This is a genomic window from Lysinibacillus capsici (assembly GCF_003367505.1).
Classification (GTDB): Bacteria; Bacillota; Bacilli; order Bacillales_A; family Planococcaceae; genus Lysinibacillus; species Lysinibacillus capsici.
This window is the reverse complement of the sequence record NZ_PXXX01000020.1, coordinates 57672-115342: the sequence shown is the minus strand read 5'-3', so window position 1 is coordinate 115342 and position 57671 is coordinate 57672. Positions and strand designations below refer to the sequence as shown.

The following is a 57671-nucleotide window of genomic DNA, read 5'->3' as shown; positions in this document are numbered from 1 at the left end:
ACAAACTGTGCGACCATGGATTTTACCAATACCAGTGATAACGCCATCTGCTGGTAAATCCCCTGCTAAACAGTTCGCATAGAGTCCATCCTCTGATTGAAGACCATCATCAAGTAATAGTTCAAGACGCTCACGTACAAATAGCTTGCCTTGTTGTGCATTTTTGTCATGATATTTTGGTAATCCACCTGCTAAAATTTTATCTTTCATTGTAGGTGGTGTATTTTCTGTCGAGATATTGCTCATGTTTATTTCCTCCCTTTGCCCAATCGATTACACCAAAATTATTTCTTGGCGTTTTATTTCCCTGAATATTGTGGCGCTCGCTTCTCTTGGAAGGCAAGTAAGCCCTCTAATCGGTCTTCTGTTGGGATCAGTGCACTATATGCAAGTGATTCAATTTTTAACCCGGTAGCTAAATCTACCTCAACACCTTGATTGATCGCAACTTTGGCCTGCACTAGAGAGAGTGGTGCATTTTTTGCCATTTCCAGTGCAAGCTGTTGTGCCTTATCTAATACCTCATGTCCTTCATAAACATACTCGATAATGCCATAATTTTCAGCTTCTTCGGCATTGAGCCTACGTGCTGTATAAATTAATTCCTTTGCTTTTCCAAGACCAATTAGACGTGGAAGCCGCTGTGTTCCCCCAGCTCCTGGAATAATACCGAGCGATGTTTCTGTTAAGCCAAGCTTTACATGTGTAGCCGCAATTCGTAAATCACAAGCTAGTGCCAACTCCAAGCCTCCACCAAAGGCAACACCATTTAGGACAGCAATGACAGGCTGTGCAAGCGTTTCAACTTTTGCCACAGTGGCACCAATCAGCTGCACGATCTGCTTCACTTGTCGATCAGACATTCCTTTACGTTCCTTTAAATCAGCACCTGCACAAAATGCCTTTTCGCCTGCACCTGTTAGAAGGACTACACGCACTGCTGGATCTCCATTGATTTGATCAAGTGTGTCAGACAGCTCATGCAGTAATTGAACCGACATAGCGTTAGCAGCTTCTGGTCTTGAAAGAGTAATAAGTCCAATACTACCCTCTAGTAATTCAAATCGAACGAGTTGTGTCATCCTTGATTTGCACTCCTTTCATTGCGGACAATAGCCATTTGCTTTGAGGCAACTGCTTTGCCTAACTTCTCTTCAATAAAGAGTGCTGCCTCTAGCACCTTTTGTCGATCTACGCCTGTTTCAATGCCCATCTCATCGAATAAATACAATAAATCTTCTGTGGCTACATTACCTGAGGCACCTTTCGCATATGGGCAGCCCCCTAGCCCACCAAGCGCACTATCAAACTTGGTAATACCCATCTCTAAGGACTTCATAATATTGGCTAATGCTGTCCCACGTGTATCATGAAAATGCATGGCAAATTTTTCAGCAGGATACCTTTTTAGCAATTCCTCTAAAAGAAACTCAACCTGCGTCGGTACACCAACACCAATTGTGTCACCAAGCGATATTTCAGTCACACCCATCTCCAATAATTTTTCCGTTACTCGTAATACCTTGTCAGGGTGTATATACCCCTCATAGGGACAACCAATAACCGTTGAGATATAACCTCGAACATGTTTTTTTGCAGCCTGAGCTCCTACTACAACTTCCTCTAATATGGGAAATGTATCTTCTATGGTTTTATTAATATTACTTTGGTTATGGCTTTCACTAGCAGACATAAAAATACTTACTTCATCTACTTCAGCCTGTAATGCGCGTTCTAAGCCCCTCATATTGGGTACAAGTGCCGCATAGGTAATATCCTTATGTCTTTTAATGGCTTGCAGAACCTCGACTGCATCTGCCAATTGAGGAATCCATTTGGGATGCACAAAAGATGTCACTTCAATATAATTTAATCCTGTTTGACCTAATAAATTTACTAATTGTACTTTATCAGCTGTTGAAATATGCGTTTTTTCATTTTGTAAGCCATCACGGGGACCAACTTCTTTGATTGTGACTTGCTTAGGTAGCTGCATAAACAAGCCTCCTCTTATTCAATTTCTAAAATATCATCATCAACGTTAATAAAGTCCCCCTCATTGGCAATGATTTTCGTCACTACGCCATCCTCTTCTGCTGCAATTGGAATTTCCATTTTCATCGATTCTAAAATAGCTACATCTTGACCTGCTGTCACTTTCTCGCCCTCTGTTACGACGATTTTCCATACTGTTCCTGCCATGCTTGCTTTTACTGTTGCCATAATCATTCACTCCTATTTTTTTATCATGTATTCGTCCCTCTATAGAAGCACGAATACATGATAATTGTTATTTTGTTTCTGCTAATTGCGGTAAATAATATTGCTCTACAAATTTTGTTGTCGTATAGCCTTTTAAAAATTGCTCATGTGTGACGGTTTTTAACAGCATCGGGATATTCGTTTGAATCCCCTCCACTTTATACGCCTTTAGCGCTTGTGCTAATCTTTCACAGGCAATTTCTCTTGTTTCCCCCCACACCACCAATTTGCTAATCATTGGATCATAGAATGGTGTTACCACTGAACCAGACTCTACACCACACTCATGTCGAATTCCTTCACCTGTCGGTAATTCAAGAGTCGTAATGGTACCTGGAGACGGGAAAAACGTCGAAGGATTTTCAGCGTATACGCGCACTTCAATCGCGTGCCCTTCTTTAGTAATACTTTCTCTAGTAAACGTAAGAGGTTGTTTTGCCGCAATTTTTAATTGCTCTTCTACTAAATCAAGCTTCGTAATTTCCTCCGTAACTGGATGCTCTACCTGTAGTCTTGTATTCATTTCTAAAAAATAAAAGTTTTGATCTTCATCAACCAAGTATTCGATTGTTCCAGCATTGACATAACCAATATGCTTCGCCGCCTTAACTGACGCTTCTAGCATTTTTTCTCTTGTCTCTTGTGAGATAAACGGAGATGGTGCTTCTTCTACTACTTTTTGATTTCTTCGTTGAATAGAGCATTCTCGTTCAAATAATGGAACGACATTACCTTGATGATCAGCAATAATTTGCACTTCGACATGGTGAGGGTTAGCAATGAATCGCTCCATATACATCGTGCCATCACCAAAGAATGATTGTGCACGCTTTTGATTGCCCTCGAAAGCTTTGGCTAGTTCCTCAGCATTTTCAACTAGCTGCATACCGATACCGCCTCCGCCTGCCGATGCCTTTAACATAATTGGATAGCCTAAACGCTCCGCTATGGCAGTGGCTTCTTCTACATCCTTCACTGGCGCTTCTACACCCTCTACAATCGGTACACTAGCAGCTTTCATTGTTTTACGAGCCTCTAATTTACTGCCCATTGAAGCGATCACATCAGCACTTGGCCCGATAAACACTAAACCTGCCTCTGTACAACGTTTCGCAAAATTTGCATTCTCTGATAGTAAACCATAGCCAGGATGAATAGCCTCTGCGCCACTTTCTAGTGCAATTTCAAGAATGCGGTCGATGTTTAAATAGCTCTGTGCAACAGGTGACTTCCCTACACAGAAAGCCTCATCTGCATCTTTCACATGTAAGCTTTCAGCATCTGCCTCTGAATAGATAGCAACCGTATGAATATTTAGGCGCTTGCATGTTCTGATCACACGTCTAGCAATCTCCCCACGATTTGCAATTAATACCTTGTTGAACATATCCACTGCCCCTCCTTACTTTACGGTCATAACGAAATCTTCTCGTAATTTATATTTTTGAACTTTTCCAGATGCAGTCATTGGATAGTTATCAATAAAGAAAATATGTCGTGGAATTTTATGTCTTGAAATTTTATCCCGACAATAATCTCGGATTTCTTCCGTTGTGGCCTGCTCTCCTTCTTTTAAAACAATCCAAGCTGCCGCCTCCTCGCCATAAACAGGATCAGGGACACCTGCAACCTGAACATCTGAAATTTTCGGATGTGTATAAAGGAACTCCTCAATTTCACGAGGATATAGGTTTTCGCCACCACGGATAATCATATCCTTTAAACGACCTGTTACACGGACATAACCTGCTTCATCCATCGTTGCTAAATCACCTGTATGCAACCAACCATCCTCGTCAATCGCCAGATCTGTTTCCTCCTGGTTTTTATAATAGCCCTTCATCACATGATAGCCCCTTGTACACAGCTCTCCCTGTTCATTTGTCGGAGCTTCCTCGGTAGTTCCAGGAACAACAATCTTTACTTCTAGGTTAGGTAAAGCGCGGCCAACCGTCTCCACCTTTAACACTAGCGGGTCATCCGTTCTTGTCTGTGTAATAACAGGTGATGATTCTGTTTGACCGTAGCATATTGTTATATCTTTCATGCCCATCTTCTCAATGACCGCTTTCATAACCTCAATTGGACAGTTTGATCCTGCCATGACTCCTGTACGTAAAGTTGAAAGATCGAAAGATGCAAAATTCGATAAATTCAGTTCACTAATGAACATCGTTGGCACGCCATGTAATGCAGTGCATTTCTCTTGTTGAACGGTTCTTAGTACCTCTTCAGGTGAGAACTCCTGTACTGGTACCATTGTTCCACCACTTGTTGTAATGGCTAATGTTCCTATGACACAACCAAAGCAATGGAAGAATGGGACTGGGATACATAGACGATCCTCTGCCGTTAAACGCATACATTCTGCAATGTTAACAGCATTATTGACTAAGTTAAAATGCGTTAGCATTACTCCCTTAGGAAAGCCTGTTGTACCAGAAGTATATTGAATATTAATGACATCATCATAATGAAGAGACTGCTCTCTCTGATCTAACTGTTCCTCGGTTACTTGCTCGGCAGCAGTTAAAACGTCTGACCAATTAAGTACGCCGGGGTATTTGGTTTCACCGATTAAAATAACATTTTTTAATAAAGGTAGTCGCTTTGATTGCAAATTACCTGGTTCACAATGTTCAAGCTCTGGACATAACTCTTGCAGTGTATTGATAAAAGAATGGTCTCGATAATTTTCAATTAAAAAAATCGTTTTAGCATCAGATTGCTTCAATAAATACTCCAACTCACTCGCACGGTAATTCGTATTTACCGTTACAATTGGAGCACCCATCTTCCCTGTACCAAATTGAAGCTGTACCCACTCAGGAACATTCGTCGTCCATACTGCGATATGGTCTCCCTTTTCAATTCCTAGAGCCATTAAACCTCTCGCTACGTATCGTGCTTGACGATTTAGCTGTTCATAAGTCATGCGTAAATTTCTGTCAGCATAGACTAATGCTTCATTCTGCGGGTACTTTTTTGATTGTTCATCTAGCAATTGACCAATTGTTTGATACACAAGTTCTGCCATGAAGATCCCCCTTATTTATGCTATTTAACTTAACTGATGATGATTAACAGCCAATTAGACGAGAAATAACAAGACGTTGAATTTCAGATGTTCCTTCACCGATTTCCATTAATTTAATGTCACGTAAATGACGTTCTACATCATATTCTTTCATATATCCAGAACCACCATGAATTTGGATTGCTTGATTACATGTACGGAAGCCCATTTCAGAAGCAAATAGTTTAGCAATCGCAGCTTCTTTGCCAAATGGCTTCTTTTGATCTTTTAACCATGCCGCTTTATGTACTAGCGTACGAGCAAGCTCTATTTCCATCGCCATATCCGCTAATTTAAATTGGATCGCTTGTAGCTTCGAAATAGGTGCACCAAATTGCTCACGTTCCTTCGCGAATTTTAGTGCCTTTTCATAAGCAGCCTGGGCAATTCCAACAGAAAGAGCAGCGATGGAAATACGACCACCATCCAATGTATTTAAAAACTGGCTAAAGCCACGTTTTTCATCCCCTAATAGATTTGTTCTTGGGACACGGACATTTTCTAACACAATTTCACATGTATTGGAGCCACGTACACCCATTTTGTCATAATTACAGTTGATTGTTACGCCTGGTGTGTTTGTTGGCACAATAATAGAAGAAATAATCTTTTTACCATCCTCACGTTTACCTGTTACCGCCGTTACAATAATTTGTCGAGCATATCCTGCATTAGTGATCCAGCATTTCTCTCCATTAATAATGTAGTCATCACCATCAATAACAGCTGTAGTACGTGTGCCCCCTGCATCTGAACCTGCATTTGGCTCTGTTAAACCGAATGATCCTAATGTCTCACCCTTAGCTAATGGAACTAGCCACTCTTGCTTTTGCTCCTCTGTGCCGAAGTTGTAAATTGGTGAGGCTCCTAAGCTAACAGCAGCTGCATAGCTTAACCCTGTGCCCCCACATGCTCGACCAATCTCCTCTACAGCTAAAGCGTAGGACACCGTATCACCACCTGATCCACCATATTCCTCAGGAAACGGGATACCCAATAAGCCTAGTTCTGCCATTTTCTTAAAGCTCTCTATTCTCATTGTTGATGTCTCATCAACCTCACGAGCATACGGTTTAATCTCCTTCTCAGCAAAATCACGCACCATGTCTCGAATCATTTCTTGCTCTTTTGTTAATTCAAAATTCATCCCTAATCCCCCTATTGTTGAATTTGCCATAGTAGATGTAGCTCAAGAACAATTGCTTACAGTGAAATACCGACTAGTCGGTTTGTAAAAACAAATAATAAAACCAGTGTTTCCTACTGGCTACCCCTTTATTATAAATTGCTTCGCTTCTCCCATGGCTTGCTCTGTCACAATTGCCCGTAATACCATATCGGTAAAAACATCTGTGATTTGCTCCATCGTTAATGGTCCTGATTGCTTAAACCATTTGTACGTCCAGTTAATCATCCCGACAATTGCCATTGTTACAATTGTACAAGGTAATTCGGTACGAAAAACCTTTGCTTCCTGACCCTCTGCTATCACTCTTTGTAAAATATCACGATAGTGATCTCGCTTTTTATGGATGATGTCACTATATTCATCTGAGAGTGAACGACTTTCTTCATAAAAAATCGTAATATGTGCTTGATACATATCAAATACTTGTGTCAGTGTTTGCAGCATGGCACACAAACGTGTGATAGGTGTATCGAATTTGTCATATGCAGCTTGCGATTGTTGAATGACATATGAAATAAAGACATCATGAATTTCATACAACAGTTCATCTTTTGATTTAAAATTATGATAAAATCCACCCTTTGATGCCCCAATATATTCCACAATACGATCCACGGTTACATTGTGATAACCATCTTGTTGAAATAATTCAACTGAAGCGTCTACAATTCTTTGTTTTAACGTTTTCTTTACCATAGGCCCTATCATCCTTCATCTAGCTCTATACTTCATCACTCCTTATAATCAGGAAAAACCATTAAAACCATAAAGTATTCTATTTTTTCCTAATTATAAAAATACTATGACAATACAAATATAACATTCTCAAAAATTGGTGTCTAGCGCCGAATAGCTTTTTTCTATAGTTTCGAGCATAATTTTTACTTAAAACAGCATGGATAGATTTCGCAAACACAAATTAACTGTATGATATATATCTTGCTTTCATCACAAAAAAACAAAAAAATTTCCCTTACGTTCACAAAAGGGAAATTTTTACTTTATAAAGTTTTTGGTAGTTTACGTAGCCACGAAATAATAACAGCAACAATTAAGGCGAAACCTAAGTAGCCCATTGTTGAATAGACTTTACCAACTAATGTAGTAAATCCTACTAGGCTTGCAGCAAAACCTATTAATCCTATAACTACAATAGCTACTTTAAAATATTGATGGTCTGGCGCAATAAATCGAACTGTAAATGAATAGAACATCCCCACCGCAGTATTGTACATCATGCCTAATAAAGCAATAGACATTAAGACACCTACTATAGGGTGAATTTGTTTTGCTAATTCTAATGTTGGCATTGCTACTCCATCAATAACATTTATTTTAGCAAACATGGCTATATTGATTAATACAATTAAGATACCAAGCATTAAACCGCCAAGTAGTCCACCTCTGCCAGCAACTTTGCGGTCCTTTACTGTTCCACCCATTACAATTAACATTGCTGCACCAGCAGCGATATTATAGGAAACATAAAGTAACGCTCCCATTAACCAATTAGATGCTGCAGATGATTGTGCTTTCGCTAAAGTATTTTGCTCTGCAATGGATATATCCATCGTAAAGATAGAATAAATCAAAATAATAAAAATGATACCCATTAAATAAGGGGTAACCAATGCTATTAAATTAATAATATTATTAACATTTAATAGTAAGGTTAGTATAGTTATAACAACCATAAAAATACTACCAACTACTGGATTGATGCCAAACATCTGATGAAATGTTGAGCCTGATCCAGCAAACATGACAACAGCAACGCCAAATAAGAAAAACGTGATAACGATATCTAAAATAATGCCAACATATCGCCCTCCTATATGATAGATCACCTCTTTATGTGATGTTGTTTGTAAATCTGTTCCTAATTGAGCTAAACTCATTCCTAAAAATGCGAAGGCAAGGGTAGCAACAATGGCACCTACCATACTGTACAAGCCAAAGCTAGTAAAGTACTGCATTATTTCCTGACCCGATGCAAACCCTGCTCCAACAATTAAGCCTACAAATGCTCCACCTATCTGCCAACTTTTTTTCATAGCCCACCTACTATTCTAATATAAGAAATTTAAGTCTATTTATTGATATGTTTTCTGTGCGACTGTGAAGGAATTAACCGTTTCCCTATTTATTTCATAACCAATTCCTACTTGTTGTGGTACTTCAATATAACCATCTTTTACAACTACTTCTGGTTCGATAATATCCTTTTCCCAATATCGATTAGAGCCAGCAGTATCTCCCGGTAATATAAAATTTGACAACGTTGTTAAGGCTACATTGTGCGCACGACCAATACCAGATTCCAACATGCCGCCACACCATACTGGGATGTTATGTGTCTCACAATAATCATGTATTTTTTTTGCCTCTGTTAGGCCACCAACACGACCAATTTTTATGTTTATAATTTTGGTGCTCCCTAGTTCTATAGCCTTTCGTGCATCTTCTAACGAATGGATACTTTCGTCCAAACAAATTGGTGTTTCCATTAATTTTTGTAATGAAGCATGGTCGATAATGTCATCTGAAGCCAATGGTTGCTCAATCATTGTTAAGTTAAATGCATCAAGTTGTTTCAATGTTTCAGTATCCTCTAGACGATAGGCTGAATTGGCATCAGCCATAAAGGCTACATCAGGAAATGTTTCCCTTAATGTACGCATAACCTCTATATCCCAGCCCGGTTTTATTTTGATTTTCATGCGCTTATAGCCTTCCTTTACATAGCCGTCAACTAATGTAACTAACTCCTCGATTGAATTTTGTATGCCGATACTAATACCTACTTCAATTTTATCCTTTTTACCACCAAGTGCTGTTGCTAGGGATTGACCAGTTTGCTGTGCATATATATCCCAAATAGCTCCTTCTATTGTCGATTTCGCCATATTATTTTTGCGAATCGGCTCAAATAATTGACTCACTTCAGCTGGGTGACGAATCTCTTTATTTAAAACAAGAGGAATGAGGAAGTCTTCAAGCATATGCCAGTTTGTTTGAAGTGTTTCTTCATTGTACCAAGGTGAATGAAAGGCAACTGATTCTCCCCAACCGATTAAGCCTGTCTCATCTTTTGCCTCGAGGACTAAAAAGTTCCTCTCATCAAACGTGCCAAAGCTTGTTGTAAACGGTGCTTTTAATTTCATCTTCAATTGTCGTATTGTGATTTCTGTAATTTTCATATTAAAATGCCCCTTCCAAATTTAAAGCTGCTTTTTTCACTAAAACATATTCGTTATAGCATTCTCGTTGTTGCAGTGAAATTGCTGCATACCCTGCTGAAAATAGTTGCTTTAGTATAGTTCTTGTTTTGAAACGCCAATCCAATGCTAAGCTAGGATTTTGTGCTTTTAAGGCTTGAAAGTCCTTAGGAACAGGTAGCGTATACAACTCTTCTACAAATTCAAAATTTTCAGTCATTTTTAAGCATAATAAGCCCTGCTTTGTAAGTTCACAGCTTGCCACTGGTTTTGCATCCGCTACTTCTATTGTAATGTCGTTCACCACATAATCTGAAGTTAAATGCCAGCTCACCTCAAATCGATCAGAGGGTAGCCCTTTATTGAAACCATCCTGCATTTCACCGTAGCAATTTTCTATATAGGTATAGCAAATACCCTTTAATTTAGATAAATTAAGATAAGCATTTCGGGTTTCAAGAGGGTCAAATGTCCATACCATTAAGTCATAGCCACGTTCAATAGCAATAGCTCGCTGTTCGTACTTTAACTTTTCTCCTATGCCTAGTGATCGATATTTTTCATCAATCCCTAGCATATGAGAGCATAGATAGCTTTTTCCTTCTCGAAAACCCGCAAAACCATAACTAAATCCGACTAATTTATCTTCTTGATAGGCACCTACAACGATGCCCCCATTTTTCACTGCTGTCAGCGTTTGATGGAGAGGAATAGCAGACATTCCCCATACATTCAACTCTAATTGCTGAACCTGCTCAAGTTGTTCTATTGTTTTGATTTCTCTTATCTCTATCATAGCTATCTCTTCTTTCTATATCTTTATAATGCTCTCAAAATAGCCCTTGTAATAATATTTACTCCTACTAACAGCCGGTCTTGATTAAAGGTCATTTGCGGATGATGTAAGCCAGGAGTAACCCCACAGCCTAATCCAAGCATTGTAGCTTTAAGCTTCGGACGTTCATAGGTATAAAAATGAAAATCCTCCCCTCCTGGTGTAACAACTGATGGAGCGCAAGCCTTTTCCCCAACTACATCAATAATAGCTGCTTTCATATGTTGTAAGGCTTCATCATTCACCAATGCTGCCACTATATGAGCATCTACCTGTAAGGTAATCTTGGCACCATACATCGCTTCAACAGAGGCTTTTACACGCTCCACCCCCTCTGTGATTACCTGCATCACTTCATTTGTTTGGGCCCTTGCATCAATGCTAAAGGTTGCTTTACCAGGAATAATATTTGTAGAGGTGCCTCCCGCATTAAACTGTGTCATTTTGACAGAGGCAGAGATAGTTGGATCAGTCCAAATTTTTTGAAGACCTTCGACAATAGCTGCTCCAACCTCAATTGCATTAACGCCAAGTTCTGGTCGTGAGCCATGTGCCTCTTCCCCAATAATGGTCCCTGTAAAAAGCTTTGCTGCCCCGTGGTATAACGCTGGCGCATATGATCCATCCTGTAATTCCTTTAATGGGCGAACATGAACACCAAATAAATAATCTAAATCATCTATAATACCTTTTTCGACAAATGCGCGTGCTCCTTGGGCCTTTTCCTCAGCAGGCTGAAATAGTATGCGTACAGCACCTGACAGTAAATGCTCCATGTCCTTTAACAGCAATGCAGTTCCAATAGCCATCGTCATATGACCATCATGTCCACAAGAATGGTTAGCTTGAAAGACACCATTAACCTCCTGCCAAAGTGCATCTATATCAGTGCGGAACCCTACTCTAGGTGTTCCCTCCCCTATATCAACATAAAGTCCTGTCATATCTTCAAAAAGGTGTGGCTCCATTTGGGCCTCTCTTAATAAATTTGCTATATATTGAGTTGTATTGTGCTCTTGCCAACTAACTTCTGGATGTTCATGTAAATGTTTAAAAATATCTGTAAGAAGTGGCTGTAACTCTTGTAAAATTTGGTTCATATTAGTCAACTCCATCGGTTTGCTAAAAAGCTATTTTGAAAATCGTCATATTTTACGCGCTGATTTTCATAATAGTCATGATCTTGAGCAGTCATTCCTGCTATTAGTGTATTTAAAAATGCTATGAGTGCTGGCATAGCATCAATTGTTGAAACTTCTTGTTGTTGTTCATTCACAAAGGTGATAGTTGCATATTGAGTAATAGGTGCAATTTGAGAATCGGTTATGCCAATAATCTCACATTTTTTTTCTTGTAATTCGGCTGCAAATTGGATCGGCTCTTTAAAGTAACGGTGGAATGATAAAATAATTACTACACTATTTTCATCAATCTCTTGAATAGCACGTATGACCTCACTTGTTTCAAAATTTAATAAAACAACATTCGGTCGCAAAAGATTTAATGTAAAATGAAGCCACTGTGCAGCTAAATGGGAAGAGCCATTCCCTGCAATATATATTTTTTTCTTCTCATGGAGCAATACTGAAGCTCGATTAAAGTCTTCCTCGTTAATGTTTTTAGCCATATTTAAAATGCGAGATGCGTCCTTTTCCATCGTCTTTACATAAAAACGTGGATTTTCAAAAAGAGCTTGCTTCGATTGCAAATAATTCTGCAAACTACTTGCATTCCCTTCATTAAATAAATGCATGGTTACCTGACGTTGCAATTGTGCATAACCAGATAAGCCTAATGCGTAACAAAAACGGATAACTGTCGTTTCACTTACTCCGGCCTTTTCCCCTACATATGAAGCAGAGTGGATTCCTACTGTCTGTAAATTTTTTAATATGAATGTAGCTACCTTTTGTTGACTTTTAGACAACTCTTGATATTTCTCTTGAATCATTTGCTGAATTGTTTGATCTCTCATAAAAGAAGCTCATCCTTTTTTTATTTATACTATGAAGCCATTACTTCATTTTCATGTACACTAGACTAACATAATAATTTTCAGAATTCAATATTTTTTCTGAAATTTATACTTTCTTAACTGTTACCTGCCTAAATCATCCTCCGACATTTAATAAATTCGCTTCAGTTAAACTGCGAACCCACTCAACCTATGCTATATTTAAAACCATGGAACTATGAAAGGGTGTTAACAATGGCAAAGAGCGTAGTAATTGCTGAAAAACCTTCTGTAGCACGTGATATTGCACGTGTGCTGAAGTGTAATAAAAAAGGAAATGGCTTCCTTGAAGGAGATAAATATATTGTGACTTGGGCGCTTGGACATCTTGTAACACTGGCTGACCCAGAAAGCTATGATGTGAAATATAAAACATGGAATCTTGAAGATCTCCCCATGTTACCTGAACGCTTAAAATTAACGGTTATAAAGCAAACTGGAAAGCAATTTAATGCGGTCAAAAGTCAGCTTACACGTAATGATGTTAATGAAATCATCATTGCTACAGATGCTGGACGTGAAGGTGAATTAGTAGCACGCTGGATACTTGATAAAGTGAAAATTAAAAAGCCTTTGAAACGCTTATGGATTTCCTCTGTTACAGATAAGGCAATAAAAGATGGGTTTGCCAATCTAAAGCCAGGCAATGCATATGATAATCTCTATGCCTCTGCTGTAGCTCGCTCAGAGGCAGATTGGTATATCGGGCTTAATGCTACTCGTGCTTTAACTACCCGCTTTAACGCACAGTTGAATTGCGGACGTGTACAAACACCAACAGTAGCAATAATTGCTGCACGTGAAGATGAAATTAAAAACTTTAAGGCACAAACTTATTATGGTATTGAAGCGCAAACAACTGATAACTTAAAGCTTACATGGCAAGACCAAAATGGTAATAGTCGTAGCTTTGATAAAGATAAAATCAATACACTGGTGAAAAAAATAGGAAATAACAATGCCATCGTTGCGGACATTGAAAAGAAACCTAAAAAATCATTTGCACCTGGTCTTTATGATTTAACTGAATTGCAGCGAGATGCCAATAAAATCTTCGGCTACTCAGCGAAAGAAACATTGAATATCATGCAAAAACTCTATGAGCAACATAAAGTGTTAACTTATCCACGTACGGATTCTCGCTTTATTTCACAGGATATCGTTGCTACACTACCAGAACGCTTAAAGGCCTGTGGTATTGGTGAATATCGCTCCATCGCCAATAAACTGCTTACTAAACCAATCAAGCCAACAAAGGCCTTTGTCGATGATAGTAAAGTATCAGATCATCATGCCATTATTCCAACAGAGGGCTATGTAAATTATTCAGCTTTCACAGATAAGGAACGTAAAATTTATGATCTTGTTGTAAAGCGTTTCCTAGCTGTTCTACTTCCTGCTTTTGAATATGAACAACTAACACTACGTGCAAAAATTGGCGATGAAAGCTTTATTGCTCGTGGAAAAACGATTTTATCATCTGGCTGGAAGGAAGTTTATGAGCATCGCTTTGATGATGAGGACACAGCAGATGACGTAAAGGAACAAATACTACCACGCATTGATAAGGGCGATATGTTAAAAGTAAAGCTTATTGCCCAAACTTCTGGTCAAACAAAGCCACCTGCTCGATTTAATGAAGCTACTCTTTTATCAGCCATGGAAAACCCAACAAAATATATGGTAACGAATGATAAAAAATTAGCCGACACATTAAAATCTACGGGTGGTCTTGGCACAGTCGCTACACGTGCAGATATTATTGAAAAGCTTTTCAATTCCTTCTTAATAGAAAAGCGTGGTGGCAAAGATATTTATATTACCTCTAAAGGTCGTCAACTACTCGACCTAGTGCCAGAGGAATTAAAATCCCCTGCCCTGACAGCAGATTGGGAGCAAAAGCTTGAACTTATTGCAAAGGGCAAGCTAAAAAAAGATGTATTTATTAGCGAGATGAAAAATTACACAAAGGAAATTGTTACAGAGATTAAGGGTAGTGACAAAAAGTATAAGCATGATAATATCTCTACCAAATCATGTCCTGATTGCGGTAAACCAATGCTTGAAGTGAATGGCAAGAAAGGAAAAATGCTTGTCTGCCAAGATCGCGAATGTGGTCATCGTAAAAATGTCTCACGTACCACAAATGCACGTTGTCCACAATGTCATAAAAAATTAGAGCTTCGCGGAGAAGGTGATGGTCAAATTTTCGTTTGTAAATGTGGCTATCGTGAAAAATTATCTGCCTTTGAAGCAAGACGCAAAAAAGAAGGCGGAGGCAAGGTCGACAAGCGCTCCGTACAAAAGTACTTAAAGCAGCAAAACAACGAGGAGCCTGTGAACAATGCACTTGCTGAAGCATTGAAGGGGTTAAAGTTCGATTAATTAAAAGGGCAAATTCACTCTAAATGTGAATTTGCTCTTTTATTATGCATACTCACCCCATCTAAACATATCTTGAATTGACTGAATATTCTATATCGAGGGAGGTTTTTAATGGAAGCAAAAAATTTTAGGCCACGTAATGTAATTTTTATGACGGTTGTTGTAGGTGTCTCTGTGTTAATTGGCCAAGCTATTTATGTCTTGTTTATTGATGTACCTTTTCCATAAGAAAGATTTATATCTTTAATTGACTAAGTAAATATTTCCCATTATTGATTATTTCCTGATGATTCGGTTTCCATTTTTGTGCCTCTAGATTATGCTGATAGGCATTTTCAAATAACCGTAACTCCCTGTATAAAAGGCTTAATTGTAAATGAGGAATCCATGTTGAATAAGCACGCTTTTGGATAGTCATTGTATCGGCAGGAGCTTGTTGCAAGGCTTGAGAGTACCAGTAAATTGCCTCTTTATGTTTTAATTGCTCCATAAAAAATTGGCCCATTCGGCAACATGCTTCTGGCTTTGGTCGATCATATAAGAAAGATTGCAAAACAGCTTGCTGTGCTTGTTGATCATCATGTAAACGTCGATAGCATTCCCCTACATGTAAACAAGCCTCAATGCGATTATCTGTAGTGCCTAAGTTGCTATCCAAAAATAGGTTGTATTGATTAATAGCTTCTAGGTAACGGTGATGCAATTTTAGTTCATTGGCATAATGAAATTTCTCAATTGCTGAAAGAGAATGTCCATTCTTTATTAATCCCTCATAAATATTTATATTGCGATGAATATCTTTCGTTAACGGTAAATGTGTGACAGCTATATCACTATGAAAGAGCTGCCCTGACACCTTTAAATTCTCATGAACAGCACCCTCCCATTGAAAATGATTCGCCCTTTTTACTAGACGAAACTTTCGTTCACTACACTCCACTTCCCCATCACAATCAAGCGTCAAATAATAATCCATTGTTACAGCATCAATAGAAGGAAATAATGTTTGCTTTAGTTGGCTGAACTTGTGCTGATTTTCCTTTGTCATAATATCATCAGCATCAAGCCATAAAATATAGTCTTTTGTTGCCTGCTGAAATGAAAAATTTCGTGCTTTGGCAAAATGATTACACCAGGAAAAGTCATAAATTCGAGAGGTAAAATTTTGAACAATCTCTTTTGTACGATCAGTTGAACCAGTATCAATAATATTAATCTCATCCACGAGGTGCTGAACCGAATCTAAGCATCTTTCAATCGTACATTGTGCATTTCTAACAATCATACATAAACTAATCGTTAACATCTGTCCCCTCCTTAGCAATGGTTTAATTTATGCTAATGCAGTATTTTATCGAAAAAATTTTTCGATTATCACCTAACTCTGTAAATTTATAATGTAAAACAAAAAAACGAACGCTATTTACGTTCGTTTTTTCTAGCAATTGAAATCCTATTGAATCAAGATAAATATTGCTCACGCCATGTTAATTGTTCTTTGTCTGTAAGCTGTTGCTCTAAATGATGATCCCATTGATTGAGTAATGTATTCCATACTCGTACAAATACTATATCCTGTTCCTTATCATAAAGAACAAACTCTAAACATGGGCTATCATTAATTTGTTGAGCTTCTGTTTGAACAATTTTTGCGATGACTTTCTGAGAGCTACCTTCCTCTTCTTCATCCGCTTTCTGCAAAGCTGCAATCACCATGGACTCCTCAAATTGTTCCTGTTGTTCTGCCTCTTTGTCAATATAACGATAAAGCTCTGGCAATTCATCATATTCATCATTCCTCGTATCGATAGTGAGAAACGATTGATGGCAAGGACTAAAGTAAAGCGTGGAGGTTTCTTCCTCTAGTTCTTCTTCAAAAATACCTCTTTCTAGCTGCCTCTGTCCTTTTTCAGTTAGCCTATAGAAATCATCTTCATTCCTCACAAGGTTTACTCGAATCATTAAAGAAACCAAGTCTTCAATAAATAACGGGTCTACAAGCAATAACTCGCTCAATTCCTGTGCGTTGCTAAAATCCGCCTCTTGAATACTAAGCAGAAGCATTGTCATTAAGACATCCATTGTTGAACGACGAACAGGCTCATAGGTCACATCAACTGTTCGAATGGGAATACACCATTCAGCCGTTTTGACAATCTTAATATTACGATTCTGCTGAAGCTCACGCATTAGTCGTTGTTGTAATTTTGACAATCTATATCACCAATCCTTCATGATTACGTAAGCCATCGTAGGATTTTACTGTTTTTAACAAATTCGCATACATCTCTCTTGTCTCTTGATGTTTTGCACGTTTTGCAAACATTTCTGCACTTCCAACAAGCAGTAGTAACTCACGGGCACGAGATAGCGCGACATTTAATCGACGATAATCTCTGGCAAAGCCAATATCCCCGCCTTTAGGTGTATTACGAACCATGCTCACTAAAATGACATCCATTTCCATCCCTTGGAATTTATCAACAGTCCCTGTTCTAAATTGCAGATGTGGTAGCTGTAATTCTTGCTGAAGAAGGCGATTAATTTTCTTTACCTGCTCACCATAGAAACTGATGACACCAACGCTTTTTTGAGCATCCTGCGGCATACGCCCTGCTTCTTTTGCTGCCTTCACAGCTTCATTGAGATCTAGTAAAATACGTCTAATTGTGAGCAATTCTCCTTCATTAAAACGACTCGTTCCCCCTTTTACTTGCTCCTCTAAATAAGGTTTTTCTGTTGGAATATCAATCCACAGTAAATGGTCATCACGTTTTATAAACTGCCCTTCTAAGCCATGATCTCTTGCTGCATCCGAATCTGGTAAGCCACATTGCAAGCCATTTTCTTCTTCCGCATAAAACGGTGTGATACTTTGCATGATTTTCTCATGCATGCGGTATTGCAATGCTAGCATTTGCTTATGTGTTGGTGGCAAATTATTAAATAAACGCTCAAATAATGATTCACGCAACAGATTTTTTAATTCCTGTGCGCCTTCAAAGTTTGGATTTTCTTCTAGCATTGCCTTTAATGTTTCCTCCAGCGTATCATCCCCAAGTAATGGTGGTAGCTGATGATGATCACCTACTAAAATAACTTTCTTCCCCTTTAGCATTGGTAAGAGCAATTCTGGTGGTGTTGCCTTTGAAACTTCATCAATAATAACCACATCAAAGGTCGGATAATTTTCCATAAACTCCTTACTAGCAGAGGCTACGCATGTTGTTCCAATAACGTTCGCATGACGCACATATAATTTTCGAATTTCATCTAAATCATACTCTGTTGCGTTTTGTAGTTTTTCACGCCATTGTTCTTGTAGTTTTTTACGAAGTGGTAGCTGTTTTTCCTGACGTTGTAATGCTTTAATTGCTTGGTTTGCAGTTTGTATAACTTCCTTCACCTCTTCTGCCGTTCGTTCTGGCGTAGATTGTAAAAGCTTTGTATAGGAAGCTAATTGCTTTTCTTTCTTCAATCCAGCTATATTAATGTCTTTTATCTGTTCTTCCATCTGCGTTAGCTGCTGCTCTACTTCCTGCAAGTTTGTTTGGATAGTCTGTAAAGAGGCTTGTTTAGGAACAAGTTGTACTTTAGCCTGTTCCACTGCCTCCAGTTGCTGCTTTGCTTGTAGAAGAGACTCTCTAGCTTGTGAGGCAAGAATTTTTAAATATTCTACAGATTCTTCTGGTTCTTCAGTAATTTGAAAGGCGTTTGCTAATTGTTGTAACCGCTCAGTATGCTGTATAAATGGTTGGAGCTGCCGCTGGTAACTTCGCACATCGAAGCTAGTTATTGCACACTCCTGATGAATTAAAGTTACTAGATTTTTACGAAAAGTTTCGTATTCCTGATCTTTATGCTCTTGCTGTTGCTTTAGTGCTATTCCCTTTTGCCAAACAAAATCACGACGCATATATAGCCCGAGCAAATAACTTTCAATAACATCACTTGCTGGTGCTTGACCATCTTGAAAAGCCGTGTTTAATTGTGCAAATACACCAGTAAGGTTTTGCAAAGAAAACGATTGTACTGGTTGTAGTCTACTTTTAGCAAGGGCACGCTCCTTGACTTCATGTGTAACCAAAGCCTCTAGCTTCACAATTGCTCTTTGTAAACGAGCATTAATTGTGGACCATGCCTCTAAATCTTTCGCATCCTCTAAATGCTGCAAGCGACCTATTTGTTGCGAAAGTACATGAGAAGGGCGAATTTGATAATGTTGTAAAAAACGCTGAATAAGCTCAAATGAGGTTAAGGTGTATATATATTTTTGCGCTTCCTTCATGATTACTAGACGATTACTTTCGATTTCATATTTCTGCTGTATCTCTTCAAATTGCTGTGTTAACTGGTGCTTTTGTTCTTGTAGTTCTTTATATTGAGCAGCAGCCTCTAGATGTTTCACTTTTTCAGTAGTTTCCTCAATCGTACGCTGCAGTTGCTCGACTGAAGGGTAATCAGCAAGTGTCTGTTCGAGCTGCTGTACAATTGGCTCAATTTGTGCGAGCTGTTTTTCATAATGCTCTTTTTGAGTCTCACATGTTTGTTGCTCTGTTTTAGCAGCCTTCAATTCTTTTTTTAATGCTTGAATCTCTTGCTGTAAAATGGGTTCTTCCATAGCTGCCTGCTCTTTTGCAGCAATTTCCTGTGTTAATTGCTCTAGCCATTGCTCTAATTTCTCTAGCTCATCTTTTGCTTTTACAAGGTTTGCTTCTAGCTCTTGCTGACGTTCTGGAAATATTGTAATTGCTTCTTCAATCGCAGCAAGTGTCTGCTCACGCCATTGAAGCGCAACATTTTCCTCTATGAATTTTTTACCCTCTTCCTCAATACTTTCCGTTCTACCATAGCGTAAAATTCGAATTTCTTGATTGGACAGTAAGCGTCCTAATGCATTATCTACAGCTAAATTAGACTGTGAGGCAACAAGTGTTTTTAAGCCTGCTTTAACATTTTGCTGACAAATCTCTGAAATGACAGTTGTTTTCCCCGTACCAGGTGGACCCTGAATGACATACAAATCCTCAACAGATAGTGCACCTAAAACGGCTCGTCGTTGATATTCATTTAAATTATTATGAAACTCAATATCTTCGCGTAGCTTAGATGCCCGAACTACAGGACGCCGCTCAAACAGTATGGTTTCTAAATTAGGGTTTACTGCCTCACCCTTTTCTAGCTTTGTAAAACCATTACGTAGTCGTCGAATTTGGCTTAATGTTGCAAAATTACTAAAGCTCGCTTGTTTGGAACGAAGATTCAGCTGGTCCTTGCGAGCCAAATCCTGTATAAAAGGCTTTACATCAATTTCTACCGTTTGCTTTCCTGCATTAGCCTTAATAACCTGTCCTATCTCGCCTCGAATTCCTTGAATGCTAACACTTAACCCCTCTAGCTTTTTCCATTCTTTACTCTTTATGTAGGGACATACAATGGTTAAGCGTGTAAAATCTTTATTGAAATAGCTTTGCTTAAATTCTGTATGAATATCATCAATGGTTGCATCTCGTTCTTGTATTTTTAAATAGCCTTCCCAGCTGGCTATACGTTTTTTTACATACTCTGTACGTTCCTCTGCAATCGGTAGCTGTCTTATTTTGGTGTGAAGCTCAAGTGGAATACCTGCTCCATTATTAGGCTTCGTCACAAATTGTAATGCGGCTGCTAAGCGACGATTTGTGTTAATAGGTCCACGCATATGGACAAATCGAATATTGGTTGCCAGTAATCCTTCCACCTTTAGCACACAATCCATAATAACCGTTTTCTCAGTAAGAATATCGCTTAATTTTTCATTGTCCTCCGCATTAAAATAGATGGATAAAAAGGTTTCACCAACTGTTTTTGCTTTTCGTTTTTCAATATAGACGGTAAAAGATCTTTGTAACGCAAAAAAGGCATGCTCGTTTGCTGAGCATTCCTCTACCGCTTCCTTCGCCTTATTGGTCAAAATAAGATTACAGCGTTGTTTTTCTAGTAAAGCGATGTCCTGCATGAGCAGCCCTCCTTCCTGAGTCACTAAAGTTTTATTTTATCACATACTAAAACAATACTTACAAAGAAAAATCCCCTGCACAGTGATTTCTTACCACCGTACAAGGGCTATCTTAATGTTGGTCAATTGTTTCTTTGGGCAAGTTCTTGCTCATTTCACAGTATTGAACAAATACACGAGCTAATTCACGTAAACGACTATGAACGTCTGCATCTACAATAGTATTATTTGCATCGAAATGTGATGTATGTGTATACACATAGTTTGGCGTAACAAGCGCTCGGAAGTAGTCTAAAATAGGTTTTAGCTGATTTTCGACTACAAGGTGATGCTGATATGTGCCTCCATTTGCAACAATGGATACGGGCTTATAGCGCATTGTTTTAGGGTGTAAGAAGTCAAAGGCATTTTTCAAAACGCCTGGAATAGACGCTTGGAAAATAGGCGTTGCAATAATGTAAGCGTCTGCCTCCTCAAATTGTTGAATCATTTTTTTCATATCATCATTTAATGGAGAACCATCCACAATTTGATGCTTATATTGACTAAAATGCATCATTTCTAACTCGAAACTAGCATCTAATTCTTTAATATATTGCTCTACTTGCTCTAAAATAGCACCAGTTTTACGACCAAACATCGTGCCATCTACGAGTAAAATTTTCATCTTTACTTTGCCTCCACATTCATCTTCTACAATAATATTGTAACAAATGAAAAGTGGCTCGGAAAGGATTGTCATGACAATTGATATAAATTCAGTCTTTAGACGGAACGACAAATTTAATCCCTAAATTAATTATCCTGATCACGTTGTCGGAAATGGACTTCCTTATCAATGACCGTTTCCTCAAGCTTATATTTATCTCGATTAATGACAACCTCACGATTAACTTTCTCGCCTTCATTCAGCTTATCCCAATTAAATAATATCTCTCTTGAAATGTCCTCTTCTGGTACTTCCGGATACTCTAATGTTGCTAACTCATCTGATGGATAAATAGTGACTGGCTGTTGTTTACCATATAGGGCAATGATAATCATAGCCTTTGCCACTTGTGTGGCTTCAATTGCTCTAGAACGTTTTAAAGGTCCAATTAATAAAGGCTGTACAAGCTTTAATAATTTTTCTCCTGCCTTTTCTCCTAATCGAAATTCATCACGGTTCCCTACTAAGAGTGATGGGCGAATAATGGAAAGCCTTTGTAAGCCTAGTTCCTCTAAATCACGCTCAAGTTTGCCTTTAACTCGATTATAGTAAAATGGAGAATTTTCATTAGCTCCCATTGCAGTAATCACAAGAAAATGAGGGATTCCCCGTTTTTTTGCTAAAGAGGCAATTGCTAACGGGTATTCAAAATCTACCTTTTCAAACATTTCACGAGAGCCTGCCTTTTTAATGGTTGTACCTAAGCAACAATACAATTCATGAGCAAATCCTATATCGTTTTCTTCTATTCTATCAAAATCACGAATTTTCACTTCTAACTTTGGATGCGTATAAGTTAGCTTTCTTCGTGCAATAACTGTTACTGAAATATACTCATCATGTTCACATAATTGTTCAACTAGAGCGGAGCCGGTTAAACCAGTCGCCCCTACAACAATCGCTGCACGCATACTCATTTTTTCTCCCGTCCTTCTACTTATTGATAGTATATCAATTACGCTTATCTTGACACATCGGATTTAAAAAACATCCCATCATCTCCATTTGTAGAGGGATTTTTCGAACCAAGATAAAGACCTTCCAATTGTTATGTATATTCCTAATTCGCCTTTCTATATATATCGACCATTTTTTTGATGATTAAAACTGATTAAAGATAGCTATTCTAGAAGATTCCGCTAGAGACATTCATGATCAAATCCTAAATTTTACACATACTTGCTCTTTCTTCGCCATAATTTAAAGAGACAGAGGAAAGGATGGGATACATTTGCAAAACGAAACACACGCAATTGAACCAAAAAAAACGATTGTTTTCATTATTGAAAGCTGTATTGATAAAGGGCTGTATCCTTTTGAACGGGTTTCAACATTAGCTAAACTACTTTCGAATGAGAAGGTTTTTATCTTTGTAAAGACTCCTTCAAATGACGGAATCCAAATTTTAATGAATGAAGGAGTTACTCCTATTCTATTTGATCACTTTAACGAATTACCTAAGCAAATCAAAGGACTTCAACCTGATTTAATTGTTAGAGATGGGCGAAATTCTGAAGGCTGGCAAGTAGAGGAATTACGACCTTTCTGCAAAACAATTATTCATTTTGATGATTTTGGTGAAGGTGGCCAAGCCTGTGATTGTGTATTACTAGCACTCTATCAAGAAGTGAAAGATTATTTACCATCGCATTATATTGGTGGAAGCTTTGTTTTTGCTCTTCCAGATGCCTATCAACATTTCGATAATATACCTGATAGTAAAACACCTGAAAATCCGCCTCATATCGTTGTCGCTTTTGAGGATGGGGACGAGCATAATTTAACATATCGAACACTTCGACACCTAACTCAACTACAAATACCACTACAAATTACAGTTATGATTGACGACAGCTATCGCCATGCAACGGATGACTTGCAAATGATGGTACTTAGTCGTCGAAATACTGCCATTCTTCGAGATAAAAATGCACTCCTCAAACTACTACCTAAAGCAGATGTCATTATTTGTAATGCTAACTATACACCTTATAAAATTGCCTCTTATGGTGTACCATGCATTACACTTGCACAAACTGAAGCTGAGCTTTTACATGCTTTTCCTCGTGAGCATAATGGCTTTATCCATCTAGGACTTGGTCGTAAAATGAAGCAATCACAAATCCAAAATGCTGTCATGGAATTTCTTTTACACGAAGCTCGCAGTGAACGAGCAGTGAGAAAACAGCGACAACTCAATCTTGCTGGTAATAATGAAACACTTCAAGCTTTACTCTTAGATTTTGCTTACGATCGTCATAATATCGCTTCTACTTAGTGCTACTTCGAAGATGATTATGATACAATATATAAGAATTTTTCACTCCAACAGCTCTTACAGTAGTTGGGACATAAATAAATTCAACAAGTACCCGATTGATTTTAAAGAATAAGCGGTGGGGGATTCTTAAAACCTCCATCGCTTTTACACGCATTCACTATAAAAATATTCTCAAAAGGAGTAGTCTTCATGCCAACAAAAAGTGATATTGAATACCAAATTAGAGAGTTAAAAATGGACTATATGAATTTACAAGGTGATATAGAAAAGTTGGAGTCTACTGGACACAACGATCAGGTAGCTAAGGCAGAGCAACGTCTTGCGAATATGGAAGCTCAATTAGCAGAACTTAACAAGCAGCTTGCAGAACTATAAAATGTAAACAAGAAAGATAGTTGGAGGAACAGATATGGCAATATTAACAGTAGATAATTTAGGTCATTCTTTCGGTGATCGTACACTCTTTAAAGATGTATCGTTTCGCTTAGTGGAAGGTGATCATATTGGACTTGTAGGGGCTAATGGTGTCGGTAAGTCTACATTAATGGGCATCATTACAGGACAAACGATCCACGATACAGGAAAAGTTGAGTGGCTGCCTGGTACACACTATGGTTATCTAGACCAGCATACCGTACTAACGGCTGGTAGAACAATGCGTGAAGTGTTACGCGATGCCTTTTTACCATTATATAAAAAAGAAGAAGAACTGAATGAAATTACGGGCAAGATGGCAGACGCAACGCCTGAAGAATTAGAAGTACTTTTAGAACAAATGGCAGAAGTGCAGGATGCATTAGATGCAGGAGATTTTTATTCATTAGATATGAAAATTGAAGAGGTGGCACGTGGACTTGGCTTGGATGCCATTGGCTTAGAACGTGATGTAGCTGCTCTTTCTGGTGGACAACGCACAAAAGTACTACTCGCTAAGCTTTTATTAGAAAAGCCAAAAGTACTTTTATTAGATGAGCCGACGAACTATCTTGATGAGGAACATATTACTTGGTTGAAAATTTATTTAAAGAACTATCCATATGCTTTCCTTCTAATCTCACATGATACAGAATTTATGAACGAAACAGTGGATGTCATCTTCCAATTGGAATTTTCTAAATTAACTCGTTATACTGCAACATACGAAAAATTCCTTGAACTTGCTGAAATCAATAAACGTCAGCATATTGAAGCCTATGAAAAGCAACAGGAGTTCATCAAGAAGCAAGAAGATTTTATAGCCAAAAACAAGGCTCGTTACTCCACTACTGGTCGTGCAAAATCACGCGCTAAGCAACTTGATCGTTTAGAGCGAATTGATCGCCCAGAAACAGCTGTAAAACCAGAATTCGGTTTTAAAGAAGCCCGTTCGTCTAGCCGCTATGTTGTAGAGGCTGAGAACTTAGTGATTGGTTACGATAAAGACAAGCCATTACTTCCTCCACTTTCTTTTGCGATTGAACGAGGAGAAAAAATTGCTTTAGTCGGTATGAATGGTGTTGGTAAATCCACATTATTAAAAACAATGTTAGGTAAAATTAATGCGCTTGGTGGGAAAGTAGTCCGTGGTGACTACCTATATCCTTCCTATTTTGAACAGGAAGTAAAAGCTGAGAAAATCACGCCAATTGATGATGTTTGGAATGCATTCCCTTCTATGGAACAAGCCCAAGTACGTGCAGCTTTAGCAAGAGCTGGCCTAAAAACTGACCATATTACACGTCCGCTTAATTCTTTATCTGGTGGCGAGCAAGCTAAAGTGCGTTTATGTAAATTAATGATGGAGGAAGCTAACTGGCTTCTCTTCGATGAACCGACAAACCATTTAGATGTAGATGCAAAAAATGAATTAAAACGTGCCATGAAAGAATTTAAAGGTACCATTGTGCTAGTAAGTCACGAACCTGATTTCTATGAAGGACTCGTAACAAAAGTCTGGAATGTTCAAGATTGGTTTACTTCTGGACAACAAGGCCAAGACTAATTATTTCAAGGGCAGCTCCAACATGTTATGGGGCTGCTCTTTTAAATTTTTTTAACTTCTATGTATAAATAGCCTCATTTAAACATACTATAATCAGTGGACTAACAATTTTACCCCTACTTCCAACTAACTCTCTCCTACGAGACAACTTAGAATTCTAGTAGTTCCTATTAATTCAACATGGATTTTATAGCTTAAAAAGACATTTTCTATAGAGTTAACATAACTTACATCATTGTAAGCTGAATAAACGAAACTTTTTACGCTTATCTTCGTATATTTTAATATAACTGAAAAAATAATAATTCGATTGAGAAATTTTTTCAATTAACTATTGATTTATATATAGCTTACTAGTAAGATATATATATAAACTATTAACTTACTAATAAGCTATTTGTAAAATATAATCTAAAAAAGAAAGCGAGGAATGAAGAATGACAGTTACAATTTACTCACAAGCGAGCTGTTCTTCATCCAGAAAAGCACTTAAATGGTTAAAAGATCACAACATAGAATATAAAGAAAAACGTATTACATCTCATCCACTTACACTTGCAGAATTCAAAGAAATTCTAAGTATGACTGAAGATGGCACAGATGAAATCATTGCAACAAACTCAAATGACTTTAAAAACTTAAATATCGACATCGACCAACTTTCTATTCAAGAGCTATTTGCTATCATTCAGGCACACCCAAGAATGTTGCGTAGCCCTATTATAATAGATGAAAAACGTATTCAAGTTGGTTACAATGAGATGGACATCCGTCGTTTTATCCCACGTAAAGTACGTGCTTACGAATTAAATGCGATGACAAGATTGGCACAAGAAAGTTAAAACAGTTTTGGAGATGACCTTCTATGGACCAAGAAAAACAAAAAGCCATTACCTCGTTGTTTGAAGTCGTTTCATCTATTGAGCGTAAGTGGGCAAACGAGTGGAATAATCATAATGTACTCGGCTTTTCAAAATCCCATATTTTAATTTTAGACTACTTATCGCAGGAGGGCCCAAAACGCCCTTCTGCTATTGCTGAGCGGTTAAAAGTAACTACTGGTGGTGTCACTGTTTTAACAACCAAGCTGATAAATGGTGGCTTTATTGAAAAAACACAGCATGCCACAGACCGCCGTGCTTCTCAACTAGTCATTACGGCTGACGGTGAAAACATATTAAAAGAATCTCGTCAACAAGTGAGCGAAATCATTAATAATATGTTTGGTATGCTAACAGCGGAGGAACTGCAAACCTTACGAACTATTTTCTCTAAATGTTTATTGGATGTGGAGACAAATCGACCAGATTAAAGCACAATAAAAAGATGCATTTGCAACTGTTTGCGAATGCATCTTTTTTGATTAGTCGACCAAATACTTCCGTCTAAGTACTGTGATGTGCGACCAATCTGCTTTATTACGCTGGTAGCACAGATTCCACAATAGCTGTATCTGACATGAGCATTTCTTTTAATCGAGCCTTTGCACGGAATAAACGAGATTTCACAGTACCAATGGAAACTTTCATAATTGTAGAGATTTCTGCAAGTGAGTATTGGTCTATGTAGAAATACCATAAAGTCTTTCTATAAATAGCATCTAATTGCTCCATTTTATCCTGGACTAGTTTTGTTACAATGTCCTTTTCAATTTTTTCTTCTGTAGAAATATCGTTATTGGGAACCAAATCTAGAATCGGCACGTCTAATGTTTCAGGTTGGTTCATCATATATTTGCTACGTCGTACTTTTTTACGATAGCGATCTCTAAATGTATTCATTGTAATAGTTGTCAGCCAAGCTTTAATATGCTCTACTTCGGCCACGCTATCTTCATAGCGTACAACCTTAACCCAAACTTCTTGCATTAAATCTTCAGCTTCTATATTATTGCGAGTTAGTTTTAAACATAAATGATATATATAACGATTGTATTCCTCGTATACGCCTTCTAATTTTTCATTCATTGTGTATGCCTCCGCTTCTTGTTCTTGCTTCTATACACATTCTCGCAAAATAATGTATTACACTCTATCGCATTGGCTTTCAATTTCATTACAATCGTGTAAGCTTAATCGCTTTCACTTGTAATATTCGTAAAAATTGTTTTACTACTATACTGCTTTCCCTCCAAAAAAGCTTTTGATGACAATAGTTACCTATTAATTAAACTATATTTTTAATAGTATTTATTGTCAGAATATTAATTAGCATTTGAAGAAACAAAAAATGCACTCCTAATAGAAGTGCATTGGGTGTTTTAGCTTAACAGTCCTAGACGAAAGGCTGAGGCAACGACCTGTGTTCGATTCTTTGCTTTGAGCTTTGTCATAAGACTGCTTACATAATCCCTGACAGTATGCTCACTTAAAAATAATAAACCAGCAATTTTTTTATTATCATATCCTTCGGCAAGCAGGCCAAGTATCATCGATTCCCTTTCAGTTAAATGAAGCACTGTATTCTTTTCTACCTTCTCGCCCTTACGTGATAAAAATAAACCTAAACGCTTCCCTACTTCCTCAAGGAGTGTTAATTCTTCCTTTGTACAATCAAACTCCTCCCCTAGCTGATCAAATGTTAGCCATCCAAATAATTGCTCTTGACGCAAAATGGGAATAAAAATAATCGAAGATAAATTAAATAATTGGATATGCTCTTCTTTCACGTAATTTTTAGGATTTTTTAAATAAATGGGCTTTCTTGAACTAAGTATCGTGTTTTCCCCAGTCAACTCCCCTTTCATGCTTTGCACCTTAGGCAGCTCTGCGCCAATAACTCCATAAAATTGATTGGACCATGGGACATATGCGTAAAATACACATCTTTTATAACTAAAATACTCTTCACATTTTTTTAAAATCAGCGCTAAATCCTGATAACCTGAGGAACTAATAAGCAATTTATCAAGCCTATCTAATAATTGTAAGTGCCTAATTTTCTGATTTTCGCTAGCTATGTTACTAGTTTGGTTATCTCCCTCACAGTCATAATAAAGCTCTACAAGTAACGTAAATGTCGATAATACATACATGAAGATGGCGTTCGTTCGACTACTCTTCTGTTGAATCATAAAAGTAATCAACGATTTCTCAAATATTAATTGAAATAAATTAAAGCTCTTCCTATCAATAATGGACAACTGTGATTGAAGCCATGTGTTGAAAAAATACTTCTCATCATTATTTAATTCATCGATATTTGCATGTGTCATTAAACGCAAAAATGAATCTAATAGCATTGCTGTTCTTTTTCGATCTGCCCCAGTTATAGAAGGTTCTAGATTAAGATAAATAATTGTATTCTCTTCAATTTGCTGATGATGGATTTTAATAAACAACACAAATTCTTGAAGTGTTACTTCTTCAATTGATTGAAATGGATGCGTCATAGGAAATTCTTCTCCTTCACACTAAAAATACCCCTATAAATGGAGGATATTCACTCACTATATTATACAGCATCTTATAGGATAGTATTTCAAATTGAAAGGAGTAAGATGAAGGTATCGCTAAACAATGCGAATACTTTTGAATCCTAAGGCAACCATATAACCAGAAATAATGAAAGGTGCGTGCTTGAAATGAGATTAGAAAACAAAGTGGCCATTATTACAGGTGGAGGTACAGGAATCGGGAAAGAAACTGCACTATTATTTGCTAAAGAGGGAGCAAAAATAGTTATTACTGATATAAATGAACAATATGGGAACGATACAGTCCGTGATATTCAAACTATCGGCGGTGAGGCAGTATTTATCCGCCACGATGTTAGTAATGAAGAAGACTGGAAAAAGGTTGCAGATGAATCAATAAAAACATTTAAGAAAGTGGATATTCTTTTCAATAATGCAGGTATCTATATCATAAAACCCCTTGCAGAAATCGAGCTTTCTGACTGGAACCGCTTAATGTCCATCAATGTGACAGGTGTGTTCTTAGGCATGAAACATATTATGCCGCTTATGGCTAAACAACATAATGGTTCTGTTATTAATGCTTCCTCTATTGCAGGCTTAACAGGTGCTGCTGGTCACGTATTATACGGCGCTAGTAAAGGGGCTGTTCGCATTATGACAAAAGATGCTGCTATGGAGTATGCTCCATACGGCGTACGTGTCAACTCCATTCATCCTGGCTACATTGATACAGGTATGGCAGACTATGCATCAGCAACAACAGGAAGCTCAAAAGATGAATTAGGCAAAAACTTATTCCCATTAGGACGTTTAGGCTCTGTAAAGGAAGTAGCGCAAACTGTATTGTTTTTAGCTTCTGATGAATCTTCCTTTTCAACAGGTGCAGAATTCGTTATTGATGGCGGAGCAACAGCAAAATAACATTAAAGGTGGTCATTTATATGAAACTAAAAGATAAAGTAGCAATTGTTACAGGTGGGGCTAGTGGTATCGGTGAAGCCACAGTTCGTCTCTTTGTAGAAGAAGGCGCTAAAGTCGTTATTGCCGATTTTTCTGATCGTGGACAAAGCGTTTCTGAAGAATTAAATAACAATGGTTTTGATACACTTTTCGTAAAAACAGACGTAACAAATGAAGCGGACATTCAAAACATGATAAAGGAAACCGTTACTAAATACGGTAAACTTGATATTATGTATGCAAATGCAGGCGTAGCTGACGATGCACCAGCACACGAGCTTTCTTTTGAAAAATGGAAAAGAACAATTGATATTAATTTATCAGGTGTATTTCTATCGGATAAATATGCCATTGAACAATTCCTTGCCCAAGGAACAGGTGGCGTCATTGTTAACGCTGGTTCAATTCATAGCTTCGTTGCCTTACCAAACCCTACAGCCTACTCATCTGCAAAAGGTGGCGTTAAATTATTAACACAAAACCTATGTACTGCTTACGCTAAACAGGGTATTCGTGTAAATGCGGTGTGTCCTGGCTATATCGACACTCCTCTATTAGCTGAGGTCGATGCTCAGAAGAAAGAATATTTAGCATCCCTTCACCCACAAGGTCGACTTGGTAAACCAGAAGAAATCGCTAAAGCCGTTCTCTTTTTAGCAAGCGATGACGCAAGCTTTGTTAATGGTACAACGCTTCTTGTTGATGGTGGTTATACTGCTCACTAATGAGGCTTTGAATAGACTCGCCTGAAAGCTAGTGCATTTAATGATGCTATTCTAGCCGTTAAAAGTGCGAAGCGATCTGACTGTTGTATCTGAACCCTTCACTGAAAAATGAAGAATTTATAATCCACTCAAGTAAGACTCAACCACAATTGCTATTTAGCTCTTGTGGTTTATTTTGTAGGTGCTATGTGTAATCTTTCAAGACAATTTAAGATTCCTAAAAGTAAATTGTGCTATACTATTTCTATTATCGAAATATTAGAAAGAGGGATGCTTAATGACTAATTTACAGCAAATTGATGCTTATTTTGCAGAACACCGTGAGGCACATTTAAATGAATTGAATGAATTTTTACGAATTCCAAGTATCAGTTCTTTATCCGAGCATAAAGAGGATATTCAACATGCAGCTGAATGGCTAGCCAGTGCGTTTGAAAAACTAAATCTTGAAAATATCTCCATTACACAAACAGCTGGGCACCCTGTTGTTTATGCAGACTGGCTACATGCAGAGGGTAAACCAACTATTTTATTTTATGGTCATTATGATGTTCAACCTGTTGATCCATTAAATTTATGGGACAGTGAGCCTTTTAATCCTACAATTCGAGACAATAAATTATTTGCTCGTGGTGCGAGTGATGATAAAGGACAAGTCTTTATGCACTTAAAAATGATTGAGGCATTGTTTGCTACAACAGGGACATTACCTGTCAATGTTAAGTTCATTTATGAAGGTGAAGAAGAAATTGGTAGTCCACATCTACCTGCCTATGTTGAACAATATAAAGAAAAACTAGCGGCAGATTTAATTTTAATTTCCGATACAGGTCTTTATGGTCCTGGGAAGCCTGCGGTATGCTATGGTTTACGGGGCTTAACGGGCATTCAAATTGATGTGCGTGGAGCTAAGGGAGATTTACACTCCGGTCTTTATGGTGGTGGCGTACAAAATGCTATTCACGCATTAGCTGAAATTTTAGCATCCTTCCGTGATGAGCATGGTACGATTCAAGTTGAAGGTTTCTACGACAAAGTGTTGCCATTAACAGAAGAGGAACGTGAGGCTTATCTTGCGCTTGGCTTCGATGAAGAGTCTGTTAAACAGGAAGTTGGCGTAAAAGAATTATTCGGTGAACAAGGGTATTCTTATTTAGAACGTACTTGGGCCCGCCCAACCCTAGAGGTTAACGGTGTATTTGGTGGTTTCTCAGGTGAAGGCATCAAAACAGTGCTGCCCGCTGAAGCTGGCGCTAAAATCACATGCCGTCTTGTACCAAATCAAGAGCCCGATGAAATTGTAGCACTTTTAAAAGCACATGTTGAAAAGCACAAACCTGCTGGTGTGGAAATCAACATTTCTGAATTCGATAAAGGCCGTCCATTCCTAACGCCTTTCGATCATCCATTTATCCAGGCTGCTGGACGCTCCTATGAAAAAGTGTATAATGTACCAACAGCATACACACGCGGCGGTGGATCCATCCCTATCGTCGCTGCGTTTGATGAAATTTTAGATTTACCTGTAGTGCTAATGGGCTTCGGTCTATCAAGTGAAAACTTCCATGCACCAAATGAACACTTCCATTTAGAAAACTTTGATAAAGGCTTACGTGTTCTTAGTGATTATTTATATGAGGTTTCAGGATTACAAAAATAAATATCAATTAATTAAAAAATCCCCTCACTGTCAAAGTGAAGGGATTTTTTTACTTTGATTACTCACCAAAAATCGTAACGATATCAGCTGCTTGTTTGCGCTCTTTACCTTTTGGCACTTCATCAAAATAACCAACTTGTAGCATAGCAATGACACGCTCACCTGGCTGTACTTTTAAAGCTTCACGGAATTTTGGATTATCTAGGAAGCCTGGTGTTTTCCAGCAAGAGCCTATGCCTTTATCCCATGCCAGTAACTGCATGTTTTGAATAAATGTACTTGCTGCTGCATAATCTTCTAAACGTTCTTTTTGACGCGCATCCTCTGGAACGATAACAAAGGCATAGCCACCCGGTAATGTAAATTTCAACATCTGCTTCGCTAAATCTTCGCTTGAAAGCTCCTGCCATTTAGGAATTGTTAAGTCACGTAATAGCTGGTGAAGATTTGTTAATTCCTTTCCACAGGCAACAACTAATCGCCACGGCTCACGATTACCATGATTGGGAGCCCAAACTGCATCGTCAATAATAGCCATTAAATCCTCACGCTCTACAGGCTGGCCATTAAACTTTTTAATGGAACGACGTTGAATAATTGCATCTCTAACAGATAAAATTTGTTCGCTCATATATCAATTCTCCTTCTACCATAAGACAACATATTAGAGTTTATCTCTTCTATCTTTCACATTATCATATATTTGTATGCTTTAAAACTACCTGTTCCTAAGCAAAGCTGTCATCTATATGATAGAAAAAGTAGGTCATGCTTGGCGTATAGGCGGTGGAATCCTCATAAAAATAAGGTCGATTAATACTATCTGAGGTGTGGGCATTCACATAAGGAATACCATTTTGAATACTTGTAACAATAACGGAGTGGTCAATTCTACCATTCCCTTGAAAATCATAAAAAATGACATCTCCAAGCTCTAGTTCCTCTGCATATTGAACACGTCTACCCTTCAATCCTGTTGTAGATCCTTCTAAATACCATCGTAATGAATGGGCAACAGACCAGCTAAAGCTCCAATTCCCTTGCTGAATCCACCAGCCTTTCTCTCTACTTGGTGCACCTCGCATCGGTGCCCCTCCTGCAAGTAAACACTGAGATATATAGTTCGTGCAATCTACATCAAAATTTGGAAAAGCAGGATTGCGTCTGTTCCACCACAAATTAGCATATTGAACTGCAGCCTGCCTATTATACATTTTTGCCATACATAACCTCCTCATGCCATCATATGTCTATTTAAGCATTTCTATTAGTTAGGTCCTTCCTCATAATTCTTATTGAAATCCATTATATTCAGCATGTTCCTTTCCAATTTCAAGAACATTTTTGCTACAATAAGGATTAAAGATATGTCAATTTTATTTTATGACCAGAAGGGATGTTGAATGTGAGGCAGCATGCTGAAAAAGAGATTTTACAGCCAACTCTTTTATGCGATAAAAAAGGTAATTTAAATCCAGCAGCCATCGGATTTGCACGCAAACCACTTATTAATAGCAATTTAAGCGGCCATCTCATGCGCAAAAAGAAATGGAACTATTGGTGTGTCTACGGTGATGAAATCTTGTTTTCAGCTACGATTAGTCATCTAGATTACGCAGCAGTCTGCTTCGTTTATTTCCTTGAATATGAAACACAGCGCTATTTTGAAAAAACGATCACAATCCCCTTTGGTGGTAAACTAAAAATGCCTACACAGGTTTTAGAATCTGTTTCATTTAAAAATAGTGAAATGATGATTGATTTATTATATATACAAAATGAAACACATCTATCTGTTTCTATACCAAACTTTGACGGAGATGTTTTACGCGCAAAGCTTATCATTCAGCACCCACCAGCGGACGAAACCTTAAATGTAGTCATTCCTTGGAATCGTAAAACATTTCAGTTCACAGGCAAGCATCACATATTGCCAACATCAGGTGTTGTCACAATTGGTACTCGGCGTTTTAATTTCTCAGCTGAGGAGAATTTTGCTGTGTTGGATTATGGACGAGGTGTATGGCCACGTGAAGCATTATGGAATTGGGGAATGGCCTCTCAACGAGTACGTGGACGACGCATCGGACTTAATTTAGGAGGTAAATGGACAGATGGCACAGGCATGACTGAAAATGCTGTTTTTGTTGATGGTAAAATGACAAAAATACATGAGGATTTATTATTTCAATATGATTCTGAAGATTATATGCAGCGTTGGAAAGTGAAAACAAAATTTTCTAATCAGGTCTCCTTAACCTTTTCACCCTTTTTTGAGCGTATAGCCCAAACGAATGCCAAACTAGTTAAATCAGAGGTACATCAACTATTTGGCTATTACGACGGTTCTATTTTACTCGACAATGGTGAAACACTGGTTATTCAACAAATGCTCGGATGTATTGAGGAACATCGTGCAAAATGGTAAAAACCCTCTAGAAGACGTTGCTTTCCGTGGGTATTTTGAAAATGCAAATGATTCCACGGAAGCTTTTGTCTCCTAACTGTCCACTTTTGCTCTAACTAAGGGCTCTTAATATTTTTTCTGGATCATCTGTAAATATCGCCTGTACACCGAGCTGTTGTAAACTTCGAGCATCGCGTTGTTCATTGACAGTATACACACGTACAGTTGCACCTTCAGCGAGAGCTAGTTTAACTGATTTACGGAAGGAAGTTGGCAAACTTACATGTAACGCCTTAGCTGGTATAAGAGCAATGTAAGTTGGGAAATCCACCAGCACCTCTGCAAACAATGCTGCACTTTCTATATAAGGCGCTATTTTTGATATTGTTTGCAATGATTCATGATTGAAAGATGAAATGATCACCCGCTCTGTCATTTGCTGTGCTGCTACTTCTTTGAGCACGAGCGCTTCGATTCCTTCATATGCAATAATGTCTGTTTTCAGTTCAATATTGATACGGTGATTGGTACCTGCAAATAACTCCAACACTTCCCCTAAGGTAGGAATTACTTCATCTCCGAACTCCCGTGAAAACCACGAGCCAAAATCAAATGTTCGTAATTGTTGTAATGTAAAATCTTTTACATAGCCTGAGCCATTGGAGGTACGATCAATGGTCTCATCATGAATCACCACTACCTCTTTATCTGCGGTTAAATGAACGTCTAGCTCTATCCCTGCTATAGGAAGCTTTGATGCTGCTTGAAAGGCAGCCATCGTATTTTCTGGATAGTTTATCGAAACACCTCTATGTGCAAATATGTCCAAATTCAATAACCTCCTCTATTATTATTCAAAGAAAAACCTTCCAGCCCCATGTAATAGTAGCATAATTAACATTTTAGCTTTCACTTGCTGGTAAATATTATATATAGTAGTATGATAATCTACTTTGAAATTGTAAGTACCTAGGAGGTGCTAAAAAATGACTGTACAACATCCAGATTTTCAGGCTGAAGTAGAGCGGTTAGCGTATACCCAAGGCTATATGCAACAAATATTAGACGAATCACAACGAGATTTAAAATCTGCTCAAGAAAATATCCGCAAATCTATGGCCGATCTTGATTACTTAGATTCGAGTTTAAGTTATTTAAATATCTTAACAAATGCTAGATTTTTTGAAATGGCACGTAATCAAAAAGAAGGTCTAGAGGCCGTTCGCAAGAAGCCCTATTTCGCTAGAATCCATTTCCAAAAAACCGGTGACCCAGAAGAATTCCTTTATATTGGGAAAACATCACTATTTCATCGTGAAACCCATGAGCCCATTATTGTTGACTGGCGCTCACCCGTAGCTAATGTTTATTATGATGGACGTCTTGGTGACATGGAGTACGATGTCCGTGGTGAAGTTCATAAAGGACATCTCTTTGCTAAAAGGCAATACAAGATCGAAAATGGCGATTTACTCGATATACGAGATATTGATCTAACAACAAATGATGAACTACTACAAGAAGCATTAGCTGGAAAAGCTGATGTCCGTCTAACTGAAATTGTTTCAACCATTCAAAAGGAACAAAATGAAATTATTCGAGCACATCTTCGTCAACCAATTATTGTGCAAGGTGCTGCTGGTAGTGGAAAAACAACCATTGCTCTACACAGAATATCCTATTTCCTTTATACAATGGGTGAACATTTTAATCCTGAGCAGCTCATGATTTTAGCACCGAATAAGTTATTTATTGATTATATAGGCGATGTTTTACCAGAGCTTGGCGTCGATAAAATATGCCAAACTACTTTTACAGACTACGTTCTTTCTGCCACTAAATTAAAGCTTAAGCTTCAAAATCCAAATGAACAATTAGAATTGCTCGTTGCTGGAGGCAGTCAGCCTACTGCCTGGATTGCTGAAATGAAAGGTTCACTTTACTATCGTGATGTCATCGAACGCTACGTACAAAAGCTGGAACAAAAGATCGCAGAGCAATTCGAAGATGTCTATATTGAAAAATACTGTATCATGCGTGCTTCCCACCTGAAGAAGCTGTTTTTATATGAATTCTCATATATGCCTATCGAAAAGCGACTTGAACATATTAAAAAGGTCTTAGCAAGCCATGTACGTCAAAAAAAACAGGCTGTTTTAGCTACACTCCATAAAAAGTATGATGAAGCATTGGGTAAAGCCTTAAATGGAATTCGAGATGATGAAAAACGGCGACGTGTTGTCACAAAATTCATTGATGAGCGTGATGAACGAATTCCTGCCATTGAAAAAGAAACGAAGACAACGGCATCAGCTTATATGCGTCGCTTTCCCAAACATAATATTAAAACACTCTATCGTACCCTTCTCACCGATGCAGAATTATTAGCAGAACTCGCCCCTGAATGGCATTACCTTGAACAGCAACAATTTTTGCAGGCACATCGTAAAGAACAATGGGCACTCGAAGATTTAGCTGCACTATACTATTTACAAGCACGTTTAAAAGGCATTGCAGATGAATGGAAGATGCGTGTTGTCTTTATCGATGAGGTCCAAGATTACAGTTTATTTCAGCTTGCTGCTTTAAAAGCAGGTCTTGATACAGATATGTTTACTATGGTCGGTGATTTAGCACAAGGTATCCATAGCTATCGCTCATTAACAGCCTGGGAGCCTGTCCAAAGCTTATTTCCTCGTGCAAGCTTCCGCACTTTGCAAAAAAGCTATCGAACAACAATTGAAATTATGGAAGTCGCGAATCAAATTCTAGCGCAAATGAATGAACAGCTACCTTTAGTAGAACCCGTTGTGCGTCACGGTAAAGTACCAAGTTTTATTCAAGCAGAGCAATTCGATGCCTTCAAAGTTAAAGAGATTTTTGAAGCTATTCGTCAAAATGGCCATCGATCCATCGCTTTAATTTGCAAAACTACTGCAGAAGCCATTACTATGCAACAGGCATTAAAAGACAATGATATTGCTTCACAACTACTAACGGAAAATGAATCTATTAATCAAGAAATGTTACTTGTTGTGCCAAGTCACTTAGCTAAGGGACTTGAATTTGATGCTGTCATTGTAGCTGCCTACGATACACCATTTTACGATACACCCATTGACCGAAAGCTACTTTATGTAGCTCTTACACGAGCCATGCACGAGCTATACTTAATCGGTCCATCCAAAAAGACATTTTTATTAGAAAATTAAAAAGTCGCTAAAAGGCGACTTTTTTCTTTGCATCATTAATTTCTTGGGGGTAATTTATAAAACTTCCCTTTGGATAAATAAGCTTTCACAACTTTCCACCATGAATTAGGGGCTTCCTTCGGAGGAGACTTCTTCTTTGGCAATGCTGGCATGCGCATGATCACGACTCCTTTCTTAAAGCTTATTAATATTATATGAAGATAGTAGGTGATTATGATAAAAAAGGGCGATGAGTTGATATTAAATACCTCTCATCACCCTTTTTTCTATTGTTTTACATAATAATCAATTTGCTGTGCTTTCATAAAGCCTGCTTTTTCATAGACAGAAAGTGCTTTTTTATTGTCTACTTCTACATCTAGCATGACAAACGCTGCACCAACCTTACTCGCATAATCCTTTGAAAAGGAAAGAAGGGCTGTCCCAATACCTTGTCCTTCACAATTTGGATGTACAGCAAGTGCAGTTACCCACTGGATTTCATTTTCCTTAGCTGTAGTCACTGTGCCAACAACTGCACCATCTCTGTAAGCAACCCAAAGCTCTCTTCCATTTGTTGATGTATTAAAAGCAATAAGCTCTTCTGATTCTTCGGGTAGATCTCCAAAAGCCTCACAATAAATAGTAATCAGTTCAGCTTGCTCTCCGTTATAGGCTTGAATATTTATATCACTTCGTAATGTAACGGGCTCTGCTTTTGTTTCTAGGGTCGTTTCTGAAAAACTATAGGTAAACCCTTTGTTTTCAATAAATGTATGCCCATAAGGGGAACCATCAATTACTACAGCTAATTGCCCCTCTGCCCCTCTTTCTTTTAGCCCTACTTGTATACCCTCAACTAAGGCAGTTCCAATACCCTTTTGTCGATATGCAGGTGTCACCACTAATGACCACTCATATGTATGAAGTCCCATTAAGTCGATAGCACTAGCAGCACCAACTAATAAATCCTTATCATCCTCATACGCTAGTACCATGAAGCCTTTATTCTCGAAAGAGCTAGCCATAGGTACATTCATAATGGTTTCATAGACTCGATAATCTTGAACTGTTGCTTCTTCACATAATAACTTTACTTCTTTCAATGTTTCTCCATCTAATGGAAAAGACACTGTCATCACTGAAATATTCATCATTTACTCCGTTCCTGTAACAGACTATTGCCCTATTGTAGCAAGAATGAAAATAAGCTGGCAACAAAATATATTAATACCCGCTATTAATCAGAATTTTACTTCAAATATTAGAAAAATAAAAGGATTTATACTATAAAAATTCAGTAAAATGACTGAAATTTACTAGAAATAATATACTAATTTTTCTAAAATAGAGATATTTATTCTTTCACAACCCATTACTTTTAAACTATCTACTGCTTCATATTTTAATAATGTTATATAATAATTATACCATTTATTCAAATTAATAACATTTTTAATTCAATAAAAAAGAGCAACTTCAAATGAAATTGCTCTTTTTCCATCTATTCCTCAAGATGGTATGAGGATGAATGCAGCATTTGTGCATAAAGACCACCTGATTCGATGAGCTTTTGCTGAGGTCCAGCCTCCACTAATTCCCCTTTATGCATCACTAAGACCATATCGGCATTATGGACAGTATTTAAACGATGTGCGATCACAAAGCTCGTGCGCCCTTGCATTAACGTATCGAGTGCCTCTTGTATCGCCAGTTCTGTCACAGTATCGATACTGCTTGTCGCTTCATCCAATAGTAAAATTTTCGGATCAGCTATAAGTGCCCTTGCTATAGAAAGTAATTGCTTTTGGCCTTGGGAAATCTCGCGTCCATCCGCTGCAAGAATAGTATCATACCCATCCTTTAGTTTCATAATGAATTCATGTGCATTAGCTTGCTTGGCCGCTTCCTCAATCTCTGCATCACTCGCATCCAGTCTACCATATCGGATATTCTCGCGAACAGAAGCCTCAAACAAAAATGGATCCTGTAAGACAAAGGCCATTTGTGAACGAAGGGATTGTCGATCAATTTGCTGTACATTTATACCATCAAATAATACCTCTCCCTTTGAGACGTCATAAAATCTTGCAATAAGTTGAAGTATTGTCGTTTTACCAGCCCCCGTTGCACCAACAAGGGCTACCGTTTGACCAGGTTCCACTTTAAAATCTACATTTTTTAGTGTGTACCCCTCTTCTTCTAGTTCATATTTGAAGTACACCTGCTTAAACGTTACATGTCCCAATAGCTGATGCTTTTGTGCTGACACATTTTCTGCCTCTGGTTGTTCATCAAGCAAGGAAAATACACGTTCTGCACCAGCAATGGCTGACAGTACTGTATTAAACTGGTTTGCTAAATCATTTAAAGGACGTGTAAATTGTCGTGCATATTCAGTGAATATAACAATTACCCCTATCGATACATGTCCATATAACGCAAGAACTCCTCCTACACCTGCTACAATGGTAAAGCTCATATTATTTAAGAAGTTCATAACTTTAGGAATATAACCTGAGTATGTCTGTGCCCAAAAACCAGTTCTTTTTAAGCGCAAACTTTTTTCACGAAATTCTGCTTTCATTCGCTCCTCTTGTGAAAATGCCTTCACAATCCGCTGTCCTGAAATTGTTTCTTCGATCATCCCGTTTAAGGCGCCAATAGCTACCTGCTGTTCTTTAAACAGTGGTGCTGTACGACGTGTAATCCATCGCATCGCCCAAAACATCAGTGGAATAATGATCATCGTCAGAACTGTCAGCAATGGGCTTAAACTGAGCATAATAATGACGGTTCCACCAAGCGTAAGAACACTTGAAAATACCTGAATAAAGGAACTGTTCAATGTTGAGCTGACAGCTTCAATATCATTCGTCATTCTACTCATCAATTCTCCATGCTGACGACGATCAAAGAATGCCACTGGCAGTCTTTGAAAATGAGTGAATACACTTGTCCTTAATCTATAGATCGTTTGCTGGGCGATGCCAATCATCCAATAGTTTTGTAGGAAAAGTGAAACGGCTAATAACACATAAATACCAATTAATAAGCCAATCCCTTTATCTAAGCCTGAAAGCTCGCCATGCATAACATAGTGATCAATCATTTGACCGATTACATAAGGACCAACTAAAGCTAATATGGAGCTAATCATCACTAATAAGAGCACCACAATAAGCAGTGCACGTTGTTCGTCGACAATTTTCCATAACCGCAGCAATGTACTTCTCCAATCAGCTGCACGTGGCCCCTTCTTTTTCTTCACACCCTGTTTCAGATCATCTTTTGTCAAAAGCGGTTCATAGCCAAAAGGTTTCTGGAAAAATCCCATTAATCCTCCACCTCCTGTTGAGAGATAGCTATTTTTTTATAAAGCGAGGAAGTCTCTAAAAGCTCTTCATGTGTGCCATAAGCAACTACTTTTCCAGCATCAATCAGTAAAATGCGATCTGCACCTTTAGCTGTACGTATTTTTTGCGTAACAACAAGCATCGTTGCTTTTTCTTCACTCAGTGCCGCCCACAAAGACTGTTCAGTTTTCACATCTAAAGCACTAGTACTATCATCAAGCATTAAAATATGTCCCTGTCTCAAAAGAGCTCTAGCTATAGATAATCTCTGTTTTTGCCCCCCCGATAAATTGACACCTTTTTGCCCAACCTTGGTATCATAACCATTTGGAAAATCTTCAACAGATGCATGAATTTGCGCCTGCATTGTAGCCTGTAATACAGCATCCATTTCAGCCTGTGTATCTCCCCAACGCACATTATCTGCAATACTTCCTGTAAATAACAATGACTGCTGGGGGACATAGCCAATCACTTCCCGCAACTCTTGTAAATCCCAATGTTGCACATCCTGACCTTCCACAAGTATTCTGCCTTGCGTTACTTCATAGAACCGAGGAATGAGCTGTAATAATGTTGATTTTCCTGCACCAGTTGCCCCCATGATCGCTAGTTTCTCGCCAGACTTAACTTGAAAGCTCACATCTGACAGAACAGGAACATCTCCTCCTGGATAAGTAAAACTAACATGGTCAAAGGTTAATTCTCCATATTGTGTGGCATGACCTACTTCTTCTAAAAGAGATGTATCTTCAACCTCATTTTCAACGGAAAGGATTTCTGCCATACGTTCTGCAGATGCCTTTGCACGTGCGTAGAAGATAATAATAAAAGCGAACATTGAAAATGAGCCTGTCATACGCATTGCATAATTCACAATAGCCACAATATCACCAAGTGGCGTTGTTCCTGTAGCAATTTGTTTTGTACCAAACCATAAAACTGCGAGCAGGCTCATATTCATAATGAACAAAAGAACCGGCATAATATATTCCATTATGCGTAAGGCCTTCACAGTATCAACCTTTAACCGTGATGCAACTTCATCAAAGCGTGTAGCCTCATATGCCCCTCTTAAGTAAGCCTTTACTAATCGTATCGCCTGTAAATTCTCCTGTAAAACTCTGTTTAAACGATCGACCCTCTTTTGTACACGCCCAAAATAAGTCACACCTTTTGCCACCATAAAAAGAAGAAAAATAAAAATGATCGGTGCACCAATAACTAAAAATAAAGCTAATTTCGGATTTACGACAAAAGCCATAATAATGCTTCCTATCACAGCAAGTGGCGCTCGAAGCATAATACGTAAGCTCATAAACAGCACCGTTTGTACCTGTGTAACATCATTTGTTAATCGAGTAATAAGCGATGCAGTGGAGAATTTTTGATAGGTTGCTAGCGTAAAGGATTGAATCCTATCAAACAGGGCATTTCGAAGATCATATGAAAAGCTTTGAGCTGTATGTGAAGAAAAATAAGAATTGATAACGCCCGCCAGAAAGGCAACAAAAGATAGCCCAAGTAAAACAGCCCCCCATTGCAAAACCATTCCTTGATTTTGTGCCCTTACTCCCTCATCGATTATTTTTGCCATAATGAGTGGCTGCACAAGCTCTACAAATAACTCTAAAAGCATTAAACATAAAGCAAAAATAGCTGTCCATTTATATGGCTTTACATAGGAAAAAACTTCTTTCATATTCTTTCCCCCTTGTTGGTAGATAAAATTTAATGATAGTTAAAAACTACTAACACTATAGTATATTTATGCTTTTTCTCCTGCTATAGAAAGCCAGGTTACACAAACAAGCATAACGAATACTCCTATTAATTGCCAAAAACCTAAAGAAGTACCGAAAATAATAACAGAGATCACCATTGCTGTTAATGGTTCAATACTAGAAAGAATGCTCGTTTCAACTGCCGTAATGTATTTCATACTACTTAAAAACAATATAAAAGCTACTGTTCCAAAAAATATTAAAGCAACTAATAACATTAAAATTTTAAAATCTACTAGAACAACCCATTGAGTGGACTGCTGCCAAACACGGCTTACTAAGCCCAAAGTGAAGCCACCCACCAGCATCCCCCAGCCCACTACTAAAAGCACACTCCACTCCTTCATTAAGCGTGCAGGATACAAGGTGTAAAATGCAAATGTTAAGCCTACTCCTATTCCCCATAACAAGGCTTTTGGACTAATAAGTAAACTTTCAAATGATGCATTCGTTAGTAACAGAAACAACCCTATAAGGGTACCAATAATACCTAACACTTGATATTTTGGTGGCCATTTCTTTAAACTAAGAGAGACATACGCGACAACAAATATTGGCGCTAAAAACTGTAGTAAGGTAGCAAGCACAGCATTACTTTCATTAATTGCAGCAACAAATGTAAATTGGACACCAAGCATACCTGCAATACCAAAAACTATGAGTTGCCTCCCCCATAGCTTGTGCTGCCAAATTCCAAAAATATTTTTTCCTGTTAACAATAAATATGTAAGTAGTAATATACCTGCAACCGATAAACGGATTGTTAACATAAAGGATACAGTCAAAGGTGTATGATTAAGCAACCACTCCATTAAAGGGCCAGTTGCTCCCCATAACATAGCACCCGAGACGATAAATATTATTCCTTTTAAACGTTTCATACCAATCCTGCTTCCTATATACGTACTAAAAATTGTTACTTTTCTTCAAATCATTTCTTATATTTCACTAGAAAAGTCCTATTAAATTTTACTATCAAATATTTACAAATATATTCATAATGACTAATTCCCGATTATTATCTATAATATTAGTATATATTGATTACCCAAGGAGATCGAATAATCATGAGTCATATGCATAAATCATTTACGATTGATGAACATTATTTAAATTCACTTCCTTTTCCTGCAATTATCATTAATCAAGATGGACAAGCAACAGTCTGGGGAAAGAGTGCTGAACATCTGATTGGCTTATCAGCTAATGATATTAAAGGAAATACTACTCCATCTATACACGAAAATCTACTGCGTCAGCTTCCTGTCGAAACACTTCAATCTATTTTACAAAATGAGGACAGTACGTATCTAGAAAAAATTCAAGTACACACAACTTCAAATTCAGAAATAACAACAGCTCTGCTAGCTAAACCTTTTACAGATGAGGGAGAACGTTTTATTCTATTGATTTTTATGCTCCCAGAATTAATGACGCAGGCTATCTCTCAATGCAATACCTTTGTAAACCTTAAGCAAGGTTTAGATGCAACCTTTATGACCGTTACACTCGATCACGATGGATTTATCTTGGAATGTAATAATGAATTTCTAAAAACAAGCCAATGGACACCAAAGCGTGTTATCGGCAAAACCTTTTGGCAACTGTTCCCTGATAATGAAGTGAGTGAAAAAATAACACATACGATCTGGCGTAATTTAAATAATGGTCATACATGGCAAGGAGAAGTTGAAAAAATTACAAAAACGGGGCAATCCTATTGGGTGCTACTAACGGCTATTCCCCTCGTTAATCTTGAAACAAATGAACAACAGTTTATCCTAATTGAAAAGGATGTAACTAAATCAAAAACGATTCAACACCAACTTGAAAAAATTGCTTACATTGATACAGAAACTGGTTTGATGAATGCACATCGACTTGAAAAAGTAATCACCAATATGATTGACGATGAGAGACACTTTTCATTTGTTTATCTAAGTATTGATAAATTTTATACACTTAAAGAATTACATGATCAACAAATCGATCAAAGCCTTATTGTTGAATTTACAAATCGTATAAAAATGTATTTCCAAGATAGCACGATGGCTCGTATAAATGAAAATGATTTTGTTGTCATTACGCCTTTAAGTGAATGGTTTATTCAAGGCTTTTTATCTTACTTACAACAACATCCGATTTATAGCGGCAATATTGCTGTACCAATTTCTATTAGTGGTGGCATAACTAGATATCCTGAGGATCAATCAACATTCTCTCAGCTTATGAAGGCATCCATCGCTACTATTTCAACAGTCCGTGAGGCTGGCGGAGATAAAATTGTTTCTTTATCAACAGCAACACATAAAGCTTTAAATCGTAAAGCATTAATTGAAAAGCGCTTACTCCAAGCACTTGACCAAAAGAACTTGAAGGTACTCTATCAACCACAAATCGATGTGTATTCTGGAAAAGTTACTGCTGTTGAAGCACTTGTACGTTGGGAAGATGAGGTAATAGGTGTCGTAACGCCTGATGAGTTAATTCCTATCGCTGAAGAAACAGGTCTAATTAATAATATTGGGTCCTTCATGCTGGAAAAGGCATGTGAACAAGCATTACTTTGGAAAAAGGCTGGCTATGATTTAAAAGTATCTATTAACTCTTCTGTACGCGAATTCCGTGATAAGAATATGGCAAAATCTATACTTGAAATGATTACAAAAACAGGTTGTCCAGCGAACCTATTACAAATTGAGATTACTGAAAAATTTGCTTTAGAAGCTGAAGCCGCAACGTCTATTGCACAGCAAATGCGTAAGCTTGAAAATGAAGGCATTTCTTTTGTATTAGATGATTTCGGTACTGGCTACGGCTCATTTAGATATATGCAAATTTTACCAATAAGTACATTAAAAATCGATCAAACGTTTACAAATTCACTCTTGAAATCCGAAAAGAGCCAAAAGCTTATGAATGGTATGGTACAACTAGGTAAATCCATGGAATTGAAAGTGGTCGCTGAAGGTGTAGAAACAGCTGAACAAGCAGATCTATTAATCACTTACGGCTGCGATGCCATTCAGGGCTATTATATTAGTAAACCTGTTACACCTGAAGAGATTGAACTATTACTGACAAAATAACAATAATGAAGAAGGAGGCTGCGTTTATTTAGCACGCAGTCTCCTTCTATTTTTTATAAACCTTTTGTAATTTTACTTTACTGGAACGAACTGAGCGGAATATGAGTTGGATAATTACTTCTGCAAAAACTAGTCCAATAACAATAGCACCTGTAATTAAAAATGCCTTTAAGCCATATTGCAAGCCTTGTAAGTAATCATCTTCTACCACATTTCTCATTGCATTATAAGCCATGCCCCCTGGTACTAATGGTATAATTCCCCCAACAATAAAAATAATCATGGGTATTTTAAAGCGTCGGGCATATAAATGAGCAACGATGGCAATGACAAATGAGCCAAAGAAAGAAGCTTTGACAACATCCATGCCTTGCTCTGTTAGAACATAGTATATAATCCAGCCAATTACCCCAACGAGTCCGCAATGAAGTAGTGTTTTTCTAGGAACATTAAAAATAATGGCAATCCCAGCTGTCGCAAAAAAACTAACTATTAATTGTATAATAATGTCCATCATCTGCATATTATCCGCCTCCTAAAATCCTAGTGTGACGGCTATTGCTGCACCAATAGCAAAGGCTGTTAAAAAGGCCTCTGCTCCCTTTGCCATCCCTGACATAAAATGACCTGCCATTAAATCACGTACAGCATTTGTAATCAAAATACCTGGTACTAGTGGCATGACGGAACTAATAATAATTTTATCAAGTTCAGTACCATAACCATAATTTACTGCAAAGAAGGCAACAAAGCCGAGGACGAGTGATGCAGTAAATTCAGAAAAAAACTTTACCCTTGTTAAATGATTAATGATTACAAGTACTAGGAAACCGAGCCCGCCTGCCAAAAAAGCTATCGGAAAATCCGACCATCCACCCTTAAACATAATAAGGAAACAACCACTAGCAAGCGCAGCTGCCAAAACCTGCAAATAAGTTGGTAAAAAATAATTTGTTTTTTGTATCGACTTTAACTCGTCATAAGCTTCTTCTAATGTTATGATTTGAGATGTGAGTCTACGAGATACTGAATTTACCAAGGCGATTTTTTGCAAATCTGTAACCCTACTGGGAATTGATGTAATTCTTGTTGGCTGTGTCTTGCCTAACGAAAAAATGATGCCCGTTGGTGTGGCATAACATTGAGCATTTGGCATATTTTGAGAATGTGCCATACGCAGCATCGTATCCTCAACGCGGTATGTTTCTGCACCACTTTCAATCATAATGCGTCCTGCAAGCAACAAACAGTCAATCGTAAGTTCATTATCCGCATCTTGTAAGACCATTGCAGCTATCTGCCTCCTTCAAAAGGTTCCTTGCCAATATTAACGAACTGCCAATAAAAACTCAACTGAAAATTTTTTTCTTAAGCAATGGATTATCTTTCAATTTATTTTTACAGTTACACTAATATTACGCATGTGTTTTTTCTATTTTAGTAGGTATTTTACAACCTCTTAAATAGAAGTACAACTACAATTAATTCGCTGATTCTTGAAGAAAAAGTGATCTTAATAATTTTCCACAAAATTACATAAAAAGATTCTAGATTTGTATAACTTTTTTAATGACTGGCACGTCTGATTGTATAGAAAATAAAAAAAGAGGGGAGCGTATCCAAAACCATGCAGGAACGCAGAAAAAGACGCGGTCCAATAATTGATTTCTTATTACTTAGCCTTATTGTGACCTTAACAACTATTATACTTTTTATTATCCTTTCAAAGGATGACTTTAAGTTTCAAAAGATTAGTGCTTCAAAAGAATCCGAGACGGAATCGGTGAATAGTCATTTATCGACCGAAAGTTCTGCGTTTCCAGGCATACGTATTGTTACAGACGTTTCAAATGACAAACGAACACCATTTGCTATACATTACCCACAAACAGATAACGAGGTTTTTAATGATGCCGTATTACAATACATATCGGATTCAAAAGAAAACTATCTAACATCGATGAAGAAAAATAAAGATACAGATGCTATGGGTGAATTAAATATTAGTCTAGAAACTTTTCCGTACCGAGAGCATTACTATTCCTTTGTGCTAACAAAAATGCTATATGTAGGTGGAGCCAATCACGAAGTCTCCACAAAAACATTCTTCATTAACAACGAAACGGGCGAACAAATTACAATCCAAACGCTCTTACAAAATGATGAGAATAACTTATCTACGTTGGCTGTAAACGTCCGAAAAGATTTGCAAAAAAACCTCCAATTAAAGGATGAGCTTTTCAACGATGAACTATTAAAAGCTACCGAACCAAAATGGTCTAACTTCAATCGCTTTGCTATTGTTGATGATTCATTACAAATCTATTTCGATGAATATGAGATTGCTAGTGGAGCAGCAGGTACCCCAATAGTGAAACTACCCCTTTCACTTATTAACCCTTTGTTAGCCTCCGAATTTCAAATCGCAATGGAAAATGTAAAACCAATTAATCCACCACCAACTGGTGATCCGAATAAAAAACGTATTGCTTTAACATTTGATGATGGTCCACATCCAAAAGTCACGGAGCAAATTTTAAATATTCTTGATAAGTATCACGCAAAGGCTACTTTCTTCATGCTCGGTAGTCGTGTACAATACTATCCTGACATCGTAAAAGATGTTCTTGCGCGCGGTCATGAAATTGGAAACCATTCGTGGAACCACCCTGTCTTAACAAAGCTTACGCAGGAACAAGTGATGAAAGAATATAACACGACTGCCACTGAAATTGAGAAGGCAATCAATCAAGGTGCCACAGTTTTTAGACCACCATACGGTGCAACTAATGACACAATTAATGCCGAGATTCCTATCCCTGTTGTGCTATGGACAATTGATACATTGGATTGGAAACATCGAAATGCACAGCAGCTATTGCCACACGTAAAAAATAATTTACACAATAATGCCATTGTCTTAATGCATGATATTCATCAATCCACTGCAGACGGACTTGACGCTGTTCTTGCCTATTTACAAGAGCAGGGCTATGAATTTGTGACTGTATCCGAGATACTGCCATATCGACAATAGTAATAAACAAAAAGTCCAATGAATTTCTCCATATTCATTGGACTTTCTTTTTGGTTGAAAAAGATGATGTCAACGGCAGAAAAAGCAACTTTGCAAGGCGAGAGGTTGACTTCTGTTCCGCCAGCGTCCTTTCCAGGGCGTCCGATGAGCCGCTTCACTCACCTACGTTCATCCAGGGTCTCATCTGTGACGCTAAATCCCCTAGGAGTGACGCTGGCTCCACTCCAATCAACCATTCTGCCAATTGTCTTTACTTTTTCATAGTAGCATAGTGATCAAATAGCCCATTATCAGAGGATGATGGGTGACAACACCTCTTCATAAAGAATAATGAACACCTTCACTATATTTGAACACCGTTGCTAAAGATACAGGATTGGAGTAAAGGCTACTTGATACCTTTCAATTGACTGTTTTGTTTTTCTTATTATTTTATTGTTAATGTATCTAAAGGCTTGAAGTCATTTAACTGATAGCTTTTTATCTCGTTACGCGCTATTGTATACAGCGTATCATCTATATAGACAACACGTTGTACAACTTGCTCCCCATTTTCATAGGACTCATTATTATTACGATTGATTATATTTCCTTTCAATACTATCCCTTTCTCTGCAGTAATTTCATAAATTTGAGCACCTTGACCTTGATAGACAACTTCGTCTCCCTTACCTGCCTCATACAGTACTACAGGGAAGCCAAAATAGTTGTATTCCTTATTGCGGAATAGCGCTTTAGGATTGTATTGCACTTCAGAGGAAGAACCTTTCCCACCAATTTTTACGGTTGATTGTTCTTTCGGATTTCGGAAGTCTGATACATCGAATAGGGACATCTTCATATTGGTTGTCACAGTAAAATTACGTTTCGTATACGAATCATAGCGTTGCTCCGTATCATAACCAATACCAATTAAATGCGTATCATCTAATGGATGTAGGTAATTACTGAAGCCAGGAATCTTCAATTCCCCTAGTACAGCAGGCTTTTTCGGATTCGCTACATCAATGACAAATAGTGGATCCACTTGTTTAAATGTCACCACATATGCTTTTTCTCCCATAAATCTAGCTGAATATATCTTTTCTCCAGGCGCCATATCTTTTACTGCACCAAGCGGTTTTAAATGTTCATCCAAAATAAAGAGATGGTTATAGGAAGTACTTTTCTCATTCAACGTATTACCTTCTGTTGTAAAGATCCGGAAGTTCCCCTTATATTCATCCATTGAATACTGATTTAACACAGTTCCCTTTACTTCCGTACTTCCGACAAAGTTCAAAGTCGTTCCATCTACATTCCACTTGAAAATTTGAGTGTCGGCTGACCTCGGTAACCAAATCATATCCATAACGCGCTTTTCTGATGAAACATCAATACTACTTTCATACATTGGTGTCGTTAAATACAGGGCATTCTCTGACATATAAAGACCACTACTTCCACCTAAGTACCCTTTCGTATTGGCAGTTGTCTTAGCTCCATTTTTTAAATCGACAGCTGTAATTAAACTATAGGTACCATCCATCGTATTTGGTAAGATTGAGATTTTTTCTAAAGGCAGACTTTGGTACTCTGTTCCTGCCATACTATCAAATGTTTTAGGCTTTAAATCGGTTTTATTGTCTTCTTGTAGCATCCAGTAATTTGGATACATATTACCGATTAAATATAATGTGTCATTCGTTATGCGAATATCCTGCAAGAAGCCTTCTTGCCCAACATCACGTACATGCTTTGGATTGCTTGGATTTGAAATATCATAAATTGAGGCTGTTACCATAGCTGTGCCTGCTTTTTCAATATATTGATCCCCGATGGCAATTAATAGATTGTCATATAGGGCAAGCTTAGAAATATATTGGGAATGTTTTAATTTGATACTTGTAGCCATCTTTAAATTCTTAGGATCTTTAGCATTCACCACTGTAATGCTCTGATCTTTTGCAGTGTAAATAAAGTCATCTTTTACTACTACAATGTCACCCTCTTCTACCCCCTCTACTTGATTATTAGTTGTAGACTCATTATTAGCTGTTGCTTTATCTTCACTTGCTGTACTTTGTAAGCTCTCTTCTTCTCTAATTTCTACTCTTTGAGTTGTTAACAACTTTTTAAAATACTGCTGTAACTCTTTCTCCGATTTAACGGCTGTTAATGTCTCGATAATTGTAAATGGAATTGTCTGTGAAGCTACATTCAGTCCGCCTTGTGCAAAGGCCTCCTTTTTTACATGCAATTGATAATTACCTGGTGCTAACTTTTTCACTACTATCGTTTTTTGATCTTCCAACAATTCAATTGTTGCAGGTACTTTGCTTCCTTTTTCCGTAGTGATATAGACATATTCCTCAGTTATTTTGTTTTTCTTTAAAGCAACTGAAAAAGATGCTTGCCAGTTTTGTGTTGCCATACTTGCGCTAGCCGCCTTTGCCGTCACATCTGTATTCACTATCAATGTAAAAATTCCAGGCACGATAGCTAGAACGATAATCAGCATAATTGCGAACCATTTACTTTTCATCATTTTTCCTCTCCTTCATATACTTGTTTATTAATTAGACTAGTAAAAAAGAGGAAAGTTACATTTTTCTGAAATTTTCTAAGTAAGTTGAGGCACAATAAAAAACGAGAGGGAAACACTTCCCTCTCGTCTATTCTTCAAATGGCCATTTAGGCAACATATTTTTTAATGGCTTATCTTGTCGTCTTCCCAATACATAATCTGCCTGCATAATAGTATGAATTTCGCGAGTCCCTTCATAAATGACTGGTGCTTTGGAGTTTCTTAAATAACGGGCAACTGGATACTCGTCTGAATAGCCATAGGCTCCATGAATTTGGACCGCATCATCCGCAGCCTTATTCGCAAAATCACAAGACTGCCATTTTGCCAATGATGTCTCTCGAGTATTTCGAACACCTTTATTTTTCAATTCTCCAACACGATAGACAAGGAGACGACTCATTTGATAGCCTGCTTCCATATTAGCAATCATTCGTCCGACAAGCTGATGCTCACCAATAGGTTTACCAAATGTCTCTCGTTCATGACAGTATTTCACACTAGCCTCTATGCAAGCTTGGATCAAACCAACAGCACCTGCTGCTACTGTAAATCGACCATTATCTAGCGCAGACATGGCAATTTTGAAACCCTCGCCCTCTTCACCAAGTCGGTTTTCAATTGGCACGCGTAAATCTTCAAAAAAGAGCTCACCTGTATTACCAGCACGAATACCATATTTTCCTTTTATCGCTTTAGATGTAAAGCCAGCCATGGAACGTTCTACAATAAACGCACTAATTCCATGATGTTTTTTCGATTTGTCTGTATAGGCAAATACGATAAAGTGGTCTGCAATATCACATAAAGAGATCCACGTTTTTTGCCCATTGAGGATATAATGATCCCCATCACGGACAGCAGTTGTTGACATGGCAGCTACATCAGACCCAGCCCCTGGTTCTGTGAGACCAAAAGCTCCAATCCGTACACCTTTAGCTTGCGGAACAAGGTATCTCTGCTTTTGCTCTTCAGTCCCCCACTGCATTAAGGTCATGCTATTTAAACCTGTATGAACAGATACGGCTGTGCGAAATGCCGTATCTCCCCGTTCAAGCTCCTCACATACGATAGCAAGTGCATTATAATCCATGCCACTACCTCCGTATTGTTCAGGAACACAAACACCCATTAAGCCAAGCTCAGCAAGTCTGGACCAAATTTTAGCATCAAAGCCACCTTCAGCATCCCATTTTGCAATATAGGGAATGATTTCCTCATCAACAAACTGTCTTACTGTTTTTCTTAGCATTTCCTGCTCAGTGGACATTTCAAAGTTCATGGTCAGCACCTACCATTTCACAATCATAGCAGACTTATGTGATGTCTCTTTAATGACAACACCTCGTTTAGCCATCTCTTCAATATACGTATCACCTGGCACGATTGCTTCAGGCGGGAATACACCATGCTCTGTAATAGCACCGGCACCAATCATCTGAGCAACAACTGAAATCGTATTTGCCGTAGCACGGGCCATAGCTGTTTCATTAATTGTCATATCTTTACGTACAACCATTTCATATTCATATGTCACCTGCTGTTGGGCCTTTTCACCTGCTACAATAACACGTAACAATACAGCATCAGGTTTTGAGCCCAATTCAAGCTTCTTTTTGAGTGCCTCTCGTACGACTGCACGAACAGGCACTTCTTGATTATCCACTTCTACCTTATTCGCAGAATCAAGGAAGCCTAAGTCTGCTAAAAGTTTAAATTTCTCAGCATGGCCTTTATAACGGATGGTTTTATATTCTAATGTGCGGACATTCGGGAATGTCTTATACAATGTGGAGATACCACCAGATGTATAAAATGCCTCAAGCACACCGAAATCATCAAAATAAATAGGTTCAACGCCTGATAGGGATGGAACTTCTTCAAGCTTGCCCTTCTGAATCGTTTTTGAAGGCTCAGTATAATGATCGAAAACGCCATCTAAAGAAAACACGCGTGTATAATGAAGCGGAGGCTTTGGCTCAGTTGGAATACCACCAACAAATAGTTTAATAGATTCTACTTCGTCTAATTTTGAAGCACCATAGCCCGCTAGAATATTGATCATGCCGGGAGCAACACCTAGGTCAGGAATGATTGTAACACCTTTTGCCTTTGCTTCCTCATGTAAATCTAATATCTTCTCTGTAACGCCACCGATATGACCACCTAAATCAACGGAATGGACGCCTGCCTCAATAGCTGCTCTTGCTACTCGTTCATTGAACGAATAAAACAATGCATTGACGGCAACATCCCCCTTCGAAATAACACTCATTAATGAATCGTCACGTTCTGCGTGTAGCTCTACCACTTCTACCTTATTTGTATCTAGCGTATCTACAAAGTCCTGTGCAACTTTTACATCGATATCACCTAAATACACACGCTCCACTTTATCGTTTTTTATTAAATCACGAGCTACCTCTTTCCCCATTAAACCTGCACCTAATACAACAACTTTCATCAAGAACATCCCCTTTCGTTGATCTGTTACTCTGTATCGATTTGTGCTCTTTGTAATTTACCGCTGTAGTCTACATAAATACTCTTCCACTCTGTGTATACATCTAGGGCTGCTACACCTGAATCACGGTGTCCATTTCCTGTCCCTTTAGTACCTCCGAATGGCAAATGGATTTCAGCACCTGTTGTGCCAGCATTTACATAAACAATACCTGTATCTAAATCACGTTGTGCGCGGAAAATTGTATTGACATCTTGGGAGAATATTGAGCTAGATAAGCCAAATTTCACACCATTATTTACTTCAATTGCTTCTTCCAAACTTGCCACTTCAATTAGAGATACGACTGGACCAAAGATTTCTTCTTGAGCAATAATCATGTCAGGCTTCACATTTGTAAACAATGTTGGCTCATAATAGAACCCTTTATCATAAGGTGGTTCATTTAGTATCCTGCCACCTGCTAATAATGTAGCACCCTCTTGTTTACCTATTTGTACATAGTGATTAATTTTTTCCAATGCTGCTTTATTAATCACTGGCCCGATTTTTACTCCCTCATCTAGACCATCCCCAATTGTGAGCTTTTGCATTTCATCTAAGAGACGTTTCTCTAATTGTTCTTTTACATCTTTATGCACAATGACTCGACTACATGCTGTACACCTTTGCCCAGCAGTACCAAATGCGCTCCATAAAATCCCTTCTGTAGCTAGCTGTAAATCAGCATCATTCATGACAATAACAGCATTTTTGCCACCCATCTCTAAAGAAACCTTTTTCAAATGCTTCCCGCCAAGCTCAGCTACTTTACTGCCCGTTGTTGTAGAACCTGTAAAAGAAATAACCTTGACTTCAGGATGTTCAATTAATGCTGTGCCTACTGTAGGTCCTGTACCAAATACGATATTAGCGACACCATCTGGTAAGCCTACTTCCTCAAAGATTTTACCCATTTCATAGGCCATCATTGGAGTCTCATTAGACGGTTTCCAAATGAATGTATTCCCTGCAACAATGGCAGGAAATGACTTCCATGTGGCGATAGCAACAGGGAAATTCCAAGGTGTAATGAGTGCTACAACGCCTATAGGTGCCCTTACACTCATAGCAAATTTATTGGCAAGCTCAGACGGTGTTGTTTCACCAAACAATCTACGTCCTTCACCAGCCATATAGTATGCCATGTCAATTCCTTCTTGGACTTCTCCTCTAGCCTCTTCAATGACCTTGCCCATTTCTTTTGTTAAAACGGTCGCCAAATGTTCTTTTTTCTCTTTCATTTTTTGACCGATGGCATATAAATAATCTGCACGTTTTGGTGCTGGTATAAGTGCCCAGCTCTTTTGTGCTTGTTTAGCAACAGCTACAGCCTCGCCTACCTCATTCGAAGTAGAGCGTGGAATGGTAGCAAGCTGCTCACCGTTTGCAGGGTTCGTCACTGCTATACTTTGTAAATGTGAATGTGTGATCCATTTACCACCGATATAGTTCTTAATCTCCACTACATACACCCCCTGAAATACTCTATGATGCCTCAGCTGTTGTACCAGTCGTATTCCATAGGTATAAGTCTATGAATTTAACCAGAATCCATTTCGCCTTGGAATAATTGCGTCCGAGCAGTGGAATGTTCTTACACGTTTCACTATTCGTGACAGCTACCAGTGGCTTTATCTCCATACATCAATAGTTGCTCCCCACCAAAAGAAAAAATGTCTCATTAGGAATCTTGGAGTGAGCGGAGATAAAATATGTCAAAATTCCGAATTTTCAATATACACCACACCTTGTAATACTAGCATTTCAATAATAATCGGTGACAACTGCCAGAGGCTTTATTTCCACTTAACTTCCTTACCTCAATATAGAGGATGACTTCTAAATTTAGAAGCCTCTTAAGGTTATGTATATTCACAATACCCTTAGTTAAATGAAAATAAATAATACACATTCTAGTTTTTTATATTCGACATTTTCTAACTAATTCCCTTTTTTTCTAAAATATTTAATTTTCTATTGAAACCAATGTAACTTATAATCGTATACAATATCATTAAATTTATTTTTGGAGGAATCCCTTTATGAATAATCATGAAATTGACTACAAGTTATTTGGTGACGACATGCAATATGTGCAAGTTGAGCTTGACCCTCAGGAAACAGTTGTTGCAGAAGCAGGAGCGTTAATGATGATGGATGATTCGATCCATATGGAAACTATTTTTGGTGACGGCTCACGAGGTGGCTCACAAAGTGGTCTAATGGGTAAATTATTAGGTGCCGGAAAACGCCTAATAACAGGTGAGAGTTTATTCATGACAACATTCACAAACGTTGGCTCAGGTAAGAAGCATGTTTATTTCGCATCACCATACCCAGGGAAGATTATTCCGATGGATTTAAGCCAATTAAACGGTAAAATTATCTGTCAAAAAGATGCATTCTTAGCTGCTGCTAAAGGGGTCTCTGTAGGCGTTGAATTTCAGAAAAAAATTGGAGTAGGCTTCTTCGGTGGTGAGGGCTTCATTATGCAAAAGCTAGAAGGTGACGGCATGGCATTTGTTCATGCAGGAGGAGCCATTCATGAAAAAACATTACAACCGGGTGAAGTTTTACGTGTGGATACAGGATGTCTTGTAGCAATGACATCCAATGTGGATTACGATATTGAAATGGTTGGAGGCGTAAAAACAGCCCTGTTTGGAGGCGAAGGAATCTTCTTTGCTACATTACGTGGTCCTGGAACAGTGTGGGTACAATCATTACCATTTAGCCGTTTAGCCAGTCGTGTCTTTGCAGCTGCCCCTATTTCGCAAGGTGGAGGCGGTCAATCTAAAGGTGAAGGCGGTATCGGCGGCTTATTCGATTTATTCAATAGATAAAAAAATGGAGCATATCTTTCACCGATATGCTCCTCTTTTTAATCAATTCGATTGGATATTGCCTTGCCTTGTCCATAAGCAGTCAAAGCTTTTACATTTAACATTAGCATAGCCGTTCTCGTTTCTAATGACGCGCTACCGATATGTGGCAGAGCTACTACATTTGGAAGTGTTAATAAGG

48 protein-coding genes (2 of these 48 cut by a window edge) are annotated in these 57671 nt (G+C 38.0%); 14 read left to right on the top strand and 34 right to left on the bottom strand.

All coding sequences use genetic code 11. From position 1 onward, the window contains the following. The 13 genes from C7B89_RS18955 to C7B89_RS18895 all read right to left on the bottom strand — a co-directional run. Positions 1-246 carry the start of an acyl-CoA carboxylase subunit beta gene (locus C7B89_RS18955; RefSeq protein WP_048393355.1) on the bottom strand. 1293 nt of this gene lie to the left of the window's left edge, so only the first 246 of its 1539 coding nucleotides appear in the window; its start codon is at positions 244-246; its stop codon lies off the left edge, out of view. A gap of 53 nt (positions 247-299) precedes the next feature. Then, positions 300-1082: an enoyl-CoA hydratase gene (locus C7B89_RS18950; protein WP_054549095.1), complete on the bottom strand. Its 783-nt coding sequence runs from the start codon at positions 1080-1082 to the stop codon at positions 300-302. Further along, the gene (locus C7B89_RS18945; protein WP_115674314.1) at positions 1079-1996 is read right to left on the bottom strand and encodes a hydroxymethylglutaryl-CoA lyase; all 918 of its coding nucleotides are present in this window, start codon (positions 1994-1996) and stop codon (positions 1079-1081) included. Before C7B89_RS18945 ends, C7B89_RS18950 begins: the two co-directional genes overlap by 4 nt. 14 nt (positions 1997-2010) lie before the next feature. After that, on the bottom strand, positions 2011-2223 hold the full coding sequence (locus C7B89_RS18940) for an acetyl-CoA carboxylase biotin carboxyl carrier protein subunit (protein ID WP_004225532.1): 213 nt from the start codon (positions 2221-2223) through the stop codon (positions 2011-2013). Positions 2224-2290: 67 nt separating this feature from the next. Then, the gene (locus C7B89_RS18935; protein WP_115674313.1) at positions 2291-3649 is read right to left on the bottom strand and encodes an acetyl-CoA carboxylase biotin carboxylase subunit; all 1359 of its coding nucleotides are present in this window, start codon (positions 3647-3649) and stop codon (positions 2291-2293) included. A gap of 15 nt (positions 3650-3664) precedes the next feature. Further along, positions 3665-5299, bottom strand: coding sequence for an AMP-binding protein (locus C7B89_RS18930; protein WP_048393347.1), 1635 nt, complete (start codon positions 5297-5299; stop codon positions 3665-3667). A gap of 43 nt (positions 5300-5342) precedes the next feature. Then, positions 5343-6485 (bottom strand): acyl-CoA dehydrogenase, encoded by a 1143-nt coding sequence (locus C7B89_RS18925; protein WP_115674312.1) that lies wholly within the window; start codon positions 6483-6485, stop codon positions 5343-5345. Positions 6486-6605: 120 nt separating this feature from the next. Next, on the bottom strand, positions 6606-7223 hold the full coding sequence (locus tag C7B89_RS18920; protein WP_036078131.1) for a TetR/AcrR family transcriptional regulator: 618 nt from the start codon (positions 7221-7223) through the stop codon (positions 6606-6608). Positions 7224-7528: 305 nt separating this feature from the next. After that, positions 7529-8581 carry a YkvI family membrane protein gene (locus tag C7B89_RS18915; protein ID WP_004225538.1) on the bottom strand — a complete coding sequence of 351 codons (1053 nt, stop codon included), beginning with the start codon at positions 8579-8581 and terminating at the stop codon, positions 7529-7531. A 39-nt stretch (positions 8582-8620) separates the two neighbouring features. After that, positions 8621-9727: an o-succinylbenzoate synthase gene (gene menC, locus C7B89_RS18910; RefSeq protein ID WP_115674311.1), complete on the bottom strand. Its 1107-nt coding sequence runs from the start codon at positions 9725-9727 to the stop codon at positions 8621-8623. A 1-nt stretch (position 9728) separates the two neighbouring features. Beyond that, positions 9729-10541 (bottom strand): GNAT family N-acetyltransferase, encoded by an 813-nt coding sequence (locus C7B89_RS18905; protein WP_048393343.1) that lies wholly within the window; start codon positions 10539-10541, stop codon positions 9729-9731. 23 nt (positions 10542-10564) lie between these two features. After that, on the bottom strand, positions 10565-11680 hold the full coding sequence (locus C7B89_RS18900) for a M20 peptidase aminoacylase family protein (protein WP_115674310.1): 1116 nt from the start codon (positions 11678-11680) through the stop codon (positions 10565-10567). Positions 11681-11685: 5 nt separating this feature from the next. Further along, entirely contained in the window at positions 11686-12555 is an 870-nt protein-coding gene (locus C7B89_RS18895; protein ID WP_004225544.1) for a MurR/RpiR family transcriptional regulator, read from the bottom strand. 234 nt (positions 12556-12789) lie between these two features. Between C7B89_RS18895 and C7B89_RS18890 the strand changes: the two genes are divergently transcribed. After that, entirely contained in the window at positions 12790-14979 is a 2190-nt protein-coding gene (locus tag C7B89_RS18890; RefSeq protein ID WP_115674309.1) for a DNA topoisomerase III, read from the top strand. 235 nt (positions 14980-15214) lie between these two features. Here C7B89_RS18890 and C7B89_RS18885 read toward each other — a convergent pair whose 3' ends face one another. The 5 genes from C7B89_RS18885 to C7B89_RS18865 all read right to left on the bottom strand — a co-directional run bounded on the left by C7B89_RS18885 (position 15215) and on the right by C7B89_RS18865 (position 22603). Further along, positions 15215-16285, bottom strand: a complete 1071-nt coding sequence (locus C7B89_RS18885; RefSeq protein ID WP_054549091.1) for a glycosyltransferase family 2 protein — start codon at positions 16283-16285, stop codon at positions 15215-15217. A 155-nt stretch (positions 16286-16440) separates the two neighbouring features. Beyond that, the gene (locus C7B89_RS18880) at positions 16441-17193 is read right to left on the bottom strand and encodes a hypothetical protein (RefSeq protein ID WP_115674308.1); all 753 of its coding nucleotides are present in this window, start codon (positions 17191-17193) and stop codon (positions 16441-16443) included. A 1-nt stretch (position 17194) separates the two neighbouring features. Next, positions 17195-20977: a DEAD/DEAH box helicase gene (locus C7B89_RS18875; RefSeq protein WP_115674307.1), complete on the bottom strand. Its 3783-nt coding sequence runs from the start codon at positions 20975-20977 to the stop codon at positions 17195-17197. Positions 20978-21089: 112 nt separating this feature from the next. Further along, positions 21090-21644, bottom strand: a complete 555-nt coding sequence (locus C7B89_RS18870) for an NADPH-dependent FMN reductase (protein ID WP_054549088.1) — start codon at positions 21642-21644, stop codon at positions 21090-21092. A 128-nt stretch (positions 21645-21772) separates the two neighbouring features. Further along, positions 21773-22603, bottom strand: coding sequence for an oxidoreductase (locus C7B89_RS18865; protein WP_115674306.1), 831 nt, complete (start codon positions 22601-22603; stop codon positions 21773-21775). Positions 22604-22917: 314 nt separating this feature from the next. Here C7B89_RS18865 and C7B89_RS18860 point away from each other — a divergent pair, with 314 nt between their 5' ends. The 5 genes from C7B89_RS18860 (at position 22918) to C7B89_RS18840 (ending at position 27260) form a co-directional block, all read left to right on the top strand. Continuing rightward, positions 22918-23964 (top strand): PseG/SpsG family protein, encoded by a 1047-nt coding sequence (locus C7B89_RS18860; RefSeq protein WP_066037048.1) that lies wholly within the window; start codon positions 22918-22920, stop codon positions 23962-23964. A gap of 192 nt (positions 23965-24156) precedes the next feature. Further along, the gene (locus tag C7B89_RS18855; protein WP_004225556.1) at positions 24157-24342 is read left to right on the top strand and encodes an SE1832 family protein; all 186 of its coding nucleotides are present in this window, start codon (positions 24157-24159) and stop codon (positions 24340-24342) included. Positions 24343-24376: 34 nt separating this feature from the next. Beyond that, positions 24377-25948: an ABC-F family ATP-binding cassette domain-containing protein gene (locus C7B89_RS18850; RefSeq protein WP_048393326.1), complete on the top strand. Its 1572-nt coding sequence runs from the start codon at positions 24377-24379 to the stop codon at positions 25946-25948. 437 nt (positions 25949-26385) lie between these two features. After that, positions 26386-26790, top strand: a complete 405-nt coding sequence (gene spx, locus C7B89_RS18845) for a transcriptional regulator Spx (protein WP_004225558.1) — start codon at positions 26386-26388, stop codon at positions 26788-26790. A 23-nt stretch (positions 26791-26813) separates the two neighbouring features. Then, positions 26814-27260: a MarR family winged helix-turn-helix transcriptional regulator gene (locus C7B89_RS18840; protein ID WP_009371643.1), complete on the top strand. Its 447-nt coding sequence runs from the start codon at positions 26814-26816 to the stop codon at positions 27258-27260. A 106-nt stretch (positions 27261-27366) separates the two neighbouring features. Here the strand turns inward: C7B89_RS18840 and C7B89_RS18835 are convergent, their stop codons facing one another. Both C7B89_RS18835 and C7B89_RS18830 read right to left on the bottom strand, forming a co-directional pair. Then, a complete protein-coding gene (locus tag C7B89_RS18835) occupies positions 27367-27915 on the bottom strand; it encodes an RNA polymerase sigma factor (RefSeq protein WP_036078118.1) in 549 nt (182 codons plus the stop codon). Positions 27916-28208: 293 nt separating this feature from the next. Next, positions 28209-29339: a LuxR C-terminal-related transcriptional regulator gene (locus tag C7B89_RS18830; RefSeq protein WP_066037049.1), complete on the bottom strand. Its 1131-nt coding sequence runs from the start codon at positions 29337-29339 to the stop codon at positions 28209-28211. A gap of 192 nt (positions 29340-29531) precedes the next feature. Between C7B89_RS18830 and C7B89_RS18825 the strand changes: the two genes are divergently transcribed. The 3 genes from C7B89_RS18825 to C7B89_RS18815 all read left to right on the top strand — a co-directional run bounded on the left by C7B89_RS18825 (position 29532) and on the right by C7B89_RS18815 (position 32711). Next, positions 29532-30287 (top strand): SDR family NAD(P)-dependent oxidoreductase, encoded by a 756-nt coding sequence (locus C7B89_RS18825; protein ID WP_115674305.1) that lies wholly within the window; start codon positions 29532-29534, stop codon positions 30285-30287. Between the two features lie 20 nt (positions 30288-30307). Beyond that, on the top strand, positions 30308-31051 hold the full coding sequence (locus C7B89_RS18820) for an SDR family NAD(P)-dependent oxidoreductase (RefSeq protein ID WP_048393318.1): 744 nt from the start codon (positions 30308-30310) through the stop codon (positions 31049-31051). A gap of 277 nt (positions 31052-31328) precedes the next feature. Beyond that, positions 31329-32711 carry a dipeptidase gene (locus C7B89_RS18815; RefSeq protein ID WP_054549083.1) on the top strand — a complete coding sequence of 461 codons (1383 nt, stop codon included), beginning with the start codon at positions 31329-31331 and terminating at the stop codon, positions 32709-32711. 58 nt (positions 32712-32769) lie between these two features. Here the strand turns inward: C7B89_RS18815 and C7B89_RS18810 are convergent, their stop codons facing one another. Both C7B89_RS18810 and C7B89_RS18805 read right to left on the bottom strand, forming a co-directional pair. After that, positions 32770-33342 carry a nitroreductase family protein gene (locus tag C7B89_RS18810; RefSeq protein ID WP_115674304.1) on the bottom strand — a complete coding sequence of 191 codons (573 nt, stop codon included), beginning with the start codon at positions 33340-33342 and terminating at the stop codon, positions 32770-32772. Positions 33343-33439: 97 nt separating this feature from the next. Further along, the gene (locus tag C7B89_RS18805; RefSeq protein WP_004229655.1) at positions 33440-33934 is read right to left on the bottom strand and encodes an amidase domain-containing protein; all 495 of its coding nucleotides are present in this window, start codon (positions 33932-33934) and stop codon (positions 33440-33442) included. A 182-nt stretch (positions 33935-34116) separates the two neighbouring features. On the opposite strand from C7B89_RS18805, the gene C7B89_RS18800 reads away from it, so the two are divergent. Beyond that, complete coding sequence (locus C7B89_RS18800) at positions 34117-35139, top strand: DUF2804 domain-containing protein (protein WP_054549082.1); 1023 nt, start codon at positions 34117-34119, stop codon at positions 35137-35139. A 91-nt stretch (positions 35140-35230) separates the two neighbouring features. On the opposite strand, the gene C7B89_RS18795 is transcribed toward C7B89_RS18800, so the two are convergent. After that, positions 35231-35947: a glycerophosphodiester phosphodiesterase gene (locus tag C7B89_RS18795; RefSeq protein WP_115674303.1), complete on the bottom strand. Its 717-nt coding sequence runs from the start codon at positions 35945-35947 to the stop codon at positions 35231-35233. Between the two features lie 157 nt (positions 35948-36104). Between C7B89_RS18795 and helD the strand changes: the two genes are divergently transcribed. After that, the gene (helD, locus tag C7B89_RS18790) at positions 36105-38330 is read left to right on the top strand and encodes an RNA polymerase recycling motor HelD (RefSeq protein ID WP_115674302.1); all 2226 of its coding nucleotides are present in this window, start codon (positions 36105-36107) and stop codon (positions 38328-38330) included. A gap of 266 nt (positions 38331-38596) precedes the next feature. Here the strand turns inward: helD and C7B89_RS18785 are convergent, their stop codons facing one another. From C7B89_RS18785 to C7B89_RS18770, 4 genes are all read right to left on the bottom strand, one after another. Continuing rightward, a complete protein-coding gene (locus C7B89_RS18785) occupies positions 38597-39466 on the bottom strand; it encodes a GNAT family N-acetyltransferase (protein WP_233436290.1) in 870 nt (289 codons plus the stop codon). Positions 39467-39813: 347 nt separating this feature from the next. After that, entirely contained in the window at positions 39814-41646 is a 1833-nt protein-coding gene (locus C7B89_RS18780; protein WP_115674301.1) for an ABC transporter ATP-binding protein, read from the bottom strand. Next, positions 41646-43367 (bottom strand): ABC transporter ATP-binding protein, encoded by a 1722-nt coding sequence (locus C7B89_RS18775; protein WP_115674300.1) that lies wholly within the window; start codon positions 43365-43367, stop codon positions 41646-41648. The genes C7B89_RS18780 and C7B89_RS18775 overlap by 1 nt, the downstream gene beginning before the upstream one ends. Before the next feature lie 66 nt (positions 43368-43433). Then, positions 43434-44330 carry a DMT family transporter gene (locus tag C7B89_RS18770; RefSeq protein WP_048393305.1) on the bottom strand — a complete coding sequence of 299 codons (897 nt, stop codon included), beginning with the start codon at positions 44328-44330 and terminating at the stop codon, positions 43434-43436. 186 nt (positions 44331-44516) lie between these two features. Here C7B89_RS18770 and C7B89_RS18765 point away from each other — a divergent pair, with 186 nt between their 5' ends. Then, complete coding sequence (locus tag C7B89_RS18765; protein WP_115674299.1) at positions 44517-46538, top strand: EAL domain-containing protein; 2022 nt, start codon at positions 44517-44519, stop codon at positions 46536-46538. 46 nt (positions 46539-46584) lie between these two features. On the opposite strand, the gene C7B89_RS18760 is transcribed toward C7B89_RS18765, so the two are convergent. Both C7B89_RS18760 and C7B89_RS18755 read right to left on the bottom strand, forming a co-directional pair. After that, positions 46585-47061 carry a threonine/serine exporter family protein gene (locus tag C7B89_RS18760; RefSeq protein ID WP_081010948.1) on the bottom strand — a complete coding sequence of 159 codons (477 nt, stop codon included), beginning with the start codon at positions 47059-47061 and terminating at the stop codon, positions 46585-46587. 12 nt (positions 47062-47073) lie between these two features. After that, positions 47074-47826 (bottom strand): threonine/serine exporter family protein, encoded by a 753-nt coding sequence (locus tag C7B89_RS18755; RefSeq protein ID WP_115674298.1) that lies wholly within the window; start codon positions 47824-47826, stop codon positions 47074-47076. Between the two features lie 339 nt (positions 47827-48165). On the opposite strand from C7B89_RS18755, the gene C7B89_RS18750 reads away from it, so the two are divergent. Next, positions 48166-49575 (top strand): polysaccharide deacetylase family protein, encoded by a 1410-nt coding sequence (locus tag C7B89_RS18750; RefSeq protein ID WP_048393300.1) that lies wholly within the window; start codon positions 48166-48168, stop codon positions 49573-49575. Positions 49576-50002: 427 nt separating this feature from the next. On the opposite strand, the gene C7B89_RS18745 is transcribed toward C7B89_RS18750, so the two are convergent. The 4 genes from C7B89_RS18745 to C7B89_RS18730 all read right to left on the bottom strand — a co-directional run bounded on the left by C7B89_RS18745 (position 50003) and on the right by C7B89_RS18730 (position 56110). Further along, positions 50003-52102: a beta-propeller domain-containing protein gene (locus tag C7B89_RS18745; protein WP_244205715.1), complete on the bottom strand. Its 2100-nt coding sequence runs from the start codon at positions 52100-52102 to the stop codon at positions 50003-50005. 127 nt (positions 52103-52229) lie between these two features. After that, on the bottom strand, positions 52230-53423 hold the full coding sequence (locus tag C7B89_RS18740) for an acyl-CoA dehydrogenase family protein (protein WP_048393298.1): 1194 nt from the start codon (positions 53421-53423) through the stop codon (positions 52230-52232). Between the two features lie 9 nt (positions 53424-53432). Further along, on the bottom strand, positions 53433-54605 hold the full coding sequence (locus C7B89_RS18735) for a saccharopine dehydrogenase family protein (protein WP_048393296.1): 1173 nt from the start codon (positions 54603-54605) through the stop codon (positions 53433-53435). A gap of 26 nt (positions 54606-54631) precedes the next feature. Next, positions 54632-56110 (bottom strand): aldehyde dehydrogenase family protein, encoded by a 1479-nt coding sequence (locus C7B89_RS18730; protein WP_115674297.1) that lies wholly within the window; start codon positions 56108-56110, stop codon positions 54632-54634. A 579-nt stretch (positions 56111-56689) separates the two neighbouring features. Here C7B89_RS18730 and C7B89_RS18725 point away from each other — a divergent pair. After that, positions 56690-57490: a TIGR00266 family protein gene (locus C7B89_RS18725; RefSeq protein WP_004229711.1), complete on the top strand. Its 801-nt coding sequence runs from the start codon at positions 56690-56692 to the stop codon at positions 57488-57490. Between the two features lie 38 nt (positions 57491-57528). On the opposite strand, the gene C7B89_RS18720 is transcribed toward C7B89_RS18725, so the two are convergent. Next, positions 57529-57671, bottom strand: partial view of a 2-hydroxyacid dehydrogenase gene (locus tag C7B89_RS18720; protein WP_004229713.1) — the end only. Its footprint extends 820 nt past the window's final position; only the last 143 of its 963 coding nucleotides appear in the window; its start codon lies beyond the right edge, outside the window; the stop codon is at positions 57529-57531.

Coding starts and splice junctions, on each gene's coding strand:
- C7B89_RS18950 (WP_054549095.1), bottom strand. CDS start 1,082: ATGACACAACTCGTTCGATTTGAATTACTAGAGGGTAGTATTGGACTT.
- C7B89_RS18945 (WP_115674314.1), bottom strand. CDS start 1,996: ATGCAGCTACCTAAGCAAGTCACAATCAAAGAAGTTGGTCCCCGTGAT.
- C7B89_RS18940 (WP_004225532.1), bottom strand. CDS start 2,223: ATGGCAACAGTAAAAGCAAGCATGGCAGGAACAGTATGGAAAATCGTC.
- C7B89_RS18935 (WP_115674313.1), bottom strand. CDS start 3,649: ATGTTCAACAAGGTATTAATTGCAAATCGTGGGGAGATTGCTAGACGT.
- C7B89_RS18930 (WP_048393347.1), bottom strand. CDS start 5,299: ATGGCAGAACTTGTGTATCAAACAATTGGTCAATTGCTAGATGAACAA.
- C7B89_RS18925 (WP_115674312.1), bottom strand. CDS start 6,485: ATGAATTTTGAATTAACAAAAGAGCAAGAAATGATTCGAGACATGGTG.
- C7B89_RS18920 (WP_036078131.1), bottom strand. CDS start 7,223: ATGGTAAAGAAAACGTTAAAACAAAGAATTGTAGACGCTTCAGTTGAA.
- C7B89_RS18915 (WP_004225538.1), bottom strand. CDS start 8,581: ATGAAAAAAAGTTGGCAGATAGGTGGAGCATTTGTAGGCTTAATTGTT.
- menC (WP_115674311.1), bottom strand. CDS start 9,727: ATGAAAATTACAGAAATCACAATACGACAATTGAAGATGAAATTAAAA.
- C7B89_RS18905 (WP_048393343.1), bottom strand. CDS start 10,541: ATGATAGAGATAAGAGAAATCAAAACAATAGAACAACTTGAGCAGGTT.
- C7B89_RS18900 (WP_115674310.1), bottom strand. CDS start 11,680: ATGAACCAAATTTTACAAGAGTTACAGCCACTTCTTACAGATATTTTT.
- C7B89_RS18895 (WP_004225544.1), bottom strand. CDS start 12,555: ATGAGAGATCAAACAATTCAGCAAATGATTCAAGAGAAATATCAAGAG.
- C7B89_RS18890 (WP_115674309.1), top strand. CDS start 12,790: ATGGCAAAGAGCGTAGTAATTGCTGAAAAACCTTCTGTAGCACGTGAT.
- C7B89_RS18885 (WP_054549091.1), bottom strand. CDS start 16,285: ATGTTAACGATTAGTTTATGTATGATTGTTAGAAATGCACAATGTACG.
- C7B89_RS18875 (WP_115674307.1), bottom strand. CDS start 20,977: ATGCAGGACATCGCTTTACTAGAAAAACAACGCTGTAATCTTATTTTG.
- C7B89_RS18870 (WP_054549088.1), bottom strand. CDS start 21,644: ATGAAAATTTTACTCGTAGATGGCACGATGTTTGGTCGTAAAACTGGT.
- C7B89_RS18865 (WP_115674306.1), bottom strand. CDS start 22,603: ATGAGTATGCGTGCAGCGATTGTTGTAGGGGCGACTGGTTTAACCGGC.
- C7B89_RS18855 (WP_004225556.1), top strand. CDS start 24,157: ATGCCAACAAAAAGTGATATTGAATACCAAATTAGAGAGTTAAAAATG.
- C7B89_RS18850 (WP_048393326.1), top strand. CDS start 24,377: ATGGCAATATTAACAGTAGATAATTTAGGTCATTCTTTCGGTGATCGT.
- spx (WP_004225558.1), top strand. CDS start 26,386: ATGACAGTTACAATTTACTCACAAGCGAGCTGTTCTTCATCCAGAAAA.
- C7B89_RS18840 (WP_009371643.1), top strand. CDS start 26,814: ATGGACCAAGAAAAACAAAAAGCCATTACCTCGTTGTTTGAAGTCGTT.
- C7B89_RS18835 (WP_036078118.1), bottom strand. CDS start 27,915: ATGAATGAAAAATTAGAAGGCGTATACGAGGAATACAATCGTTATATA.
- C7B89_RS18830 (WP_066037049.1), bottom strand. CDS start 29,339: ATGACGCATCCATTTCAATCAATTGAAGAAGTAACACTTCAAGAATTT.
- C7B89_RS18825 (WP_115674305.1), top strand. CDS start 29,532: ATGAGATTAGAAAACAAAGTGGCCATTATTACAGGTGGAGGTACAGGA.
- C7B89_RS18820 (WP_048393318.1), top strand. CDS start 30,308: ATGAAACTAAAAGATAAAGTAGCAATTGTTACAGGTGGGGCTAGTGGT.
- C7B89_RS18815 (WP_054549083.1), top strand. CDS start 31,329: ATGACTAATTTACAGCAAATTGATGCTTATTTTGCAGAACACCGTGAG.
- C7B89_RS18810 (WP_115674304.1), bottom strand. CDS start 33,342: ATGAGCGAACAAATTTTATCTGTTAGAGATGCAATTATTCAACGTCGT.
- C7B89_RS18805 (WP_004229655.1), bottom strand. CDS start 33,934: ATGGCAAAAATGTATAATAGGCAGGCTGCAGTTCAATATGCTAATTTG.
- helD (WP_115674302.1), top strand. CDS start 36,105: ATGACTGTACAACATCCAGATTTTCAGGCTGAAGTAGAGCGGTTAGCG.
- C7B89_RS18785 (WP_233436290.1), bottom strand. CDS start 39,466: ATGATGAATATTTCAGTGATGACAGTGTCTTTTCCATTAGATGGAGAA.
- C7B89_RS18780 (WP_115674301.1), bottom strand. CDS start 41,646: ATGGGATTTTTCCAGAAACCTTTTGGCTATGAACCGCTTTTGACAAAA.
- C7B89_RS18775 (WP_115674300.1), bottom strand. CDS start 43,367: ATGAAAGAAGTTTTTTCCTATGTAAAGCCATATAAATGGACAGCTATT.
- C7B89_RS18770 (WP_048393305.1), bottom strand. CDS start 44,330: ATGAAACGTTTAAAAGGAATAATATTTATCGTCTCGGGTGCTATGTTA.
- C7B89_RS18765 (WP_115674299.1), top strand. CDS start 44,517: ATGAGTCATATGCATAAATCATTTACGATTGATGAACATTATTTAAAT.
- C7B89_RS18760 (WP_081010948.1), bottom strand. CDS start 47,061: ATGCAGATGATGGACATTATTATACAATTAATAGTTAGTTTTTTTGCG.
- C7B89_RS18755 (WP_115674298.1), bottom strand. CDS start 47,826: ATGGTCTTACAAGATGCGGATAATGAACTTACGATTGACTGTTTGTTG.
- C7B89_RS18750 (WP_048393300.1), top strand. CDS start 48,166: ATGCAGGAACGCAGAAAAAGACGCGGTCCAATAATTGATTTCTTATTA.
- C7B89_RS18745 (WP_244205715.1), bottom strand. CDS start 52,102: ATGATGAAAAGTAAATGGTTCGCAATTATGCTGATTATCGTTCTAGCT.
- C7B89_RS18740 (WP_048393298.1), bottom strand. CDS start 53,423: ATGAACTTTGAAATGTCCACTGAGCAGGAAATGCTAAGAAAAACAGTA.
- C7B89_RS18735 (WP_048393296.1), bottom strand. CDS start 54,605: ATGAAAGTTGTTGTATTAGGTGCAGGTTTAATGGGGAAAGAGGTAGCT.
- C7B89_RS18725 (WP_004229711.1), top strand. CDS start 56,690: ATGAATAATCATGAAATTGACTACAAGTTATTTGGTGACGACATGCAA.